The following is a 57,671-nucleotide window of genomic DNA, read 5'->3' on the forward strand; positions in this document are numbered from 1 at the left end:
GACCACACCAAATCATAAAGCTCCCTACGGGAAAAAGTGATTTCTTTCATATCTTACAACATTACTTAGATTTCATATAAATATATAATCATAAATAAAGGCCCCGTTTGTGAGGGCCTTTATCACAATTTAAAATTTGCGTTCAATTCTTTAATTCAGAATGCATGTGATTGATTAGAATGCAGACTTGTTTTAAGATACCTTTCAATCTTTTGAAAAGTAGTTTTCTGAGAATACCCTTTGACTGTCATGAAACGGTTTATAAAATAAACCATTTCATAGGATTCCGATCTATTTAACAAAGTGCTATCCGGTTTTCCGGTAAGTCTGGGATCATCCCCCGGTCTAGCCGTATTCTTATATCCGTTATAAGCTAAATCTGCTTTTGCAAAATTTACCATAATAGTTGTTTTAAATCAATTAATCTTCTTCATTTGAATCAGGTACATCAGCACCCGGAGGAAGGCCAACAATGTTTCTGGTAGGTTGATAACCTTCACCCATATCTCCCCGAATGCTCTTTTCTACATTACCGTATGGACTATTAGGTATTTCCCGTTTATAAATTAATTCTTCAATCTGTTTTCGATCAAGACCCTCAAAGGGATTTTTGTTTTCTTCTGACATAATATTAGTTTTAAGTAAAAAATTCAATGTATTCTATATTTTCATTCAATATGAGTAGACCAGCAGACTGCTCTACTACCCTTTTAAATTTCCGGTCATCTGAAATATCCCTTAGCTCCCATGCGGTTTCAAGGTATAACGCTTCTTTACAAGGGTATCTGGAGGCATAAGAAAGAGTACCGTAATACCCCCCAACTCTATTTCCATCCTTCAAATGAACAATCACATAGGCCGACTGTCTAAGATTGAAATAGTAATCCCAAGCTGATTTTTGATTACTCAATACATATCTCCTAAGGAATTTCCATCTCAACAGCTTATTCAAAAGAATCGGCCACAAAACAGGTGAGATAAAGAATATCCAAAGTATACTCGGATATATCCAAAAGCTTTGTGTAAACACCCAGTCATTAGACAGACCTACTAAAATAAGCCAGGAATTAAGCAGAAAATTTATAATGCTATACCCCACAATTTCCAATAGATTTTTAGAGAAATCGTAATTGTCATTAGCAACCATCGAATGGTATACTTTAACTGATATAAACCCCGGCAGAAACAAGGTGATAAACAAAAATAAATTTTCCGCTTTTAAAAATTCCATAGTTATAATTTATTTATCTTCCATGCTGTAGTCTTCTTTGCCGTAGAAACTTCTCATAATGGGAATTAAGCATCAAATTTAAAAAGTCCGTAAGCCTGGAATTTAGTATTGTAGACTGGATCACCCCAGTTACGTTTGTGTTTGTAATATTTAGCAAACTCGTAATTCTTTACGTAAAATGTAATCTTATCTTCAGATATATCAACGATAACGTATCCAGCTTGATTATTTGTAATCCTTATCGGTTTGTAGCAATTATACGCCAGGTGCCTCGAACTTGCATTGCCAAATAGTGTAACTTTTGGATTTACCGTTTTCAAAAATTCATAGCTACGTCCAGAATCCCTGCCATGATGAGGTGCGAAAAGTACATCGACATTTGCGACTTCGTCTTTAAAGTTTGCCAGAATGTACTCCCAGGTACTGTCCTCACTATCTCCAGCGAATAAAAACTTCCAATTGCCCCCATTTGCCTTCTTTGGTGTGTATAGCAGTACGTAGGATGAGTCATTAAAATTACCTGAATCGTTTGCTTGCTTAATCAGGGCTGTAGTCGGTGCTAAAATCTTAAGATCATCCTGATTGTAATATTCATTTACTTCAGTCGCGTGATAAGTTTTCCTTCCCGTTCCAGTATATTGTCCAGCCCGGAGTTTGCGATAAAATTCCCAGTCTTCTTTATTGTACCCAGCAAAATTCCCATTTGGATCAATATATTTTAAGTTATCCGTATCCCAGGTATTTGTGACGCTAAAATCGGTATATAAATCCCGTATTCCGTCCAAGTGATCCATATCAGGATGGGTTATAATAAACCTAAAAATATTTTTTATGCCATATTTTTTAAGGTATTGAATTGGATTGTCAGGTGTTTTCTTCTGGTGGTAATCTTTCTTATCTGAAGGCACCTGAGTTCTAGAAAGCATGAGCTTTCTCATTTCAGATGCTTTTACGGCTTTTTCTTCGTCAGTATCTACGTCATTGTAGCCATTGCTAACATCGATAACGGTAATCCTGTCACTGTCGTGTTGAATTATATTGCAGTCTCCTTCAAGAACATTTAAAAAGTGAATTACAGACATATAATTGATTTAATTTGGTTCATGTTTATGTTAATGCTTTGATATAAATACACTTACAGCATGTCAGTAACTTCAATTAACCTATGCGCATAAGCAAAAGCCACCATCCTCACCCATTCCTTGGTCACATAGAGTCCAAAATGCCAATGAGCATAATAATATGAGTAAGTTTATAGTAGAAGCTTCAGGGAAAAAGAATAAATCAAAATGCCCCTCGGCGAGTACAAAATGAGAATAATTTAATAGCATAAGAACAATAATCCATGCTATCGCCAGGTTTTTCATCCCCCAAAGATTTCTACGAAAACCATAATTTGTATTTTCTGTAAAAACCAGATTGAACTTGATCTGATCCCTGCTGTTGTTTCTAAGGTAACTGCCCCATAAGGCATAAATTTCATCTGCTTTATCAGGATCGCTTTGCTCTGTGAGAAGATTAGGAACAATCGGAACAGCGCATAACGAATTTAATTTACTAAAATACCTGTCCTTTATAAGTGTAGGAATTTCACCATTACTATACCTCATTACCTGTATTGATGGCGCACCACCCCATGATTCCCATAATTTCGGCTCCTTCTTCTTGCCCTTATCCCTACCAATATGGCTCAGCAGGTAAGTCAGGCTTCCCATAATAATCACAGACGAACAAAACTGCTTGAGATCGGTAAACTGAAAAGCATTCACTATCGCCAGGAGAATGACAGGAAAAAAGAATATAATCATTGGGAACACCCTGGCTTTTAAATTGTAGATATCTATCATATTATTCTTGTACTAATTCATAAAATGGGTGTGGTTCTAATCCACTATATCCCTTTCTAATGGGTGCATTACGACGACGAAGGATATTTTGACCTTCTGTAGAATATGTTTTTGTATTTCTACGATGAAAGGCATTGAGAACCTTTCTTGAGGGATGTTTTTCGGCTTCACTTGAAGCAGAGACATAAGCCACATCGCAACGAATACTATCGAGAATTGATGGAGAAATATTACGCTTACTGCCGTGATGAGGTGCCTGCATAAAACTAATTTTCGAAATATCAATTCCTTCTTGGACTGAATACTCAATTACGTTTTTTAAAGACTGAATTCCCGCATCTCCTGTAAATAAATGCTTGTTTGAATCAATCGTTAAAAGAGACACTGCACTTGAACTATTTTCACTTGAAGTTTCTCCATTCTCGTCTAAACTCTCCAGGCCAATACTTTCTTCAACCCAGTTAATGGCTTTTGTGAAGCTTTTCATTACTGACTCTAAAATCGTATCTTCCTTCTGCTCTGGTGTTTTAGCCGAATTCACTAACAATTCTCTATAGAAATCAACATTAGGACCTAGAATCTGAAATGTAAATTCATCAAACTGTCTACCAGCAAATGGCTCACGTATATCAATTCCTTTTTCTTCTGCTATTTCCACCAATTCATAAGCAAAATTATAGGCATCTTTTAACCTTTCAGCCAAACTATTCGTGGTAATCCTACCATCATGAAATAGATGACAAATTTCTTCTGAATGTTCCCAAGGTTTATGTATCCATAATTCTCCCACTTCAAGTTCCCTTACAACAGTTCTTAAACCTGATACATGATCTTTATCGAGATGAGTACATAAAACAAGATCAACCCTATTCGTCCCATAAACATCCCTAACCAAATTAACTAAGTTTTGCCCCGCTGTTAAAGTGCCCCCATCAATTATGATAATTTTTTGAGTATCTCTGCTGCTAAAATCGCCATATCTTATGGCAATCGCATCTCCACTATGTTGTCCGCTTTCTACAGCCAAAAAATCAATTTCTAAACTTTGCGCCATCCCTATCCTCCCTTCTCCTTCCTAACCCCCTTAAACGGAGTACCATCCTGTTTCACATCCATAAACCGACCCGTGTCAGTATCTCGTTTAACCCATTGATCTGTTTTAGGGTTATGTGTTTGTGAACGGTCTTTTACCGCTCCGTTTCTGTGGCCATCGCCTGTTTTACCATTTCTTGCCATTAGCAAAGTTTTAATTAACGAATATCAACGTAATTATTAGTTACATCGGCTGTGAATTGAACATAATGGATTGAAGAAAGAAACTGACAAAAAGTATAAATAATTTACCAAGTGAAAACTATTTATACCTTTACAACGTTTATAGAAACAAACCCATATGGATGCCATCCGGCGTCCTATGCTGTATAAAGTAGGCCTGCATCAATCCTCGAAAAATTCTTGCAGGCTTTACTAATATTACCATGAACAAGTCCGGTGCCAAACATCTGCACCGCCCAACAATTACCATTATTTTTAGCAATACTAAAAATAATGGAATAATTTTTGAAAGCCTATCAAAAAATCCAGTTTATTCATAAAACATTAATAAATAATTAAAATTTGAGGAATAGAATTCCCAGATAGCCCATCATTAAATTTCCCTACAAGTAAGATTATTTTTATTTTTCAACTGACAGGAGTTTTTCTCAACATATGCTATTATGTCAGTTATGTTACAAAACAAAAAAAACATAACAATCTGTCAGTTAGTGTGATATGTACACTGACTTTCCTTCAATTAACATTAATAGGTTAGTAACGTAGTGCCGATCCATCCTGGAATAGAGAAAACCACTAATTTCAATGATTTGATCAATTACCATCAGCCTATCCAGTAATTTAATTAATGGGCCTACAAAAGCCACTGTTTTATCGTCTGGGCCAAAAATAGAGAAGCCCTCAAATAAAATCTGACCACTTTACTGTTTCATTCTCTTGCGTAGACTTTCAAAATCGTTGTTTAACAGTAGCCCGTAAAAGAATAAAACTTCCTCCCAAGTTTTTAACTGCTTCACAACTGGATTTTCAACATCGCCATTAAATATGGCAACCATTTTCATGTTTTTATCTACTTCCAGTATAGTTTCTTCCTCTTCAACTACGGAAACCCAGAACGCCCCATGTTCATCATCCATTTTCTGCAATTCAGTAATCGCATTTTTTACTTCATCAATACCTATGTTATCGATAGCATCGCCCCAGGCGCATTGTAAGTAATTTTCCATTTTGTTGTTTTGTACCGGTGTTATTCCACTTCAGTTACCCTGAATTTCACAACCTTTGCAATCAGCTTTAAAGGCATCGGCTCGCCAAGAGGAAATTGCACAGAACCCTTCCCGGTTTTATACCTGGAAAAATCTGCTGCAAAAGCTTCATGCCCATCTGGAGTAGCATAAAACCCAATATGATTTTTAAAGGCCGCAAAATGCACCAGGTTCTTCCCTTTAAACTTAAAAGTAGGGATGGCATAACTGATGGTTTCGGTTAGCCCTGGAACGGCCGCATGTACAGTGGCACGTATTTCTGTTAAAATTTGTTGAATCTCTTCGGGAAATCCGGCAATATATTCATCAATAGTATTGGGGTTGGTCATTGTATAGTTCTTTTAATGGGCATGAAAATATGATTTTTATCTGATTCTTTGCTGGTAGTATGGTAATCTTTGGAATACTTCAGTAACTTAACCTAACCATTAGAGGTAAAGAATATGAAATACTTTTTGTTCGTATGCGGTTTGATTTGTTTATCCGGATGTGTTAGTTATCAATCTTTAATTAAAAGCAATATCAAAGCCGTACATATTCTATTTAAAGATGAACGCGGCAATTACAATTACAAATTATATGATGATTCCGTTGTTAAGTGGGATAAGAAAAACAGTGGGATCAAGCGGACCTTGACTAATTACAGGAACAGAATTCCACTGCTAAAAAAAGAAGGACCGGATTATTTGACGCATTTCTTTGTAAATAAAAAGACCCATAAATACATGCCTATAAAAGTTTTGCCACTAAATGAATTTGGCTATATAGAAATGAATTCAAACAAGGTTATTTTTTACGGTATCATGGGCGACGCATTGATTGATCTCACTGATGACAGGGTGTATTACTAATATTTAAAATGGAGAACTATGCAAACCATACAGAAAGAACCGGAATAATTGTGCTAATAATTATAACCATTGCTTTTATTTGCTGCCTGATAGCAACCGCGTTTTAATTCCGCTAAAACAATTATCCTGACAACCACGCGCTACACAACCCACATCCTATGACAACATCTCCGTTAAACAATTAAACCAGGTTTGATTACCGGACGAGAGAAAATTATGGTCAATTACAAGATTGATTTTCTTTTCAACCGAATCAGATCCGCAATAAGTGATCCTGAGCGGCTGCCAGAATGTACCAAAATTTTTGACATACGCGGGTTTATAAATTTCATCAAAACCCATATATAGCTGTGTAATGTCTCTTAAATTGATACTAAGCTCATCTTCTGTATCAGCAATCAGCACTATCCTGTCAGTCGTTAATACAGCATTCCCTTCAAGTTTATGTAACGGTTTAACTCCGGTAAATAAAACACCGATCTTATCAATAAGCGAAAAATCCAGAAAATCAACATCAGATAACCATAAAACACGTCCAGAAAGAATTTCCATAGCCTAAATATAAGCAATCCCCTGGACAACAAGCTAATGCCTAACTTTTTAACTGATTTAAGGCATAAAGAATTAATATTTTATTTTAAACGCCATCAGGTCTCATCTATTCCGGGAGGCAAATGTTTTAAAGCAGTGGCGAAAGAACCGAATACATCGGAACTTCAAACTCTTTTAACCTGAAAATGGACCGCCTGGAACACCCCATCCCCATTTAGGCATAGGTTCATCTTCACTGGCGGTAACATCATCAAGACTAGAATTGATTAGCGCTAGTCTTGTACCCCATTCTACATAAGCCATGAAAGCAGAACGAAACTCAGGATCATCAGGTAACTGAAGTTCATCTGCTGTTTCCACTAAAAGATGTACCCACTTTTTACGATGCGCTTCAGTTAAATGCTTACCGATATGATGTTGGATCATTTTAAAGTGGCTTCCTTCTGAAGTAGAATAAAAAGCAGGACCTCCAAAAACCTCGGCAAAAAAATGAGCAACATGAACCCGGTGGTCCAAAGACATATGCTTAAAAACTGGCTCCAGCAGAGGATCTGACAACACTTTATCATAAAAGCGATCCATCAGGTTTTCAAAAACAGGCATTCCGCCAGCCCATTCATATAACGTTGGTATAGCTTTCATCGAATTAACTTTACCCAATATTAAGTATTATTCCAGTGAAAACGGCTAACCTTAGTTTCCAAAAAATAATCGACAAATAATAAATCCACGACAATAAGATAACAAGCGATTATTTATATACCAGCCCTACAGAATTAATGGCAAAATTTCATCCTGAAAAGCCTACTTCCGAAGCCTCCAATTCCAAACTTAATTTCATAAAACCATAGAACTTTAGTGTTTCGAGCTGATCTTCACCGAAATTAGATTTCATAATAATTACCTGTGTAGCTTTGTCTCAACTAATTTATGATATGGCAGACGAAGTAAGGCACCCTGCGCAAGGCAGCAAGTTTGATAAAGTTTTCAGAGAAAACATGCAAGGTACTTTACCTGGCATTATTGAACATGTGTTGAGCCTCCAGGTAACCACTATAGAAGATTTAACAGACGACCAATATGACTTCATTGTCGTCGGTAGATTATAATTTATTCTTAAAATCCGACAAAGTGGAAGAACAAATGCTGGCCATTTTAGGTAACTTAGCATTACAGCAATCAGAAACTGTTCTGGAACAAATTGTGCATGAAATAGAAACTAAAAGCACTTCCCAACTGGAACAAGGACGTTATTTTAGGCAATTACGCGTATTACTACAATTAAGAGATTTAAACAAAACAGCAATTAAAGATATGGCACTGACAGGTAAAATATTCAAAGAAGAAAAAGACATCTTATACATCAGAGGTGAAATGAAAGGCCAGGAAAAAGGCGAGCATAAAAAAGCCGTAGAAATCGCTAAAAACTTTAAAGAACTTGGTGTGGCAATAGAAGATATTGCTAAGGGCACTGGCTTATCCATCGAAGAAATCGAAGCCCTCTAATCTCTTACCCTTGGTAAAGCCTATAAAAGATCCGGAAAATCCGCTCTATGTCCTGACAGCACCAGCTCAAAGAGCCTTATTGCATTACGGTATTGATACTTTGGAAAAGGTGGGTACCTATACTGAAAAGGAATTTCGACAATTGCTCGGCATAGGGCCGAAAAATATACCCATTTTAAGATCGGTTAGTATTTCAACTCTGATCATAGGGGCGCCTCGAATGCTTATTTCTATTTAGTGTTAACTGCCTTTAGTAACTATAACAAGTCCCGTTGACCAATTTAACTTTGTATAGTTAAGATCCGTTCTGGTTTCAATGTAGCTTATTAATTTATCAACGTTTTCCTGATGACCTTCCGGCCAGTTTGGCTGTGGCAACATATCATCAATGATATAGAGTCCTCCTATTTTTAGTATATTTAATGCTTCGTCTAAAGTTGCATATTTTCCTGGCCAGGCATCAGCAAATATCAGGTCAAATTCTTGTTCTTGGTTATCCTTTAGCCATTCATTTGCATCGGTACAGATGATTTCAACTCGTGGATCAGTTACAAAAAAGCTTTTTGCAATAGAAGTATAGGTTTCAGTATTGTCCAGAGAAATAACAGTTGAGTTTTCATCCATCGCTTCGGTAATCCAGGAAAGTGAAAGACCTGTTCCAGTACCAAGCTCCAAAAATCGCCCATTCGGTTTTGAAGCTATTAGGGTGCGCAACAGACTTCCGGTTTTTAGGTCTGAAGGCATAGAAAAGTTAATCTTATCAGAGGCATCTTGAATGCTTCTATAGTTTTGTGGTAATTTAATAATACTGTCGTCCATTGGAATTGTTTTGGATAAAGATATCATTTGTTTACTTTCATGCAATGACATTGTGTCGATGGAAAGAAGAAGCAAAATAAAACTTATTTAATATCTGCAATACAGTGATAATCAATTTTTTGGCACCTATGGAGAATTATCTGCAAAATTTCATCTCGAAAACAGTATTCCCGAAACCTCTCATTCCAAACTAAATTTTGTAAATCAATAAAACTTTAGTGTTCCAGCTGATCTTCAGCAAAATTTTCACTCCTTTTTCATTTATCAGATTATTGCTAAATTCACCTCATGCAAAATAACCATATCAATTACCTTGAATTCCAGGCCAGCGATCTGGGCACAATAAAGCAATTCTACCAAAATGCATTTGGCTGGAAATTTACCGACTATGGACCAGAATACATTGCCTTTTCAGAAAGCGGACTTGACGGAGGCTTTTTCAAAAGCGATGCAGAAGTTAAAACCGGTGTGCTGGTTATTCTTTACCATGACAACCTTGCTCAAATACAAAAGAAGATTATTGAGGCGGGTGGAAAGATCTCAAAAGACATTTATAGCTTTCCGGGAGGAAGAAGATTTCAATTTCTTGACCCTGCGGGAAACGAATTGGCAGTATGGTCAGATAAATAATCCTGTCCGTAGGTTTAGGCAACCCTATTTTGGCAACCTAATTGTGTATTACTTGCCAAAAGGAAATTCATCAGATCAATGCGGAAATTGTTACAAAAATTATTGTCGCCCTGGGTTATCAAACTGGCAAACCGGTATGGCACCAGGCCTGATAGCGCACGTGTCCATGATTCCCTTACCGCATTGTACGAAAGTATCCGTTTACAACCTGGCAAGCGTGGACAGCTTATTAAGTTGACAGATCAGTATCGCATTGTTGTTTTCTCCGATCAGCACAGAGGAGACGGGACTTTGAAAGATGATTTTGTATTGGCTGAACCAAATTATCTGGCAGCCATGGAATATTATAATGTACATGAATATTTGTACTGCAATTTGGGGGATAGCGAAGAACTTTGGGAAAACCTGGTACTGGAGGTGATCAACCACAACAAAGCTACATTTGAAGCTGAAAAGCTTTTCCTTAAACGTAATGCGTACATCAAGCTTTTTGGTAACCACGATTTGTATTGGGACAACGATCCGCTGGCAGGCTTTATGCTGCAAAGGATTTTCGGGCAAAAGATCAAAGTGTTTGAAGGAATTGTGTTTGAGATTCCTGCATCAGGAAGACAATTGAGTCTGTTTCTGACGCATGGCCATCAGGGGGATTTACAGAGTGATGGTAACTGGTTCAGTAAGTGGTTTGTATCTACGATTTGGGGACCGCTGCAATCTTTTTTAAAAATCAATCCGAATACACCTGCTTATGATAACCAACTGAAGTCTGCACACAACCAGTTTATGTACGAATGGACCGCTAAACAGAGCAATTTAGCCTTGATCACTGGTCATACCCACCAGCCGGTATTTAATTCACTTACACATTTAGAGCGTACTTATATCAGATTGGACAAGGCCAGAAAAGAGAGAGATCAGGAAACTATCCAAAAGCTGGAGGCTGCGCTACTGGCCGGAAACATCAGCGGTGATACTTCCCCAAGACTGAAAGCATCAAAGAACACCTATTTCAATACCGGTTGCTGTTGCTTCAGTGATGGGGATATCACGGGAATAGAACTCGAAAATGGCATCATCAGGCTCATTGAATGGAAAAAAAATAGCACTGGTGTTCCTCAAAGAATTGTACTTGAAGAAGCTGCAATTGAAAGTTTGTTAGACAATTGATTGAAAAAGATGAATAATAACTGTTCAACACTCATGGAACCATTAACCTGCCAATGTGCTTCACCACACCACACCAAAAGAACCGGAATAATTGTCCAATAATCTTACCTTAGTTATGATGATTGAAGTTACGCCGCCTATTCATGAACGCACTACTAAGCAATTGCTGTCAATAGCTGGTGCACCCCATAAATGGCAACCCCGGGTAGTGGAAAATGCACTCGTAGAATTGAGCAAGAGAGGAGTTGATAAAGCTTTGATTCAACGCGCAACTTATCAGGATAAAAGAGCCGATCAATTTGAAGCACTGAAAAAGGCAAAAGAGTCATTTGACTATAGCGATTTCATTTTTCATCCAATTGCTGGCTTGATCGGAATATTATTCAGCACTAATCTTAAAGAGGATGGATATTTGAGGAAAGCCGAGCAACAAAGAAAGTTTAGACAAATAACAGGGGTAATTTTACTGATAATTATAAGCATTGCTTTTATTTGCTACCTGATAGCAACCGTGTTTTAATTCCGCTAAATAATCATCTTGAAAACCATGCGTTACATCACCTGCACCCTATAACAACACCACAGCAATAAAATAACCGGCAGTTTATATGCCAGCTATACAGAATTAGTAACAGAATTTCATCTTGAAAAGGACATTCCGGAAACCTCCAATTCCAAACTAAATTTCGTAAATCCATAAAACTTTAGTGTTTCGAGCTGATCTTCAAGGAAATTAGATTTCATAATAATAGGCACTGTAGCTTTGCTGGCAACTAACCAATAAAAATGCCAGAACAAACCAGCACTGCAGTACATGCATATATCGGAGCATAACGGGCCACCTGTATCGGTGATACTGGGCCAGTCCTATCGGTGATTCCGGGCCAATTTAAACAAAGTAGTATTTTACAGATGCAACAAAACTCTGTAAAATATGGCCGGCCACCGAAAAGACATGTTAGACATTCAACGTATTATTCAACTAAAAGCCCGCGGTGAAAGTAACCGTTCCATTGCCAGGTTACTGGGCATTAACCGCAAGACCGTTAATGAATATATTCTTAACCTCAAGAATGCAGGAAAGGACTTTTCTGAATTAAGCCGCCTGGATGAGGAATCGCTAGTTTCTATATTACCTGAGGCCAAAGTATTTAATAAGCCCATGGCATATATGGAACTTGAGAGTATGCTTCCTGAGTTTCGTAAAGCCTAAAAAACCCTGGGTTTACGTATCTGAACATTTGGGACCAGTACCGTAGTAAGCATCCTGAAGGATATGGATATACCCAATTCAAGGAGCACATACAAAAAGCATTTGCCGTACAGCATGCCTCATTTCATATGGAACAGGTTATGGGTGAAAAGCTATTGATTGATTATGCGGGGGACCGGCTGTTATTGACTGACAGAGAAACAGGCGAGATACGCCCTGTCGAGCTGTTTATAGCAGTATTAGCAGGCAGCGGATATACTTACGTGGAGGCAAGTGAAAGTCAGCAGAAGGCTTCCTTTTTAAACAGTATCAGACGAAGCCTGGAGTTTATCGGTGGTGTACCAAAGTTGATTGTGACAGATAATCTTAAGTCGGCAGTAACCCAGGCACATCGCTACGAACCAGACTTAAACAAAGACTTCAAAGCATTTGCTTTTCATTATGGCACTGCGGTAATGGCCACCCGTGCACGTAAGCCAAAAGATAAGGCATTGGTTGAAAATGCCGTAAGACTGGTATATCAAAGGATCTGCTTTGCACTAAAAGATCAGGTGTTCTTTGATCTGTTTTCACTCAACAAAGCGATTAAGCCCTTACTAGAGCTGTACAATAAAAAGATGTATCAGCAGAGGCAGACCAGCAGGGAGCAATTGTTTCTGGAACAGGAAAAGCCTTTATTGGCTGCATTGCCAGCACATCCCTTCACACTGCTAACCTATAAGCAAGCAACTGTACAAAAGAACTATCATGTGTTCATTGGCGATGATAAGCACTATTATAGCGTACCACACCAGTACATCGGCAAAAGAGTTGAGCTTAGATATAACGAAACCCTACTGGAAATATATGCTTCCAGCATTAGGATCGCGTCACATAGCAGGAGTAAAAAAAGTGCCGGTTATACCACACTAGTTAGCCATATGCCGGAAAACCATCAGTTCATGCAAGGCTGGAACGTAGAGGCGTTTCTTTCCTGGGCACAATCTAAAGACCAGGTGATCCATCAATATGTGGAACAGGTGTTTGCACAACGTCCACATCCCGAACAAGCTTTTCGTTCTTGCTGGGGAATCCAAAGGTTGGGAAAGGTCTATGGCATAGAACGCCTTAAAGGGGCCTGCATCCGTGCAATAGCTTTTGAACAATATGGTTATAAAATACTGGAGTCTATCCTCAAACAAAACCTTGATGACAGGACAGCAGATCAAGAGCAGCTTAACATACCCGCACATGAAAACTTACGTGGTGCCTCATATTATCATTAACCCAATAAAGATGAATATACAACAAACATTAGAAAAAATGAAAAGCCTGCGTTTGCAGGGAATGCTGCTGGCTTACAGCAGTAGTATTGAAAGCCAGGGTCATTTACAGCTTACTGCTGATGAACTGCTGAGCATGTTGATTGACGCGGAATGGCAGGACCGTTCAAACAAAAAAGTAGCCAGGTTAACCCAGACAGCTGCTTTCCGATACTTATCTCATCTTTCTGAGATCAACTATCAGGCAGCAAGAGAACTGGACAAAGAATTACTAGGCAGGCTTTCATCCTGTCAGTTCATTCAACAAAAAGAGAATGTGCTTATTACTGGGCCTACCGGGGTTGGAAAAAGCTATATCGCTTCTGCTCTTGGCCATCAGGCTTGTGCGATGGGATATCGTGTAGCTTATTATAACACAGCCAAACTCTTCACCAGACTACATGGCGCCAAGGCAGATAACTCTCTTTACAGAGAAATTGCACGTATAGAAAAACAGGATCTGTTGATACTGGACGACTTTGGCCTGCAGAATCTGGATAAACCACAAAGAGATCTGCTGATGGAAATCATTGAAGACAGACATAATAAGAAGTCAACCATTATTGGCTCACAATTGCCCGTTAGTGCCTGGTATGAAGTAATTGGCGAAGGTACAATCGCAGATGCCATCCTGGATAGGTTGGTACATGGTGCTCACCGCCTAAGTTTATCAGGCGAATCGTTAAGAAAAGTAAAAAAATAATCCTATAATTGCTGGCCCGGTATCACCGATACGCGTGGCCCATCTTCAAGCGATATGCTTGGCCCAGAATCACCGATATATACAGTACAGCCAAAACAAAAGAGAAAAGCTAGAAGAAAGACCAAGCCTACAACCTTCATTGATGCTTTTGTAGATTTTTCTTTCAAGAGATTGTTTGCTACAGACGAAAGTAAACCTATTCTGATCGGCCTGTTAAACCACCTGTTTAAAGGCAGAAAATACATAACCGAAATTGAATATGGAAAAAATGAATTCCATGGTGAGATAGCCGAAGAAGGTGGGGCCGTATTTGATGTTTATTGTACCGATGCTGATGGCAGCAAATTCATCATAGAAATACAACGTGGCAACCAGGAGTTCTTTAAAGAGCGGGCATTATTTTATATATCCAGAGCAATAAGTGAACAGGCCCCTAAAGGCAATAGAAAGGAATGGGCTTATAATCTTACTGAAGTTTACCTCGTTGCATTTCTGGAAGACTTCAATCTGCCAGACAGCCCAAAGTCAGAATATGTTCAGGATATCTGTCTCGCCAACAGGCACACAGGCAAAATATTCTACGATAAACTCAGCTTTATGTTCATCGAGATGCTTAACTTTGTTAAAGGGCCAGACGAATTGTATACAGAACTGGATAAGTGGTTATATGCATTAAAGCACCTAACAGAATTTAAACAGCGACCAGATTACCTGTCCGGCCCGGAATTTGATCAATTATTTACCTTGGCTAATTATGCCAATTTAACACAAGAAGAGCGAGCTATGTACAATGCAAGTTTAAAGCGTAAATGGGATAATAAGAACGTATTGGATTACGCTGTTAAAAAAGGCTTAGAACAAGGTTTGGAGCAGGGCATAGAACAAGGCATAGAACAAGGCATAGAACAAGGCGAGCACAAAAAAGCTGTAGAAATGGCATTAGAGATGTTGGCCGATAACCAGCCTATAGAAAAGATCGTCAAATACACCAAACTTTCAATAGAACAAATAGAATCACTCTAAATATCTTTCCTCCATGGTAAAGCCAATAAAAGATCCGGAAGATCCGCACTTTACGCTTACAGCACCAGCTCAAAGAGCCCCATTGAGATGGAGACCGACCTTGACAAATGGCTATACGCTTTAAAGCACCTAACAGAGTTTTAGACAAATTGTTAACTAAAATGATGAAGAATATTTTTCTTGTTGTTCCTGCTCCACTCACTCCAACTACCTACATACAGTTTTGGTATCTCTAAACCTGCATAGTCAATTGCTAAGAGGGTATGACAGGCGGTTACACCGGAACCGCAATGTACAATCACATTTTCAATTTTATAATCTGCCAACACCTTCGAATATTTTTCTTTTAGAATTTCAGGAGCTAAAAAAGCACCAGTGGTATCCAGGTTCTCCGTAAATGGAATATTTATTGCATTAGGTATATGGCCAGCAATTAAATCTATAGGTTCAGTTAAACCTGCGAAACGATTGGCATCACGAACATCAATAACAGCATGATGAGTACTTTTAGAAGCAACTTCCACTTCATCAATTTCTGCCAACGGTAACTGCCATTCCCGAATCCGATAGGGCTCTTCTATTTTTGCCGACGGAACCTCAGCATTTATAGCAAAGCCAGCTTTAATCGCAGCGGTGTAGCCACCATTCAAAACCTGGACTTTTTCATGCCCTATTGACTTTAACATCCACCAGAATCTTGCTGCAGCGTTGGCTCCGTTTTTATCATCATAAACAATTACATGCGTATCTTCTGTAATTCCATGTTTCCCCAAAAGCTGAGCAAAATGTCCTACCGTCGGGAGCGGATGCCTACCACCATTAGCAAAATCTTTAATATCAGCCAGGTCAGTATTTAAATCCAAATAAAATGCGCCGTTTAAGTGTTGCAATAGGCGATAGTTTCATATACTTTTAAAATGGTGAATATATAAAAATCCAGGCAGAAGGTGTATCAAGTTTTGGCATTGGTAACTGTTAAAACATAAATACTAAAGATAAAAATGAGATGGGTATGAAAACACCCGCATATTGTCGTGATTGCACCTCACTTGCGTACCTCGCCTTCTTTAAATTTGGGTGATAATTATACTAAAAAAACAACTTGAGAAAGATCAGAATTTTCGAACACATTTCGCTTGATGGTGTAATCGAACACGCCGGAGATTACGAGTACGGCGGATGGACGGCACCGTACCGCACCACTGATGGGCAGGCAATCCTCCTGGAGGCGTATGGTCCAGGATTTGATCTGCTGCTCGGCCGCCGAACCTATGATTCCTGGTTAAATTTCTGGCCAAATGCTGGCGACTTCCCCCTGGCAAACGGCATAAATAGCGCCACGAAATACGTAGTCACCCACAGGCCAGACAGCCTCACATGGGGGCCGGTCAAGGATTTGGGCGAGGACATGTTAAAAGGGCTTCGCGACCTAAAGACAACAGACGGCCCTGATTTAGTGCTTTCGGGAAGTATATCGCTGATCTCGGTGCTGCTGGACGCGGGATTGGTAGACGAGGTTATCCTGATCGTTTACCCCGTTTTGCTTGGTCGTGGCAAACGCTTGTTGTCGGATAGTATTAACGCCCGGGAACTTGAATTTGTAGACTCAAAGTCCACACCCACGGGTTTGCTCATCAACACTTACAAACACCTTGGGCCGCTTCTACATAAGCCATGAAAGCAGAACGAAACTCAGGATCATCAGGTAACTGAAGCTCATCTGCTGTTTCCACTAAAAGATGTACCCACTTTTTACGATGCGCTTCAGTTAAATGCTTACCGATATGATGTTGGATCATTTTAAAGTGACAAGACTTTATCATAAAATCGATCCATCAGGTTTTCAAAAACAGGCATTCCGCCAGCCCATTCATATAACGTTGGTATAGCTTTCATCGAATTAACTTTACCCAATATTAAGTATTATTCCAGTGAAAACGGCTAACCTTAGTTTCCAAAAAATAATCGACAAATAATAAGTCCACGACAATAAGATAACAAGCGATTATTTATATACCAGCCCTACAGAATTAACGGCAAAATTTCATCCTGAAAAGTACAGTTCCGAAACCTCCAATTCCAAACTAAATTTCGTAAATCCATAAAAATTTAGTGTTTCTAGCTGATCTTCAAGGAAATTAGATTTCACAACAAATACCTGTGTAGCTTTGCCTTAACTAATTTATGATATGGCAGACGAAGTAAGGCACCCTGCGCAAGGCAGCAAGTTTGATAAAGTTTTCAGAGAAAACATGCAAGGTACTTTACCTGGCATTATAAAGCATGTTTTGAGCCTGCAGGTAACCACTATAGAAGATTTAGCAGATGACATACAATTTACCAAAGAAAGAAAAACCGACCTGTTAAAAAAGGTAATAGATAACCAAGGTAATACCTATGTGCTGCACGTTGAATACCAAACCGACCATTATAAAGACATGCACTTTCGCTCAGAAACTGTTTTGGAACAAATTGTTCATGAAATAGAAAGCAAAAGCACATCGGAGCTGGAACAAGGACGTTATTTTAGGCAACTACGGGTATTACTGCAACTTCGTAATTTAGATAAACAAGCAATTAAAGATATGGCACTAACAGGTAAAATATTCAAAGAAGAAAAAGACATCTTATATATCAGAGGTGAGATGAAAGGCGAACAAAAAAAATCAATTGAAATGGCAATAAAACTTATTGTAAAAGGTATGTCCGTCGAAGAGATTGCAGATTTAACCGGCCTTACTATAGAGGAAATTCAAGCCTTATCATAATCATTTTTCACTCATTTTCCATTTATAAGATTATTGCTAAATTGACCTCTTGCAAAATAGCCATATCAATTACTTTGAATTTCAGGCCAGCGATCTGGGCACAATAAAGCAATTCTACCAAAATGCATTTGACTGGAAATTTACCGACTATGGACCAGAATACACTGCTTTTTCAGAAAGCGGATCGATTATTTATCATTTTGTTCTGGCTGGCACCTGAGCCTGCCATGCCTGGCCATATACTACATAACTGAACCGGTATTGCGCAATAATTGGGCTATCCCGGAATAAACCAAACATATAGCAAACATAGCGCAGCTAATAGCGGAAGGATAGGGGAACAGGCCAGGCATAGGAGAAGGTATGAAGTGTTGGAGATATAACAGATTGATCAATATCTTGACATATTAAAAATGAGAGATCCTTTACTTGTTTTTTTTGATGAGGGTATCAATACTCCACTTATAGCTGGCGATGGATGCCAGCAATAGGCTGGCGGCACTGGCCGTAAACACGCCGTAATTGATAGGCTTTTGTACGCCTACAGAAGTTGTCATAAACAGAATGAAAGTAAACGTTAACAGACAGCTGCCTAAGGCAGCATATTTTGTTTTAAAACCGATGATCAGTAACACCGCGATCATACATTCTGAAGCTGTTGCAATTCCGCCCATGATATTGGTGGCAGACCTGTCTAAGTAAGGCATCAGTGTAACGGTATAGTTGATGAAATTTTCCCAGTTACCCCATTCGATGTTTCCGGTACCAGCCGGTCCCAGGATACCAAGCCTGTCGAAAACGGGCGTTAAAAAAGTTAAACCCAGTGCAGCTCTAAGCAGCAGCTGGGGGATTTTGAATGATTCTTCCATAATAAATATTTTTTACAAATCTATCTCCAATGTATCGTCTTGTAGCATACCAGTTTAATGAAAACAGGTGGCCCAGATACTGGTCACAATTCTCTGTCTTGGCGAGCGATAAGGGGGAGTCTGGACCATGTCTTTTTTCAGATCTGGGTTAGAAGTATTGATAGGGGGTAGCCTAACTTGGCTCCTGATATTTAAAAAATACTGCTTATGATGTCAGGCTATAAAACCAAATTGTTGTGTCTTTTGCTTTTTTTTATACCTGCGCTGGCCCCGGCACAGTTGGAGGTTTATGGTAAATTCACTGAACACAGCGCTTTTGAGCCTGTCATCAACTATGCAGGCAATAAAATCATTACCGAAAAATTGTCCATCACTTTTTTTGGATTGATCCGACAGTCCTGGAGCCAGGCTTTAATTGGACTTTCTTATTCACCGTATAAGTTCCTTACTTTATCTTCAGGTATGGGTATTGAGCACGGAAAGCACGCTCCAAGATATACAGCCAGTATATTTTTAAAACAAAAACGGACCAGTCTGTTGCTGCTTGAGGAGCTGGGAAGCGGTAAGGATAACTATTTGTATAAAGTTAACTTGTTTCATCAGGTTACCGATCAATTTACATTTGGTGGCTCTGCCTGGCGTTATCATGGACTGGGGCCGAATTTCAGATTTTTAATACCTGAAATACAGTCTACAATCTGGGTTATGCCAGCTTATGATCTGGATATCGAACAGGCAAGACTTATGGTTGGCCTCAGTTTGAAGATGTTATAAGCGGTTAATCGGTGCTATAATACAGCTATTCCTTCCAGGGAGAATGCAAGATACAGTCACAGAAATTTTTCCGTTGGAAATTCGGGATCATGTACGCGCAGACATCGGCTTTGATGTTTCCAAATGTTGTTTCTGTTTTATGCTCGAATCCGCTGAAGAATGTCGGGATAATGTTTTTCTTGAAATTATTGCGGGGAAAGATGTTTAAGATTTCATTCCTGTTCTCTTCGCCAAGATGCTCATATCCTTCACCCATCACATCCAATCCTACACCCGAATACATCAGGGCGACTTCAGGCTCCTTATGTTCAGCGATACCGATGGTGGTATGTAGGGCTATGGTGTCCCAGACCAATTGTAGGGATTGAGGTGGTAAACCCTGACTTTTTAGAAAATCACGGGCGGCATTTGCGCCGTCTATTTCGAATCGAAGGTCTGGACTGCTGTAGTGCTTTGTCAACCCCAGGTCGTGGAATACCGAGGCGACGTAGAGTAATTCCTGGTCGTAATCAAGTTGTCTTCGTTTTCCGTTTAGCGATGAGAATAGAAATACTCTCAGGGAGTGATTGTAAATAAATTCTGTTCCATGTTCCAGTAAGAGCTCGGTTGCCTGGGTGGCAATTGTGCTGTCTGGAATTGTTATTCCGGCAATGGTTTTTGAGGTATGGATTGACATATATTTTTTGTTTTTCCAAAATTACTTAGGATAGAGGGTTTGGAAAATGTCAAATTCGGTCAATCACATGTGAATATATGATTCGGTATTTACAGCTTATTTATTGCCTATTCCGATAAAATGAGTTCTATATGCTTTGGGAGATATCTGGGTATTTTTTTTAAAAAAATGACTAAACTGATCCGCAGAACCGAAATTTAGCGCAAATGCGATTGTTTTTATTGGTGTGGCGGAGAACTGGAGGTATCGTTTCGCTTCAGCAATCAAATGATCATTAATTGATTCTTTTGCCCCGCGCCCACCGTAGCGCCTGGATAGTTCAGTTAGTTTTCTGACTGTTACACCTAAAAGGCTGGCGTAATCTTTAACTTCATGAGAGCTTTGATGATGTTCGGTTATTAAATTTAAGAACTGCCTGTAGATCGTATTTTCATAATTTTCCAATGCGTTCAAGAGTGAGTCGTTCACATTGGCTGTTTTGATCATGATGATTTTTAGGTAGGCGGCCATGACGTCCAGTTGATTGATGTAGACATCTTTAGCAGATTCCGTCAGCAGGCACTGGAAAAGGAAATTGAGTTCCTGTTCGTTGGCCGCTGTCAGGAGCAGCGATTGATTTGCGGCTGCGTTGTTGAAAAGCACAGCTTTACAATTGTTTGCGCTCTGGGGTGTCTTTTCCCAGAAGCAGTCGCCGAAGCCTAGTTCAAATCCCCTGAAGGATGCGGATTGCTGAAAGTGGATAACCTGGCCTTTGGCGATCAAAAAAAGTGTTGCCGGGGACAGTTCAAAAACTCTTTCATCGATCTTTATCTTCCCCTTGCCGGATTGTACCAGAATCATTCGGTGATAGGCGAGCCGCTGTGGAAGAGTTTCAGCATATTTCTTGTTCTGGTAAAATTGTATGTAAAAGGAGTCCTTTATGTCATTTTCTATTTCAATATGTTGCTGACTTGTACTGGCCATAACTCATTTTAACCTCCTGATAGGAATTTTACAATACAAAGATACAAAATATTATGAAAAATAGACCGATTGGTTTATTTTTGTACCGTAATAGTTTAACATGAACAAAGCAGAGCGTACCAGACGGTTTATTATTGAGCAATCCGCTTCCATCATTAACAGGAAGGGGATGGCGGGGACTTCAATGAGTGACATTATGGAGGCGACCAAACTTGCCAAGGGTGGTATTTATGGGAACTTCGAAAGTAAGGATGAAATATGTGTGGAGTCATTTTTATACCTGACGGCGACGCTTGCCGATCAATTGAACAGGGCTGTGTTGCGTGGGAAAACCGCGAGAGAAAAATTTTTAAATTTATTAGATGCCTATAAAGAGATTAAAAATACCGATGGAGGATGCCCTATTATGAACTTTGGTGTGGAGGCTGATGATACACATCCTGGTATGAAGGAAAATGTAAAGAAGGCAATCCGGTCTGCCCAGAAAAGATTTTTTGATATCATATCCAATGGCATTGCCAATAATGAAATATCTGTAACTGTGAACCCGAAGAACTTTAGTATAAAAGTTTTTGCTATGATTGAAGGTGCAATTTTATGTAGGAGGGTATTAGAGAGCGATGAGCAAATGTGGATTATTATGGAAGCCATCAGGCTTGAGTTTGATTCATATTTACTGTAATTTTTTTTTGATTTTTAAAAGACCGAACGGTCTATTTTAACTTAACAACTAATATATATAACCATGTCAAAAGTAATTTTAATAACAGGTGCCTCAAGGGGATTTGGTAGAATCTGGGCTGAAGCCTTTTTAAAGCGCGGTGACCATGTCATAGCGACCGCCAGAAATCTGGAGGCACTCAGTGGGCTTACAGCTGAATTCGGTGACCGGGTATTACCGCTTCGATTGGATGTGACTGATCGTGAGGCCTGTTTTCAGGCCATAAATGCTGCTGTTGCACATTTCGGGCATATCGACGTATTGATCAATAATGCGGGTATTGGTCTTTTTGGTGCAGTAGAAGAGAGTTCTGAACAGGAAGCCAGGGCACAGATGGAGACCAACTTTTTTGGGGTACTGTGGTTGACACAGGCTGTTTTGCCCGTAATGCGCCAGCAGGGAAGCGGTCACATTATACAGGTATCTAGTGTGCTTGGTTTGGTTACAGTTCCGGTGTTGGGTGTATACAATGCGTCCAAATTCGCTGTGGAAGGTCTTTCTGCGTCGCTTGCTGCCGAAGTGAAATCTCTGGGTATCAATGTTTCTATTGTTGAGCCAAATGCATACACAACTGACTGGTCTACATCCGCAGACAAGAGTCAGGCCATATCGGCTTATCAGCCGGTTAAGGATGTGATGTGGGCGTCTTTCACTACCCCTGGGTATTTTGGAGAGCCTTCGGCGACTACGCCGGCGATATTTAAATTGGTTGATGCCGCCGAACCCCCGCTGAGATTGCTGTTGGGAAAAGTTGGCTATCCAATAGTTAAGCAGGAATATGAAGCCCGTTTGAACAATTTTGAAGACTGGCTGGAGGTTTCCGAGGCTGCACATGGAAATCAACAGGGAGCGTGAAAAAACAATGAGAATTTTAAAAGAAAATCACCAGGGTTTTAGTACCGTACTGGCACTGTCGCTTATCCCATTGTCGGGATTTGCTACAGACATTTATTTGCCTTCTCTTCCGGCTATGGCAAAAGACTTGCATGTTTCAGCATCTGCTATTCAGCTTTCCCTGGTGCTATTTATGTTTAGTATAGGTGTAAGTCAGATTTTTATTGGAAGCATATTGGATAGTTTTGGGCGTTTTAGGATCAGTATCATATCACTTGCACTGTTTTCACTGACCAGTTTTGTGATTGCTGTTGTACCCAATATTTATGTTATTTATGCAATGCGTATTATTCAGGGAATTACAATTGCCTTTATTGTAGTAGGAAAACGCGCCTATTTTGTTGATCTTTATTCGGGAGAGAAATTAAAGCATTACATCAGTTTGTTTGCTATCATCTGGGCTTGTGCTCCAATTATGGCGCCATTTTTAGGGGGATATTTGCAAAGTATCTTTGGCTGGCGGTCCAACTTCTATTTTCTTGGTCTGCTGTCGCTTCTTTTTTTGATCCTGGAACTCATCTATAGTGGCGAATCTTTAAAACACTTTCATCCATTTAAGATAAGGTCAATTGCGCAGACTTATAGTGGGATGTTAAAGACTGCTGATTTTACACTTGGTTTAGCTATCATCGGCATTTGCTTTGGTCTGGTAGTTATTTATAGTTTGTCAAGCCCCTTTATTATAGAAAGTATATTTGGCTATTCTGCTGTTACTACCGGCTATAGTTCACTATTATCTGGTTTTTCTATTATGACAGGCGGAATTATTGCTAAATCACTGATTAAGGAACCTTTAGCTAAAAAAGTGATCACTGCGCTGGTTGTGCAGATCAGTTTAGTTTTCCTTATGATTTTTACCGTTCCTTTTGGTAGTAATATTTACACCTTAATTGGTTTCACGATCTGTATTCATATGTGTGGAGGTTTTATTTTCAACATCATTTATGGTTATTGTCTCAGCCGCTTTTCAAAAAATGCAGGGGTAGCAAGCGGGCTTACCGGTGGGGCCATGTATATGGTGAGTTCAGTATTCAGCTATGGCTTTGCAAATTTATATGCTGTTAAAAGCCAAACGTTATTAGGGATTGCAAATATCTCTTTGATACTGGTTATTTGCATGCTATTTATTGCTTTTAACCGATACAGGAAAGTACGTGTGCGTAATGAGCTGAAGACTGCTCTGGCCTAACCAAATTCTGAGGTAGTTCAATAATTATTGAACTACCTTTTTAAGGATTTTGAGTGCTTCCTCCATTTCATTTTCCTCGAGCGCAGCAAAGCCAAGCCTCATTCCGTTGGTGTCAAAAGATTCATTTTTGTAAAAAATTCCGTTGTCTATATATAGTCCTTTTTTTGCTGCTTCCATTGACATTTTAACCAGATTGATAGCTGGATCAAAAATCGACCAGACTGCCAGCCCGCCTTCTGGTATTGCAAATTCTATATTTTCACTGAAGTTTGTTTTTAAGATCTCGCAAAAAAGGTCTCTCCGCTGCTGATATATTTTTAATGATTTTCTGAAATGCCTTTCCATTTCCCCCGTCTCAAACATCAGCGCGAATGCATCCTCCAGCAGGGTGTCTCCTTGTTTGTCAATCAACGCTCTCATGGATGCCGCTGCGTCGATAAAAGCAGGTGGCCCGGCCATGAATCCGATTCGCAAAGCCGGGGCGAAAGTTTTAGAGATTGAACCAATATAAATTACGTTGTGGTGATGGTCGATACTGGCCAGTGGCAGGTAGGGTTTGTTCTGGTAGTGGAAGTCAAAATCATAGTCGTCCTCAATAATTGCGAAACGATGCTCTTTAGCGAGTTTTAACAGTTTTAGCCTGCGCTCCATACTTGTGGTTACCGTAGTTGGAAAATGATGGTGGGGGATGATATATAAAGCTCTGATTGAATGCTTCTTCAATACCTGTTCAAGATAATCTATATTCATTCCTGCCGCATCGATCGGAATCCTCAGTAGTTTTGCTCCTGAACGAATGAATGTTTCATCCGCGTAGTGATAATTCGAAACACCCAGCGCAATATAATCTGAAGGCTCTATCAACAACCGAGCGGCTAAGTAAATCCCCATCTGGCTGCCCTTGGTAATGATCAGCTGATCTGATGGTACGTTTAATCCTCTGGTATTGGACAGGTAATTGCAGATCATTTCCCGCAGGTGTGCTGATCCTTTTGGACTTCCGTATTTCAGAAAATTTTTACCGTAGAACTTTCTGGATATGCTTCTGTATTCTCTCATAAGCTGGTCAACAGGTGCCAGACGTACGTCCGGAAAGCCGTCATCGATAGCCAGTTTTGTGTGCTGAAGATTGTTAACAGGAATCGTATTTTTAAATTGATTGATCCAGATGAATGCTTCTTCAGGCTGATTGCCCGGGCTGATCTTGTTTTGAGGCAGCGCAGCGGCTTTACTTTTGGTAATCACTGGCAGATTGGCAAGTACAAAAACACCCTTTCGTTCAATGGATTCCGCCCAGCCCTGGCTGATCAGTTCCTCATAAGCCAGCTTTACCGTATTTCTGTTGATGCCGATCAGACTGGCCAGTATACGCGAGCTAGGTAGTATGTCACCGGCCTGCAAAGTGCCATTTGTGATCAAAGAAATAAAGGTATTGCATACCTGTATATGTAAAGACAAGCTGCTCCTGCGGTCAACTTCAATCAATGTTTTATAGGGTAACATCTGGGCTGTATCTTTTGTGAAAATTGGTCTGTAAATGTAATCCAATATCAGCATAATTTTGATGGAAATATTAAAAACTGATGAAGAAAGTATTGTTGATTAATGCCAGCGCCAGGACGCTGAATTCTAAAAGCCGGAAACTCACTGAGGTTTTCGTGGAACAATGGAGCGCTAAAAATAGTGATTCAGTGATCACTTATCGTGAATTGGGAAACTCGAATGTACCGCACATTACCGAAAGCTGGATCTCCGCGGCATTTAAGCCCGAGACTCAGCGCTCGCCCGAAGAACTTGAAATCCTCAGTTGGAGTGACAGCTGTATCGAAGAGTTGCACGATGCAGATATTATTGTACTGGGTTCGCCAATGTATAACTGGTCAATACCGAGTCCGCTTAAGGCGTACATTGATCAGGTACTTAGATTTTCCAAGACGTTTAGTATCGACCGGGAAAATGCACAGCATCCTTATGTTGGTTTGCTCGAAAATAAGACACTTATACTCATGCTGTCAAGAGGTTTGGGGCAATATGAACCAGGAGAAGCAAATGAACATATGAATTTTCAGAATACGTATCTAAAAACTGTGTTTAACATGATGGGCGTCCAAAATATCCATTTGGTAGCTGTTGATGGTACTGCCCAGGAAGGTGAGCAGCTGACCAAAGATATCCAGCTTTCTCACCATAGGATTAAAGAACTGATTGAGACAGGATTCGTTTAATAATTAACCGTTAAAGCTATACTGATGAAAAGCAGCGTGTTTAAAGGAAGCATTTTAATTGCGTTTGGAGCATCCTGTTATGGCATGCTGGGTACGTTTGTGAAGCTTGCTTATCTGGATGGCTTCAGTACTGCGGAAGTTACCATTTCGCAGTTCGCAACAGGATTTGTTATTTTGTTTGTACTCAGTTTCTTCGGTAAGCGCAAGAAGGGACCTGAAAGAAATTCCTCGGACATCAGGAGCATATTTAGGCTGGTTATAGCCGGGAGCTCACTCGGGCTGACCAGTATTTTTTATTACATGGCTGTTCAGTATATTTCGGTAGGGGTAGCCATTGTACTGCTGATGCAAACGGTTTGGATGGGCGTGGTTTTGGAGATGTTTTTACAGAAAAAGGCCCCGGTAACCAGAAAAATTGTAGCAGTTTTTATCATTCTTTCAGGAACTGTACTTGCTACGCGTTTGCTTAGTGATTCCGTCAGTATCAATTGGTATGGCATTGGCTGGGGGATGCTGGCTGCGGTTACCTATACTGCAACGATGTACACATCCAATAACCTTGAACTTCATTTCCCGCCATTAAAACGAAGTTTGTTTATGATCCTGGGTGGATTGATCATTATTTTGCTGATTTTTCATGCTTCGCTGAACCCCGGCTTCTCCATGAAAATTTTTGCCAGCTGGGGATTGCTGGTTTCTTTATTTGGAACGGTTCTTCCACCTTTATTGTTTACCAGGGGTATGCCGCTTACCGGAATTGGTCTGGGAGCAATTATCGCCTCGATTGAAATTCCAGTGGCTTTACTGACAGCAAGTATCCTATTAAAAGAGCCGGTCAGTCTTTCCCAATGGATCGGAGTTGTGTTTATTTTATTCGCTATGGCTTTTATGAAGATTGGGGCAAATTAAAAAGACAGCCTCTTCAAAACGAAGAGGCTGTCTTTTTATACCAATTTTAAGTCTTATGCCGGTAATAGTGCAGTTGTGATGCCAATCCTGTTCCAAACATTTATAGTGATGATAGACAAGATCACCTGAGCCAGGTAGGTTTCTTCCAATACTTTGGCAGCCTGCTGGTAAGTTTCATCATTAACATGATTGCTGATCAGTGTTACTTCTTCTGTGAGAGCTAAAATCGCACGTTCTTCTTCTGAAAAGAATGGTGTGTCACGCCAGGCGTTAAGCGCATAGATGCGCTGTTCCGTTTCTCCGGCTTTGCGGGCTTCTTTGGTATGCATGTCGATGCAGAAGGCACAGCCATTGATTTGGGAAGCTCTGATTTTGATCAGGTCTTTATGAATTCTTGTAAGTGGCGTGCTTTCTATAAACTTTTCCAGTCCGAGTACAGCTTTATATCCTGCTGGTTCAACCTGATCGATTTTGATTCTTGTTTTCATTTTTAAATATTTATATTATTCGTTAATACAAAAATACGGTTCGGATAAAGGTGTTGAGTATGCCAGTTCCGAAATAAGAAGTAGCCCAGATTAGGTTTAATATCTAGCCTTTTTTCGTCTGAATTAATGAAGAACATGGCGCTGATTAAATGAGACAATTCGACAAAAAAATGAATAGGATTTGCCGTATTTATTGCCTTACTTCATCCGCAAGCAACCAGCTATGAAGAAATTACTTGCCTTATTTTTTATCATCTTATCCGTCTGCCTGGCTAAAGCGCAACGCATTTCTAAAACATTTGAAGCTGATATTGTCATTTATGGAGGTACATCAGCAGCCATCACAGCGGCAGTACAATCTGCTAAACTTGGGAAAAAAGTCATTGTCGTTTCTCCGGATGTACATCTTGGCGGGCTTTCTGCAGGTGGTCTGGGTTTTACCGATACCGGCAACAAAGAGGTGATTGGCGGGCTGGCGCGCGAATTTTATCACAGGGTATACCTGCATTATCAGACAGACACCGCCTGGAAGTGGCAAAGACAAGCGGAATACGGCAATAAAGGACAGGGGACACCTGCCATAGATGGCAATGACCGGACGATGTGGATTTTTGAACCCCACGTTGCAGAACGCATCATGGAAGATTTTGTCAAGGAACACCAGATTCCGGTTTACCGGAACCAATGGCTGGACCGGAAAAAAGAAGTAAATAGGAAATCGGGTAAGATTATCAGTATAACTACACTGAGCGGTGATGTATTTAAAGGCAAGGTATTTATTGATGCAACTTATGAAGGGGACCTGATGGCTGCAGCCGGGGTCAGTTACCATGTAGGTCGTGAGGCTAATGCGCAGTATGGCGAACAATGGAATGGTGTCCAGACAGAGGTGTTTCAGCACGGACATCATTTTAAAAGTTCAATAGATCCTTATATCGTTCCTGGGGATAAAAGCAGCGGACTGCTTGCTGGCATATCAGCGGAATATCCGGGAGAGAAAGGGGCAGGTGACAGTAAAATACAGGCATATTGCTTCAGGATGTGCTTATCCAACCATCCGGATAACAGAATTACTTTTCCCAGGCCGGACAATTATAATCCTGCTGATTACGAATTGCTGGCCAGAGTTTTTGCTGGTGGCTGGAGGGAGGTTTTTAATAAATTTGATGCCATACCCAACCGAAAAACGGACAGCAATAATCATGGTCCTTTCAGTACCGATTTCATCGGCATGAACTATGGTTATCCTAAGGCATCCTACGAAGAACGCCGGGCAATCGTGAAACAACATGAGGATTATCAGAAAGGCCTGATGTATTACATGGCCAATGATCCAAAAGTGCCAGCAGACATCCGTACGCGGATGAGCACCTGGGGATTGGCGAAAGACGAATTTAAAGACAACGGGGGCTGGCCACATCAGATTTATGTACGGGAAGCAAGGAGAATGGTTAGCGACTATGTCATGTCCGAAAATGAAATTTTAGGTAAAAAGCCCGTACAGCGTTCCGTTGGCATGGGATCATATGCCCTGGATGCTCACAATACCCAGCGTTATGTAACTGCTGAAGGATTTGTACAAAATGAAGGGGATATAGGCGTAAAAGCACCAAAGCCTTACGGAATTTCTTATGATGCGATAGTGCCGAAAAGTAAGGAATGTACCAATTTACTGGTGCCCGTTTGCCTTTCTATTTCACATATCGCTTACGGTTCTGTGCGTATGGAACCAGTATTTATGATCCTTGGAGAATCTGCAGCTACTGCGGCTGCACTGGCGATAGACCAGGGTACAACTGTACAAAAAATAAACTACTCAACATTACAAGAATTATTGCTTAAACAAAAGCAACGCTTAAGATATGAACACTAGACTACTATTTCTATTATTTGCTTTAACGCTGCTTTCCTGTGGCCTGAACAAAAAGGATGTCTCAAAAATGACAGCTATCCCCGTTAATGCGCCCTTTGTCAATCCGGCTTTACCAGGCGACAATCCTGATCCCTCCATCATAAGGGTAGGACAGGTATATTATGCCACCTCTACGACAAACGAATGGGCACCCTATTTCACCATCTATAAATCGACCAATCTAAAAGATTGGAAATTGGTCAATCACGTATTTCCTGATGGGTTTAAAGATATGAAGAACCAATGGGGTGAAAATAATTTCTGGGCATCGGAGCTGGCTTATGACGCTAAACAAAATCGGATTTACGCCTATTACACCGCGCATAACCGTGAAGTGAAAGGGAACCCCGGCCTGCAATGTGGTGTTGCCTGGATAGATGCAGACCAGATTGAATCCGGAAAATTTAGCGATAATGGCCCTGTTATCATTGAAGACGATTGCGGTGCTATTGACGCATTTGAGCTACAGGACAATGGCAAGATCTATGCCTTCTGGAAAAACGATGGCAACGGCTGTGGAAAGGAAAGCTGGATATGGATGCAGGAAATTAATGAAAGCCGTACGAAACTATTAGGTCAAAAGAAGAAAGCTTATACGAATAGCCAGCCATGGGAAACGGCCCTGGTAGAAGGCGCCTGCTTCTTCAGGATGGGAGATTACATCTATAGTCTTTATGCGGTTGGTGGCTGCTGCGATTTCCGGTGCAATTATAAAACAGGGATTACCAGAACCAAAAGTCTGGAAAGCGGAACCTGGGAGAAATACAATAAAAACCCGGTTATGGTTAGTAATGACAAGTGGAGATGTCCTGGTCATGGAACTGTTGTCCAGTCTGCCGACAACAGGTTGTTTATGCTTTACCATGCCTTTAATAAAAACTATGATGTTTTTGTTGGCCGTGAAGGTATCATTGAAGAATTAAAGCAGGGAGCAGATGGATGGCCGGTGCTCCATAATGCAACCATAGCGAACCGTCCAAAAGCAGATCTTGATTTTTTTGATGATTTTCAAAAAGATAAAAAGCTGAACCTGGTTTGGCAATGGCCATCAAAACTACAAAGGCCGGCAATGGATTTCAAAAAAGGGCTGAACCTTGCTGCTTCCAACGAAAATCATAAGCTGGGTACTTTCCTGGGACAATACATTAAATCAGTAGATTTTGACATTATTGCTGAAGTTGAAACCGGAATCGCACTTACCGGGATCTGTTTGGGCGGCGCGATAGTGAAAAGTAAGTGGCCGGGTGAGTTGGGAGGAATTGGTATTGCGGCCTCCGAAAAAGGATATACTGTTTTTAGTAATTTAGATGGAAAGTATACTGTGCTCAAGCAATCAAATGTTGCATTATCGGGCTCCATACAATTAAAAATGAAAATTAGTAATGGTGGAAAGCTGATAGACCTGTTTTATAAGGACAATGCATCTGACTGGCTGAAGTTTTATACCCGGCAATTTGATGCAGGCAAATATGTTCCCTGGGGGATGGGCTACAGGGCCGGTATTGTGGTTAAAGGTATGCCGTCCGAAAAAGGAGTTTTTAAAAGTTTTGAACTAAAGAACAATTGATTTTTAAAGGTCAGCATCTTTACTCAAGGAATTGATATACTCCATTGGAGTGGTATTAAAATACCGCTGAAAATTTTTATTAAACAGGCTTTGGCTACTGTAACCCACCATTTTAGCAATCTCGAATAAGCTAAATTCATTTTGTGCAATTAGTCGTGTTGCTTTTTTAAGGCGGGTAATGTCGATCAGTTCTTTTGGCGATAGTGAGGAGAGAGATTTTATTTTACGATAAAATGTAGGACGGCTCATGTGCATATGTTCGGCGAGCTGGTCAATATCAATATTTGGGTCCTTTATATTTTTACGGATGTATTCGTCCAGCTTTTTCAGGAAGGATTCGTCGGTTTTTGAATGTGCCATTACACGCACATCTTCAAATGGCGAGCTCGCGAAGTGCGTTTTTATATTTAAGCGATTTTTTAGCAGGTTGGCAATTTGCAGCTGTAACAACTCCGGAGAAAATGGCTTTTGGATATAAACGTCGGCACCAACTTCCAGGCTCTCTATGTGAGCGTTATACGTGTTTTTTGAAGTGAGCAGCACCACGGGGATATGGCAATATTCAACGTTTGATTTAACCAGCCGGCAAACCTCGAAACCGTCTATCCCGGGCATCATGATGTCTGATATGATCAGGTCAACGATTTCGTTATTTAAAATATCCTGGGCGCTTTCGCCATTTTCGGCCAGATGAACTTTATAGGTGTCGCCCAGAACTTCTGATAAAAATTCCAGGATATCCTCGTTGTCATCTATGATTAGAATACTGTCGATCATTTTATTTTATCTTTTTCCAACTACTCAATTTAAATTCAAATTTTTGATGAACAGGTAAAGTTAATTCAAAAATCACCAGGTCCACATCTCCGGATACTAATTTTAACGAGCCGTTGTGTAATTCTGCCAGGGTTTTAGCCAGTGAGAGCCCGATGCCTGTGCCGGATTTATCACTGTTCCGCAATCGGAAGAATGGTTCAAATATTCGTTCTCTGTACTCATCCGGAATTCCTTTGCCATCATTGTTAAACCTGATGGTAAATTGCTCATCAGTTGGGGCAACAGCATTTAAACGCACGGTGGCTGTAGATGCAGCATACTTTAAAGCATTCGAGATCAGGTTGCAGCAGATCTTTACCAATGCTTCCCTATCTGCAAAAACAATGACATCTTTTTTAGGAAGTTCAAGATGCAAAGAAATATTATTTTTTTCAGCCTCGTGCTTAAAGGCAGCAATTTGTTCCCTTAATAGATGACTGATATCGGTATTGACAAAGTTTAATCCAAACTGATCCATTTCGGTCTTACGGAAATCAAGCAGCTGACTGGTCAGCTCATCTAAACGTTTGGCATTTTTTTCAACCATAAGCAGGCTTTTCTTAATACCAGCATCTTCGGCTGTCTTTTTAATCATTCGTTCAACAGGGCCCAATATTAATGTCAAAGGGGTTTGTATTTCATGTGCGATATTGGTGAAAAACTCAATTTTAGCCTGGTAAATTTCTTTTTCCTTTTCGTGTTCAAAGCGTTGCAGCTTATGCAGGTTTTTACGTTCCAGATAGCGATGATAATAGCGTATAGACCAAAACAGGCTAATCGCCAATACAACCGCATAGAAAAAATAAGCGGTATAACTTTTCCAGAAAGGGGGGAGTATCTTAATGAAAAGAAGCCGCTCTTTGCCTGTCCAGCTACCTACATTACTTTTGGCACGGACTATAAAGGTATAGTCGCCTGCCGATAAATCCGTAAAATAGGCTTTGCGGTTGCTGCTAAGGTAAGTCCGGTTTTTATCAAGGCCCTGCATTAAATATTCGTACCGGGTAACCTCTGGAGAGGAGTAATTTAACGCGGCGAATTCAATGCTGAAATTGGTCTGATTGTGCGATAGTACGATCGTATCCGTATACAAAATAGATTTGCTTAGCGGACCATTCTTTATGCCGGGCGCGATTTCTTTATTGTCAATTTGTAAGCCGGTGATATAGATATGCGGATCGGTCTCTTTTTGTCCAAACTCCTTAGGGTTAAAAGCAATCATTCCTTTAACGGATCCGAAATACATTTTGCCATTGGTATCTTTATAAGCCGAGTTGTAATTGAACTGGTCGGTGATCAGGCCGTTCGATTGCGTGTAAATTTTGAACTTTTCTGTACGCAGGTCAAAACATATCAATCCTTTAAGCGAGCTTATCCAGAGGCGTTTAGAATCGTCTTCCAGCATACGGAACATGATATTACTTGGCAAGCCATTTTCGGTAGTAAACTTTTTAACGGTTTTTCCATCTGGACTTAATTTGATCAGGCCCCCGCCTCCGGTAGTAAACCACATGGCATGGTTGCTGTCTTCCAGTATTCCATATATTTGAAATTCATTTATGATTTTATTTTTGACCCTGTCTCCGAAGCGGATGTTGCCATGTTTGCCAGTTTTAGGGTTATAATAAAAAGCTCCCTGTGATACACTGGCGGTCCAGATATTTCCTTTATGGTCTTCTTTGATATCAAAAACGTAAGAATTATACGGTATCTCCTGTATACGCCTGAATGTTTTGTTCTTCGTGTTATAGGTAAACAAACCCGACCCACGGTATGCGGTGCCAATCAACAGGGTGCTATCCCTGGTCACATAGATACAGAGTACAAAATCGCTGACCTGGTCATTCTTGTCACCAACGAATTTAAACCTATCCGTTATTAAGCCGGTGTGCATATCCATGATTTCCATGCCATGTAAAAATGGCCCCAGAAATAACTGATCTCTAAATGCGACCATACCGTGTATATTGGGATAGGATACATCTCCTTTTTTTCCAGTCGAAGTATAATTGGTAAACCTTCCAGTTTTTACGTTAAACTTATTGAAGCCTGCGTCTTCTGTACCAATCCACAGATTGCCCTTGTTATCCGAACAAATTTCACGTACAGCACTACCCGATATGGAATTGGTGCCCATTAGCGGGTAATACTTTTCAAATCGTGCATTCTCTTTTGAATAGTAACTTATCCCGCCAAAAAAGCTTCCAACCCACATCCCGTTTTGATTGTCTCTGCATACCGTATACACTGCATTGTCTGCAATTGAATAGGGATCACCCGCCCTTTTATGTAAGTTACGGCTTGTATTGGTTGCTAAATCATAAATAAATATACCAGATTCGGTGGCGATCCAATATTCCTGGTTGCTGTCAGCAGTAATGTCACGTACATATAAATCGGTATTGTTCGTGTTAATCAGTGCTAAAGTGCTGATGACACCGGTGTTGGCGTTGTAACTTTTTAGCCCTTGTTTAAAGCATCCGATCAACAGCTTATTGTCCTTCATCGGAAATATTTTGCTTATCGATCGTAAATTTGGATGAATATTCTGGTTGATTATTCTGGTGCTCTTAGTTAATTTAGTCCGCAGGTTATAAGCGTGCACCAAACCATCATCATCGCCCATCCATAAATTTATGCTGCTGCTGTCAATTGCGAGGCAGGATGCATGCATTTTCAAATCCAACAGTTTATGCGCGCTTTGAATGTATTGGTAAAGTTGGCCGTCGGCTAAAAAAAATACGTTGTTTTGATCGTCGATCAGGATATGGCTAATGTAATTCTGCGGTGCTGTTTCGAGTGCAGTAAACTCTTCCTGATAAGGATCATACCTAAAAACCCCCTTACCGGTGCCAAGCCACAACATGCCGTTTTTATCTTCAACAATAGCGGTTACAATGTTATTGCCTACATTGCCAAATTTATCTTTTTTATTTTTATAAGTTTTGAAGGTATAACCATCAAAACGGTTCAGCCCGCCACGGGTACCAATCCAGATCAGCCCTTTTTTATCTTGTATGATCGAAGTCACTGAATTGTGTGCCAACCCGTTATCAGCCTGGTAATGTTTAAAATAATAAGATTGTCCTTTGCAGCTAAGTACTGCAAAAAACAGCATCACTTGAAAAAGAACAAATGAAAAAATGTGCCTCATAATCAGGGTTTGTTCAAATATATATAAATAGCCCGGTTTTATCTTTTATGGTAAGTTGCTGATCAATATTTGGATGGCTGTTCAATTTGTTGTCTATTGATTGTCAGTATTTTATGGTTGTGTTTTATGAAAAAATGGGTGGATATTTGAGACAAATCGACAAAGATATGATCAGATATTACAGACTTCATTTCTTTACTTTGAAACAATTAACCAGGTATAAATCCTACCATTTACTAAACCGACTGTCACCATTCTGTTATTGCTAACAGCTCCTGTGCATGATAAATTTATGAAAAACGTATATTTTCTTTTATTAAGCCTGATACTGACATGCTGTACCGGTATCAGCAGTTTAGCGCAAAATAAAAACATACTTCCCGATTGGGCACTTGGCGGTTTTGTGAGGCCTAAAGGTGTAAATCCTGTGATTTCTGCAGACTCAAACACTACATTTCGCGATCCCATGACCAATTCCAGCATTCATTGGCAGGCTAACGATACCTTTAACCCGGCAGCTGCAGTTAAAGATGGAAAAGTTGTGGTGCTTTACCGATCAGAAGACAAAAGCGGGATTAAGATTGGCAGCCGGACTTCAAGGCTGGGTTATGCCGTTAGTAAGGACGGCTTGAATTTTGCCCGTAAGGATGGACCTGTCCTTTACCCTGACCATGATGATCAAAAAGAGTTTGAATGGCCAGGGGGATGCGAAGACCCCAGAATCGCAGTAACTGAAGATGGCACTTACCTCATGTTATATACGCAATGGAACCGAAAGGTACCAAGATTGGGAGCCGCGACTTCAAAAGACCTCATCCATTGGACAAAGCATGGTCCGATATTTCAGGATGCTTATCAGGGGAAATTTTTAAACATTCCTACAAAATCAGCGTCCATTTTAACCCAGGTTAACCGGGACAGGCAAGTTATCCTCAAATGGAATGGACAATATTTCATGTACTGGGGTGAAAGGCATGTATATGGTGCAACTTCATCAAATCTGGTTGATTGGAAGCCCTTGGTAGATGCACAGGGATCATTGCTAAAACTGGCATCGCCGCGAAAAGGTTTTTTCGATAGCGATATGACTGAATGCGGGCCTCCGGCTGTAATGACCGAAAAAGGAATCGTTCTGCTTTACAATGGCAGAAACAATTCTGGAGACAAAGGTGACAAGCGGTATAATGGGGGTGCATATTGCGCGGGTCAAATGCTGTTTGACCATACAGATCCAACCAAATTATTGGCCCGTCTTGATGTCCCTTTCTTCAGACCTATGGAACCCTTTGAAAAAAGCGGACAATACCGCAATGGCACCGTATTTATTGAAGGTATGGCATGGTTTAAGAAAAAATGGTTTCTCTATTATGGCTGTGCCGATTCAAGGGTTGGGGTAGCCATATATGATCCGGCCAAACGAGCTGAGCCCGATCCAGTCAGTAACTGATCAGCATGCATTGATGAGTGGTCATCATCCCGCAGAACAAGGACCGAAAAAAATCACAAACCAATAAATAAACCAAATATGAAAAAAAACTCACTATTGATTCTTTTAATTATTTACGCATTTTTTAGCCAGGCGCAACCCAGTAGCAAACCTGAAGATGTCATACGCCGTGTAGCAAATTATGTGATCGATAACACATCATATCAGTTTAAAGATCTGAAAACAGGGCTTAAGTATCCTTCTACAAAAGGCCTGGAAAGTATGCCCGGTCTTAGGGCCGAAAGCCCTTACAATAAATGGTATTACCCTATGGGGGTATTGGCCATAAGCATGGTGCAGTTGGGCAACCTTACGGGCGAAGCAAAGTATGCTGAATATGCTGCGCGCAACTATGATTTTGTATTCAGCAATAGTGCCTATTTTGAAAAACTCTATAAGGAAAATGTGAGGACGGAATGGATGCCGCTTTTTGCGATGAATGAACTTGATGCCTGCGGGGCATTGGCAGCAGGTCTGGCAGATGTAAATATAACCGCAAAACGGGCTGATTATACAGCATACTTAAAACGTGCAACCGATTATATCAGTACCAAACAACTGAGATTGTCAGATAAAACCTTAGTGCGCCCTGGCCCAAGGAAAATGACTTTGTGGGCTGATGACCTGTACATGAGTGTTCCCCTGCTTGCGCGTATGGGGAAAATTACAGGTGATCATAAATATTTCGACGACGCCATTTTACAGGTTGATAATTTTAACAATTATCTTTATGATAATGCCAGTGGCCTTTATATACATTGCTATTATACCGATGTAAATAAACAAGGTGTAGCGCGCTGGGGGCGTTGCAACGGATGGCTCGCACTGGCGCAGACAGATTTGATTGCTGCATTGCCAGCTAACCATCCGAAACGTAAACATCTGATCGACCTCCTTTTGCGTCAGATTGTTGGCTTTGCACGTTACCAGGACGTATCCGGCCTCTGGAATCAGGTACTGGATAAAAAAGATTCCTATCTGGAAACTTCAGCCACCGCTATGTTTACCTATGCAGTGGCTAAGGCCGTAAATGAAGGATGGATCCCTAAATCTTACATCAGCATTGCCAAAGAAGGCTGGAAAGGCGTAGCCTCAAAAGTAGATCAGCAGGGAGGAATTTTTGACATCTGTATCGGTACTGGGATATCAGATGCAGTGAGCTTTTATTACAGAAGACCAGTTCCTTATAATGATGTACATGGCATTGGGCCGGTAATTATGGCTGGTGCCGAAATGGTGAAATACAATAAGTCTAATCCAGCTGTAAATTGAGATAATTCGACAAAAAGTTGAACAAATTATGTAAATCATAATCGGTTAATTTGATTTCAATAAACCAAATATAAACCGACTGCATTCGCTCTTCTGGCTATAATGCCCGCAGTACCTGCAGTATAAAAACTATCGTATGAAACAAATTTACGCTCTTACACCCTAACCCCCTTACCTCATATATTTTGTCGGGCCGTTTTTCTGACTACCCGGATTTACTGTGATGTATTGATCTTTTTGTCAATCAGGGCTTTCATAATAAAGTCTGTGATTTCCGGTCAAAACGATGTATCCGACCAATTAGTTCATAATCGATAATTATAAAAAGATGAAAATAAAAAACAATGTTATGCACTGGCAAATCCATTGGATGTTGCTCGGGTTGATTGTTCTTTGCTTTACGCACTGCAAACAGGATGAAGTAAAGCAAGAAACCGGGTTCGATCCCGCTAAACCGGTAGTTGTTACAGATTTCTACCCTAAAGAGGGAGGAGTAGGAAACAACCTGGTCATTTATGGGGAGAATTTTGGCAATGACCTTTCTAAAATAAAGGTAGTTATTGGAGGGAAAGTAGCCAAAGTTGTCGGGGTGAACAACAACAGTTTGTATTGTGTCATACCCGAAGAGGCCTATGATGGAGATATAAAAGTCAGTATTCTTGGTGATAATAAGGAAGAGCTTGCTCAGGCTGCATCAAAAGAGGCTTTTTCCTATACACGGAAATGGCTGGTCTCTACTTTTCTTGGTAAATATTATCAGGTGGGAACCGATTTTCAGGAAAAGGAAGGTCCCTTTAACGATTGCGGTGGATTTAAGGGTATGGAATGGTTTTCCTTTGATCCGAAAAATCATAATCATCTTTATGTTGCGGCAGGATCCAGCAGCAGCAGATTGATTGATTTTGAAAAACAGTATGTAAGTTACTTCAGAACCACACTTGACAATGTTGGTGTCTTAACCTGGAGAACTGATGGAAATCAGGATATGATAGTTTCACACAATCATGCCAGTGATACCAAATATGGCAATTACATATTTAGTCGTGAATCAAATTTTACCCAGAAGCAAGCGATCGAAGTTTACATGCGAGGCGTAAGAGGTACATTTGTTCACCCACAAACTGGAATGTTGTATTATTCCAGGTTTAGAGCAGGCGATATACGCAGTTATAATTTCACGACCAAAGAAGATAAACTGGTATTTACCAATCCCTACAGTGGTGTGGCTATTTATATGGTGCTCCATCCATCCGGTGACTATGCTTATTTAGTGGAATATGATAAGCATTTTATCATGCGTACCGATTATGACCGTGTAAACAAAACGTTTAAAATCCCTTATACCATCTGTGGAGCAGCTGGTACTTCGGGCTATGCAGATGGAATAGGAACCAACGCTCGTTTGAATAGTCCAGTACAAGGCGTATTTGTGAAAAATCCGGATTATGAAATATCGGGGGGAGATCAGTACGATTTTTATTTCTGCGACAGGAATAATCATGCCATACGTATTTTGACACCGAAAGGACGGGTTAGCACCTATGCCGGGCGTGGAAACAATGGGACTAGCGGATATGTCAACGGTGATCTGCGTACTGAGGCACGTTTCAATAGTCCGCAGGCAATCGCGTATGATGAGGTTAAAAAGTGTTTCTACATCGGTGAAGCTGGGAACTGGCTCATTCGTAAAATATCAAAAGAAGAATAACTAAAGAAAATACAAGTATATATGAAATTTATTTTACTAACATGCCTGGTGTGGATTGGAATTTCATTTGAAGTTCGGGCACAGCAAGAGGTCATTGTCAAAGGGATTGTTACCGACGCAAAAAAAATACCTATGGTAGGTGTCAGTATATCCGTTGCGGACATGCCGGGATTGGGCGCGATAACCGATTCAGAGGGAAGATATAGCATCAAGGTACTTCCGTATAAAACCTTGGTCTTTACTTACATCAGTTTTGAAAAACAAGAAGTATTGGTGAAAGAGCAACGTGTAGTCAATGTTACCTTGAAAGAATCAGATGCCGGTGCGCTCGACGAGATCGTGATTACTTCTACTGGTGCTCAGAAAAAAATAGCAGTTACTGGCGCAATTACTACGGTAAATGTAGATCAGTTGAAATCCAATCCTTCTACATCTATGGCAAATGCTTTGGCTGGCGTTGTCCCTGGTATCCAGGCAATGCAAACATCGGGCAGACCGGGTAGTGTATCTGAATTTTGGGTACGTAGCATATCTACTTTTGGGGCCAATAATTCAGCCTTGATATTGATAGACGGCTTTGAACGTGACATGGATGAAGTCAATGTAGAAGATGTTGAATCCTTTTCCATATTAAAAGATGCCTCTGCGACCGCTATTTATGGTAGTCGGGGTGCCAATGGAGTGGTATTGATTACCACAAAACGTGGAAAGGAAGGGAAAGTTAACATCAATGCCAAGATAGAGGCGTTTTCCAACTCTTCAACCAGGCTTCCTGATTTCGCAGATGGATACACCTATGCAACTATGGCTAACGAAGCCAAGACCACCAGAAATCAGCAAGCGCTTTATTCTGCCTCTGAATTAGAAATACTTCGTTTAGGCCTGGATCCTGATCTGTTCCCCAATGTTGATTGGATGGATGTTTTGCTGCGTGATAATGCTTTAAGTCAACGTAGTGTATTAAATATAAGTGGTGGTGGAAAGACCGCACGCTATTATGTTTCCGGAAGTTATCAAAATCAGGATGGTATGTATAAAGTCGATGAAGCCCTGAGTGATTACAATACCAATACCAGCTTCCGTAGGTATACCTATCGTTTAAGTGTAGATATGGACATCACAAAATCTACCTTATTAAGGGTTGGGGTTTCCGGTTCCTTACGTAAACAGAATGACCCAGGTGCAGGAACGGATGCGATTTGGACCTCCTTGATGGGCTACAATCCGATCATGATGCCTATGCAATATTCAGACGGAAAAATACCCTCATGGACAGGTAAAGATGACAATCTCAATCCCTGGGTCCAGGGTACAATGACCGGATATAATGAAAGCTGGAAGAATAACATCCAGACGACATTAAACCTGGAGCAAAAACTGGATTTCATTACCAATGGCCTTCGGTTTATAGGTCGATACGGATATGACACCTACAATGACAATTATATAAAGCGAAGTAAAAAACCCGAAGTGTGGAAGGCAAATCGATATCGGGAAACAAATGGTGAACTTTTATTTTCGCGCCAGGGGCTGGAGCAAATAATGAGTCAATCTGCCGGCTCAAACGGAGAGCGGAGGGATTTCTTTGAATGGGACCTTTATTATGACAAACAGATAGGAAATCATCAATTCGGAGCAGTGGCAAAATACAACCAATCTTCTAAAGTATTTACTCAAAATATAGGCGTCGATCTTAAAAATGGAATTGCCCGCCGTAACCAGGGCTTGGCAGGACGGGTAAATTACAATTGGAACTACCGATATTTTGTGGATTTTAATTTTGGATATACCGGCTCAGAGAATTTTCACAGAGATTATCGTTTTGGATTTTTTCCCGCCATATCAGGTGCCTGGAATATTGGGGAGGAATCTTTGATAAAAAATTTAGGATGGGTAAATATGTTTAAAATCCGATATTCTTACGGTAAAACGGGGAACGATAATTTAGGTAAAGATGCTTCAAACAACGACATCAGATTCCCTTACTTGTATGATCTTGAGCAGTTGTATCAAAGAAACGATGCCGGGGTTGTCCAGAACTACCCTGACGGAACTCCGATAGGAGCGGGAGGTTATCAATTTGCAGATTTCGAATCTGATGCTCGTGTTTGGGGAGGCCTTCGTTATTCTTCCTTATCTTCTCCTACTGTTTCCTGGGAGATTGCCACCAAGCAAGATTTGGGAATTGATTATTCCTTTTTCGGCGACAAGTTCTCAGGAGCGGTAGACTATTTTGACGAACGTCGTGAAGGCATTTATATGCGACGTGATTATTTGCCTGGATTTTTAGGGGTAGAGAGTAATCCATCTGCCAATGTAGGTGAAGTACAGTCGCGCGGGTTTGATGGTAATTTTGTTCTCAAACAAAAAGTATTAGGAGTGGATTTCACCTTACGTGGCAACATGACCTATAGTAAAAATAAGATCCTGGAAAGAGATGAAGAAAACACAATTTACGGATACCGGCTGCAAGAGGGCTATCGCGTAAACCAGGCCAGGGGGCTGGTTTCTCTAGGGCTATTCAAAGACTATGACGACATTAGGAACAGCCCAAAGCAGGAATTTGGCGAAGTGATGCCAGGGGACATCAAGTATAAAGATATCAACGGCGATGGCAGCGTAGATGACTACGATATTGTTGCAATTGGAGCCACAACAAAGCCGAATCTGACTTATGGATTTGGCCTCGCCGCCAGCTGGAAAAACTTAGACATCAATGTGCATTTTCAAGGGGTAGGAAAATCCAGTTACTTCATAGACGGCAGTTCTGTTTATATGTTCCAGGGTGGTGACGGATGGGGAAATGTATTGAATGAGCTGGCCAACAGCAACCGTTGGGTATTGGGAACAAATGAAGATCCAAATGCGGATTACCCACGATTGACTTACGGGGCGAATTCGAATAATTATCGAAAATCTACTTTCTGGATTAAAGACGGTTCGTATATGCGTTTGAAAACGCTGGATATCGGTTATACCTTCCCTAAGTCTTTGGTCAACAGAGCTCGATTGAGCAATGCACGAGTTTTCTTTGTGGGTACAAACCTGTTAACCTTTTCAAAATTCAAACTTTGGGATCCGGAATTGGGAAACCCAAATGGAAAAGTTTATCCACTAAGCAGAACCTTATCAGTGGGTTTGTCAGTTAATCTATAAGAAAAATAAAATGAAAAAAATACCTATAATTTTAGCCCTCATCGCATTTATTTTAACAATTGCAGGGTGTAAAAAATATCTGGACTCAGATTATTTGTTTGATGAACGACTGACAACCGAGGATGTCTTCAGCAATTCAGATTATGCAAACAAATGGTTAGCACGTGCTTACTATTTCCTTGGAACCAGCGAGTTACAGGATGTAGCCAGTAAAAAAATCATACCCTTTAATTTTGCCGATGATATGTTTTACGGTGATGAAAATGATGAATATAAAAGATGGAAAAACGGTCAGTACACTGAAAGTGGTTTAGGTGGCGAAAGCAAGGGAATATGGGTTAATGCCTATCAGGGAATTCGTCAGGCATCTATTTTCCTGAAAAACATCGACATCAATAAAACCTTTACAGCCAATGAAATTGCAGAAATGAAAGGTGAAGCCCGGTTTCTGAGAGCTTATTATTATTGGATCCTTTTACGTACCTATGGTCCGGTACCTATTGTGCCCGACGAAGGTATCGACTATACAAAGGAGTACGATGAAATTGCACAGGCAAGGAATACTTATCAGGAATGTGCAGATTATATTGCCAATGAACTTGTAGAAGCCGCAAAGGTACTTTCGCTTCAGCAAGGCATACAAGACGTTGCGCGGCCCACCCGAGGCGCTGCCCTGGGTCTTCGCGCCAGGGTATTACTATTTGCTGCAAGCCCCCTGGCCAATGGAAAAGCGCCGGCTGAAGTTGCTGCGGCGATGATTACTAAAGACGGCAAGCCTTTACTTTCCCCAACCTATGATGAAAGTAAATGGGCCAGGGCCGCTGCCGCAGCGAAGGATGTTATGGATTTGGGGCAATACCAATTGTATGTTGCTTATAAAAAAGCAACAGGAGATCTTGCTTATCCGGCAACTGTGACGCCACCAACGGATAACAATTTCTCTAATAACAACTGGCCTGCAGGCTGGAAGGACATTGATCCTTACGAATCTTACCGGGCTTTATTTAACGGAACCGTCCCTGCCTATCAAAATCCTGAACTGATTTTTACCCGTGGGCAAAACCAGGGTGGTGAGGGGATCAATGTACTGGTAGTTCATCAGTTGCCACGTCTGGAAGGAAAAGGTTATAATTCACACGGTATGACCCAAAAACAGATTGATGCTTACTACATGAATGACGGAACTGATATACCTGGCATGAACAATATGTACGCGGGCAGACCGAATTACGAAGGCCGTTACAATACGCAGCCGCGGGCCACTGGTTTTGTAAAGCAGGATGAATTGGCTAATTACCCTGAATTAGGTGCATTGGGGGTGGGTGTAAATAAACAGTACGCAAAACGTGAACCTCGTTTTTACGCTTCCGTTTCTTATAATGGCTCTACCTGGAATCTCCTCAATGCAGAAACCGTAAAAGACGAAAAACCTAATCAACAGGTCTTTTATTATCGTGGGGACCCCAATGGTTATAAAAATACCAGTTACTGGACACGTACGGGAATTGGTATCAAAAAGTATGTACACCCGGATGATATGGGTAATACGCTGCTCAATGGCTATGATGCAGGTCGAATGACAAAAAAAGTGGATCCCGCCATCCGCTATGCAGACATTTTACTGATCTACGCTGAAGCCTTAAATGAATTGAATGGATCCTATAATATTTCTTCCTGGGATGGCAGTAAAACACATGCGATATCACGTAGTGTTGGGGAGATGAAACATGGAATCCAGCCGGTTCGTATCCGTGCGGGATTAGCTGACTACACCAACGAAGTATATGCTGATGCAAATAAATTCCGTATAAAACTGAAAAGAGAGCGCCAGATCGAGCTATTTGCCGAAGGACAACGTTATTTTGATTTGCGTCGCTGGACGGATGCCCCGGCGGAAGAATCGGCTCCCGTCTATGGAAATAATTCTTATGCAACTAAATTGCAGGCAGACCTTTTCCATCTTGTTGTGGAGACGCCATCGCTGCCTTCAATATTTACACTTAAAATGTGGTTTTGGCCCATTCATTTTGATGAGCTTAAACGTAATAAATACCTGACCCAAAACCCAGGTTGGACAAATCCCGAATAATTTACCATAATCTGCAAAAAATGAAGAAGAATATATATAGGCTGTTTTTAGTGATCATAACAGCGATATGCTGTGTTTCATGTAAGAATGAATGGGAAGACGAGCAGTTTACCCAAATGGCTTCATTTAAAGCCATACCAGGTGCTCAGGGAGTGACCTGGAGCTACTTACGCTATAATGCTGATGGGGCAGTTAGATATAATCTGCCCATTGTAATCAGTGGTTCAACGCAAAATACTAAGGCTCGAACCATACATCTTGGTTTGGATCCTGATACGTTGGCAAGATTAAATCAGGAGCAATATGGACATAGGCAGGAACTGTATTTCAGGCAGTTAGATACTAAATATTATAACTTGCCCAAGACGATCACTGTCCCTGAAGGAGTGAGCACAATTTCGTTACCGATCGATTTCACACTAGGTGACCTGGACCAATCTGATAAATGGGTATTGCCCATACAGATATTAGATGATCCATCTTACGATTATAAAGCGAACCCTAACAAAAGTTACAGGAGAGCGATGTTGCGTATTACTCCATTTAATGATTACTCTGGTGAATACGGAGGTACCTTGTATAAGATTTTCCTGGATGGGGAATCGGATGCTTTAACATTGAATACACACAGAACCTATGTGGTAGATAACAAAACTATTTTTCTCTATGCCGGAACGCGTGATATCGACTACCTGGATCGCAAAAATTATAAGGTACTGATCAAGTTTACTGATAACGTAATCGACGTTCAAAAGAAAAAACTGGAAGTATGGAGTGACAATGCGGTGAACAACAAATTTAAGTTGGGCTCATCACAATCGTATTACACGATAGATGAGGAAATGGATGCCAAACTTCCATATATGAAACATATCTATATTACACTTTATTTGTCTTATGAGTTTGAAGATTATACAACTGTTCCTGGCCAGCGGTTGAAATATAAAGTAGAAGGTACATTGTCCATGCAACGCGACCTGAATACGCTTATACCAGACCAGGACCAGCAAATTCAATGGTAAAATGAGGTTTTTAAAAAGAATCATGCTATGCCTGCTGATAATTTTGCTATATGACGATGTAGCGATAGCACAGGAAGGTATAGTAAACACTAAAATGCTGGCTGCGAAACAGACTTTCGAAGCATGGTACAAAGCATATGATGTCGAAAACGGAAAAGGTTTCTGGGACCAGGCCGAGATGATAGAAGGGGTACTGGATGCTTACGAAGTAACAAAGGATCCGATGTACATCGCCCGGTTTAACAAACTTTACCGGAATTTCATTGCCAGTAATAAAGAAGACTGGATGTACAATGACTTCAATGATGACATCACCTGGGCAGTGCTGTTTTGTGTGCGGGGTTACAACTTTACAGGCAATAAAGCTTACCTGCTGAAAACAAAGGATCAATTCGACAAAATGTATGCCCGGGCATATACCAAAAGTTATGGTGGTGGTCTGATATGGAAAGAGAAAAAAACGTCAAAAAATGCTTGTATCAACGGACCTGCTATGGTTGCTTGTTGTTATTTAGCTGAAGCTACGGGTGATGAAGGCTATTATAATAAGGCTGTTGATCTGTATAAATGGTCTAAAATATATCTTTTTGATCCGAAAACCGGAAAGGTGAACGATGGCATTGATATGGATGACAATACCCAAAAGATAACCACCTTTGAATGGAGCTCCACCTACAATCAGGGGACTTTTATGGGCGCGGCAATCCTGCTCTATAAACACACAAAAAATCTGACTTATTTGAATGATGCAAAAAAAATGGCGGGTTATATTAAAGATACGATGTACAAGGGGCAGGTGATGAACAATGAAGTTGGGGGCGACGATCTGCCTGGTTTCAAAGGGATTTTTGTGCGATATGCCAGGAGCTATATGCTGGAGACCAAAGAACAGACATTTACAGACTGGATGTTGCTGAATGCCAGAACAGCCTATGAAAATCGCAATTCCCTTGGGCTTATCCATACCAAATGGGCGACAAAAACACCTGAAGGCAAACCTGAATCTGCTTTTGGAGGTTCAACTGCGGTTTCATTGCTGATGAATACTTTACCATTTAACTAGACAGATCATAAAATACTTAACACAAAACAAATGAAACGAATCTTTTTTTCTTTAGGCCTGTTTGCAGCAGCGCTTGGTGTCTTCGCCCAGCAGCGTAAAGCACCGGCCTATCCACTGATTACACACGATCCTTATTTTAGCATCTGGTCTTTTTCTGATGAGCTCAATGCGGGGCCAACAAAACACTGGACAGGCACGAACCACGCACTATCCGGATTGATTAAAGTTGACCAGCAGGTATACAGTTTTTTAGGTAAACCTGAAAAGAGTTTTGAAATGCTTTTGCCCACAGCTGAAGACAAAAGCTATACAGCAAAATATCTGGAAACAGCGCCGGCTGCCGGTTGGGAAAAAACGGATTATAATGATACTGACTGGAAAACCGGAAACGCAGCATTTGGTGACGGCGACGCCAAAACCAAGTGGAAAAGTGAGAACCTATGGATGCGCCGCGAGTTTAACCTGGACAATATCGATGTTAAAGGGTTGAATTTAAGGATCAATCATGACGATAACATCGAGCTGTTTTTAAACGGGGTTAAAGTTTATACCTGTAATTGCTGGACCGGTAAATATGTGTATATCCCTGTTGATAAAAAGATAAAGGACGTATTGAAAAAAGGCAAAAATGTTATCGCCGCACATGTTAAAAATACTGCCGGTGGCCAATGGTTAGATGTGGGTTTGGCTGTTGAAAAGCCTGCAGCCGAATTAAAATCGGTACTTATGGCTAAACAAAACAGCGTAACCGTAAATGCTACACAAACCATTTATCAGTTCAGTGCGGGCAAAGTGGATCTTGAGCTTACTTTCACATCGCCTTTGCTGATGGACAATCTTGACCTGTTGGCCAGGCCGGTTTCTTATGTGTCGTTCCAGCTTAAATCCAATGACGGGCAAAAGCACAATGCGCAGGTTTATTTTGGCGCATCAACTGATATTGCGAGCAATCATATTGCTCAGGAAGTAGAGGCATCAGGTTACAGAAACGGCGCGCTCTCGGTGCTTAAAGCTGGTACGACAGCACAGCCGGTATTGAAAAAAAGAGGTGATGATATCCGTATCGATTGGGGCTATATGTATGTTGCAGTTGCGCAAAATAGCGGAAAACAATATATCGCTTCATCAGCAGATGCCATTTCATCTTTTATCAGCGGAAAAGCAGCTGCTGTTCCGGCGAAAGGCAAAAGCTTAACATTGGCTACGGTGCTGCCTTTTAGTGTAGGGAATACCACTACGGAAAAAACTATATTGATTGGCTATGATGATATCGAATCTGTCCAGTATTTCGGCAAAAACTTAAAGCCATGGTGGAACCGGAAAAATAACCAGACCATGGCTAAGCAACTTACACTCGCCAGCAATGAACATGCTGCGGTTTTACAAAAATGCGTTGCATTTAACAAACAATATCATGCTGCAAATTTAAAGGCTGGAGGTGCCGCTTATGCTGATCTTTCAGACATCTCCTATCGGCAGGCCATCTCTGCACACAAATTGGTAGAAAGCCCGCAGGGCGAGCTCTTATTTCTTTCTAAAGAGAATTTTAGTAATGGATCTATCAATACTGTAGACATCACTTACCCCTCAGCGCCATTGTTTTTGGTATACAATCCTGATTTGTTGAAAGGAATGTTAAACGGGATTTTCTATTACAGTGAAAGCGGTAAATGGAAAAAACCTTTTCCTGCACACGATTTGGGTACTTACCCTTTGGCTAACGGACAAACCTATGGCGAGGATATGCCTGTAGAGGAAGCTGGTAACATGCTCATCCTTACAGCAGCCATTGCCAGGGTTGAAGGCAATGCAGCCTATGCTAAAAAACACTGGAAAACACTCGCTGTCTGGGCTGATTACCTGAATAAAAATGGTTTTGATCCGGCAAACCAATTGTGCACTGATGATTTTGCCGGTCATCTGGCCCGGAATACAAATTTATCGATAAAGGCGATTGTAGCCTTGGGAGGTTACGGAAAGCTTGCAGCACAATTGGGAGAAAGAGAAGCAGCAGCAAAGTATACACCTATGGCTAAAGAAATGGCAAAAAAATGGATGGAAATGGCAGATGCCGGAGATCACTATGCTTTAACATTCGATTTGAAAAATACCTGGAGCCAGAAGTATAACCTGGTATGGGATAAGGTATTGAAGCTCGATATCTTTCCCGAAGCGGTTTATAAAAAGGAGATTGACTTTTACCTGAAAAAGCAAAATACCTTTGGTTTACCATTAGATAGCCGTAAAACTTATACCAAATCTGATTGGATTGTATGGACTGCAACCTTGACCGATAACCGGTCTGATTTTGAGCGCTTCATAAAACCGATCCATAAATTTGTTCTGGAATCGACAAGCAGGGTGCCGTTAAGTGACTGGTATGAAACTACAGATGGTAAACAGGTCGGTTTCCAGGCACGTAGTGTGGTAGGTGGTTATGCCATCAAATTATTGGATCATCGATTGAATAAAAGATAGCGCTTTAATAGGAAAATGGTAAATTTTATTTATCATTGACATTGATGTCTGGTAAATTTTATAAGCAAACTGGCAATAAAATGGAGGACAAAAACCTTTTGGACGAAACTGTACTACTGGCAAAGATCGCCCGTGGAGACGAACGTGCGTTCAGGGAAGTTTTTGACCACTATCAGCGATATGTGTTTACTTTCGCACAAAAGATCACCCGTTCTAACGCTGATGCGGAAGAGATTGTACAGGATATCTTTTTAAAAGTCTGGTTTGGTCGTAGTCAGTTGCTGGGCATTGAGCGTTTTGGTGCTTATCTGAACAGGCTGGTGCGTAACCATGCCTTTAATCTGTTACGTCATGAGGCTATAGTCAGTAAGGCTAAAACTGAAATGGGGCTAAACAGCAGTGACAATGATCTGGGCACACAACAGGCGTTAGACTATAAGGAAACAAAAGAGCTGCTGGATGAAGTGGTGAGCAGGTTGCCTGAACAGCAACGCAGGGTATATAACTTATGCCATTTTGAGGGGTTAAAATATGATGAGGCGGCGGCACAGCTGAATATTTCTCCTGATACCGTACATTACCATATGAAACTGGCACTGGCAACGATCCGTGAGCATTTTAAGCGGCATGCACTGCTCTATCCGGCACTGGTTGTGATTTTTTTTAAATAAATTTCAAAAATGACTACCCCCAGGCCATCCTGAAGTGTCAATGTTGGTAAGTAAGGTTAAAATAGCCTTAAACTAAACTAACCAAATAGCACATGACCAGCGAGCGCAACCGTCTCACCGAACTTTATAATAGATATTTATCTAAAGACATCACGGAGGAACAGCGGCTGGAATTCTTGACTTATGTGCGGAATCCTGATCATACTGAATTTATTGAAGAACTGATTTCCGGCAGCTATGAACACCCTGAAATAGTTAACAGTTTAAGTACTGAGGCCGGGGAAAGGATTTTTCATGCCATAGTAAGGGGGCATAAAGCTAAAAAGCCAAAGCTGGTTCGCTTATGGCTGCGTATTGCGGTAGCAGTTGCCCTGGTTACGTTCATTTTTGGTGCCTTGCTTTATTACCCTGGAATTAACCAGGAGCACACCAACCAGCTTGTTTACAAAAATGATGTTGCTCCCGGAGCATCCGGCGCTACCTTAACACTTTCTAACGGGAAGAAAATAAGGCTCAGCGATATGAAAAATGGTGAAGTAGCTAAAGAAGCAGGGGTGATGATCACCAAATCTGAAAACGGGGAAGTTGTTTATGAAATGAAGGATGGTTCAGGAGAAGCAGGTAAACTCAATACATTATCTACGGCAAACGGGGAAACCTATAAGCTGCGTTTGCCAGACGGCTCCTACGTTTGGCTCAACTCGGCTTCGAGTTTAACCTACTCGTCAAGGCTTGTTGAAAATGGAAAACGTATGGTAAAACTTCAGGGTGAAGGTTATTTCGAAATTACCAAAGACAAGTCCCATCCATTTGTAGTGACAACGGACAAGCAAAATGTGGAAGTTTTAGGAACGCATTTTAATATCAACAGTTATCCTAATGAAGCTACAGTGGCCACTACACTGATAGAAGGCGCTGTCAGTGTGATTTTAGGCAATTTAAGACAGGTGATCAAACCAGGTGAACAGGCCGTAAATAACGGCAATAGCATCTTGGTAAATGAGGTGAATGTGGTGAATGTGATTGATTGGAAAGACGGTGATTTCAATCTGGATGAACTTGATTTCAGGGTGGCGATGCGCAAGATAGCCCGCTGGTATAATGTAGATGTTGTTTACGAGGCTTCGGTACCTCAGCATATTAAATCCGGTGGCTGGATTTCCAGGAACAGGACTTTATCAGCAGTGTTGAAGCACATCGAATCATCTGATCAGGTACGTTTTAAAGTTGAAGGAAGAAAAGTATATGTGTCCAAATAGAATGAAAAAGATTGATAATTGATTAAAATTAAAAGGAGATGAAAAAATACCTGCAGAGCGAACATTAATAAAATAAGCAAACCAGAAGTGTAGCACTCCTGGTTTGCGTTTGGAACAATTATTAAAACTAAAAAGTGTTAACGCAGCAAGCCAACAGTTTTCGACCGCCGAAGGCAGACTGCTTTAGAACCAAAACTAACCAAATGTATCAAATTTATACTAAACCTAGTATAACGAGCGCGTTATACCCTAAAATATGGCTGATTATGCGATTAACCACCGTCATATTAATAGTATCCCTAATGCAGGTCAGTGCAGCTACTTTGGGCCAGCGGATTACCATTGAGCAAAACCGAATCACATTAAAATCTGTTTTCAAAGAGATCAGAAAACAGAGTGGTTATGATTTTTATTATGAGGGTGGGATTATTTCCAATAAAGAGCTGAAAAATGTAAAGCTGAACAATGCGACAGTTGATGAGGCATTAAAGGCAGTACTTAAAGATTTGCCCTTTACTTACGTGATTGTTGATAAAGATATCACCATCAAAAAAAAGAATGCTTCTTTTCTGGACAATCTGATTATCAGGTTTCGTGCCATAGATGTCAGAGGTAAGGTACTCAATGAGAAGGACCAGCCCATGGCTGGCGCCACTGTAGGCATAAAGGGAAAAGGCAGGTCGGTAATGACAGATCAGAATGGTGCTTTTTATCTGGAAAATGTTGACGAGCGTGATAAACTGGTGATCAGCTATATCGGCTATGAGAAGATAGAAGTTGATGTGGCTGCGGATATGGGAAATATCAGATTGACACCAGCTACCAGTGACCTAAACGAGTTGGTGGTAATCGGCTATGGCACCGCCAGGAAGAAAGACCTTACCGGTGCAATTACACAGATTAAGCCCGATAAAATTGCCGATGAAAATCCACGGACGGTTCAGGACATTCTAAGGGGTACACCAGGCTTAACAATCGGGCTGGACGCATCAGCAAAAAATGGTGGTTCCATTAACATACGCGGGCAGCGTTCTGTTTACACAGCGGGTAATCATAACTCTCCGCTGCTCATTCTGGACGGAATGATCTTCTACGGAGAGCTGTCAGAAATCAATCCCGACGATATTGAACAGCTGGATGTATTGAAAGACGCTTCGGCTGCAGCCATTTATGGTGCACAGTCTGCCAACGGGGTCATTATCATTAGCACCAAAAAGGGAAAACCGGGTAAACCAACGATCAATTTTACTTCGAACTTCGGAATTTCGACTATGGGGGCCAACCGGCCTGTGTGGGGACCGGAAGGGTATATAAAATACAGGGAAGATTGGTATACGGCGGCTTCTTACGATGTGAACCCTGCCACCGGTAATTATGAGCCTTATATGTCGAGCAGTATTGATGCCAGCGATTCCAAAGGTAAACCTGGTTTTTATGAAAAACCCGGTCAGGATATGCTGGCCAAATATGGCATAACCGAGGCCGCCTGGAGGGCTTATTCCGTGAATGACGCGAATGCCTCTAACGAGCAGATTTATGCCAGGCGTATTGGGCTTGGCCATAACGTGCTGACCAATTACCTTGCCGGAAAAACTTTTGACTGGTATGACCATAGTTTCAGAAACGGAGTAAACCAGGATTATAACCTCAGCGCTTCCGGCGCCAGTGATAAGATCAATTATTATATGTCGGCCGGCTACCTCTCTAACCAGGGAGTTATTGTAGGCGATAATTATAAAGCGGTACGGTCTAATCTTAAAATTGATGGAAAGATAACAGACTGGCTAAACATTGGTGCAAATATTAATTTCCAGGACCGGTCAGACGGAAATATAGCTACAGACTGGGGTAGTGCTATTACTTTCAACAGCCCTTTTGCCTCCTATAGGGATCAAAACGGAAATCTGGAAATCTATCCCCAGGGATCAACATTAACGGGGCTTGTAAGAGGATACAATTATGACTACAACAGGCAGTTTCAGGATTTGGAAAGCGGGTATACCGTATTGAATTCTATTTTTACGGCCAAAGTAAAATTGCCTTTTAACATTTCCTATTCCTTTAACGGTTCGCCCCGGTACCAATGGTTCTTTAAGCGCTATTTCACATCATCCTTACATCCTGATTGGAGACCAGGTTCAAAAAAGGCAGGGGTAAACCGCGAGAACAGTAAACGCTTTGACTGGTCACTCAACAATACCATCAATTGGGAGCAAACCTTCGCCAAAAAACACCGGGTAAATGTAACCCTGGTACAGGAGGCAGAAGAACGTCAGTCTTGGTGGGACAATATCCAGGCTTGGGACATATCGCCAACCGATGTTTTAGGTTTTCATGAAACCAAGGGCGGTGACAAGTTGTTGAGTGAGTTTGATACCAGCGACGGCCGGCAAACGGCAGATGGTATGCTGGCACGCCTGTTTTATTCGTATGACGACCGCTATATGCTTACCACTTCTGTGCGCCGCGACGGGTACTCGGCATTTGGTACCTCCAACCCACGCGCTACATTCCTGTCTGTCGCTTTAGGATGGACATTTACCAATGAAAAGTTCTTTAACTGGAAACCCTTAAGCAATGGTAAGCTGCGGTTGTCTTATGGGCAGAACGGTAACCGTTCGCTCGATGACGCCTACGTTGCATTGGCTAATCTGGCTAACGGAGTAGGCACCCAGGGTTATATTAATGCCAATGGCGATTATGTGCAATTTCAGTACCTGCGGATAGACCGCATGGCCAACAAGAATTTGCAATGGGAAAAAACTGCCTCTTTTAATGTTGGCTTAGACCTGGGCTTTCTGGAAAACCGTATTTCAACCACATTGGATTATTTCCAGATGTCTACTACTGATATGATCATGAACCAATCCCTTCCAGGTTTCTCAGGCTTTAGCAGCATTACTACCAATCTGGGCGAAGTACAGAACAGAGGGTTTGAAATGTCGGTAAACTCGCAGAATATTAAGGGAAAAAACTTTAGCTGGAGCACGACATTTGGATTTTCAAAATACAGCAATAAGATCAAACACTTGTATTATCAATATGTAGATGTCCTGGATGCCAACGGAAATGTGGTGTCGAGTAAAGAAGTAGATGATATTGGAAACCAATGGTTCATCGGCCAGCCCATCAGCTCCATCTGGAATTACAAGGTGACAGGGATCTGGCAGGTTAATGAAATTGATGAAGCTGCCAAGTATGGGCAGCGGCCCGGCGATCCTAAAGTGATCAACAACTATACAGCAGACGATGTGATTAATCCTGACGGCAGCATTAAGCCAGTTTATAACGATAATGATAGAGAATTCCTTGGGCAAACTCAGGCGCCCATCATGTGGTCTTTAAGGAACGACTTTACCTATAAGAACTTTAACTTTTCTTTTAACCTCTATTCCTACTGGGGGCATAAGAGCCTTAATGGGGCCTATCTGAACCAGGATAATGGCACTTCTACGATTAGCCAGGGCCTTGCCAATACCTACGAAAAACCATATTGGACGCTTGAGGCTCCCAGTGATTTCTGGGCTCGCCTGGAATCAAAAGGGCCTAATGGTCTGAATGCTCCCCAGCGGGTATTTGACCGTTCTTTTATCAGGCTGGATAATGTAAGTCTGGGCTATACATTGCCGCAAAAATTAACTTCACCTGCCCATATAGAAAAGTTAAAAGTTTTCGGTTCCGTACGCAATTTAGCTGTATGGAATAAAGATAAGAACTGGCGTTACTGGGATATTGAAACTGCCCAGATGGCACCTAGAATATTCACACTTGGGTTAAATCTAAGTCTTTAAACGAATTAAGGATGAAAACGAATAATTTATATATATCGACTCTTTTGGTAATAGGCATGGCGTCTGTTACATTAATTTCAGGTTGCAAGAAGGATTTTCTGAAGCCGGATCCACTCTCGTTTTACGAACCTGAAATGACATTTTCAAGCCGCGCGGGTTTGGAGGCTACAACCGCAATGCTGGACAGGCATTTACGCACCTATTGGAGCCATTTACAAACAAGGGATATATCCGTGCCTATTGGTACGGAATACATGTTGTCAGATATAGCTGTATCCAGTAAAACAGACGATGGTAACATTTTTGCCGATGTGGCTACACGGCTTACCCCTACAGATGGAATGTTTGACAATGATGTTAATATGATTTCTTTTTTTTGGGGCGAAACTTATAACGGGATCAAATACGCCAATACCATTACCAGTTTCATTGATAATGTACCTGGTCTGGACGAGTTGACCAAGCAGGAGTTTCTCGGGCGGGCCTATTTTCACAGGTCTTTCCGTTACCTGGCACTTTGCTTTCAGTTTAAGGATGTGCCGCTGGTTACCAAAATATTGACGGTGCCTAAACAAAACTATAAGACCACCAGCCGAGAAGCTATCCTGGAAATGATCACCTCCGACATGGAGAAAGCCGTAGAATGGGTGCCAGAGCAGTCAAAAATGGCGTATATCGGGATGATCAACAAAGGGGCCTGTCGCCAGCTGTTGATCAAATGTTACCTGGCCACCGGCCAGTGGGACAAGGCTATCGCCCAGGCAGATATATTAATTAACCAGTCGGGCTACACCCTGATGAATGCAACCTTCGGTACATTTGATAACCCCTCTCCGGTTGCCTGGCCTGTTACCCGTAATGTGATATGGGATTTGCATAGGCCTGTAAATAAAGCTATAGCAGCCAATAAAGAAGCCATTCTGGTGATGCCTAACCGCGAAGGTACAGATGCGACGATCAGGTATAAATCTATGCGCAACTGGGGACCTATGTGGAACCAGGCTGCATTGAAATCACCCAGTGGAAAAGTGCTGCTATCTGTTGCCAAGACAGATTCCAAATACAGGGCAGAATATGACATCAACGGCGCTGTAGGAAGAGGAATAGCTATGATCAGACCTACGCATTTTGCCCAGTTCGGCCTTTGGTCTGTTAACGGGTTAGACGATGCTACCGACCTGCGACACAGCAGTACGGTAGGAAACTGGGCACGCATGGAAATGCTGAAATATAATGACCCTACTGATGCCAATTACGGACAAAACCTCAGACTATATAATGGGACTACGCTTTTATGTACAGACACCATCCGCAGCTGGTTTAACTGGCCGCATTATAAAATATATATAGACGATCCAGTATTTCTGGCTACTCCAACCTCCAATAGAAATGATGGCGGAGCTGCCGACTGGTATTGCTATCGTTTGGCAGAAACTTATTTGCTAAGGGCGGAAGCGCAATTTTATAAGGGGAATGTTGGCGCCGCAACGGAAGATGTAAATGCGGTAAGAAGGAGAGCAAAGTGCAGCCAGCTTTATACGACTGTAAATATCGGTGATATCGTAAATGAACGTGCCCGCGAGTTGTACATGGAAGAATGGAGACACATGGAATTGAGCAGGATATCTTACAGCCTGGCTTTAAGCGGCAAAACAGATGAATGGGGCAATACCTATTCTATAAATACCCTGGCAGACAACAGCTACTGGTATCAGCGTATTCAGCATTATAATGATTATTACAATAAAAATAAGGTGACTGTAAGGAACAGAAAATACACCATAACGCCATATAACATCTACTGGCCTATTCCTCAAAATGCAATTAACTCCAATCTCTATGGCAAATTGCGACAGAACTCCGGATATAGCGGCTTTGATGTCAGCACGGAGATCTGGACCAGGTGGCAGGATGCTGTAGCCGATGAGGATACGAATTAACAATGGTGCTGTAATTACCAATCTCCTAATTAAATTTTAAAGATTCAAAAGACATACGATGTTTAAGAGACTATTTTTATTGATGCTTGCAGTGTTTACTGCACAATTGTCATTTGCCCAGCTTGATGGGCTCTCCGGATTTCCCAAAGGATCAACGCCCAAAGAAGTAGGAAAACGTTTGGCCTATCATTTTGTGAACAGCAGACATGACCTTTATGCCGGGAAGTATATCCATTATGCCGGAGTATGTACTTGGAATGGTGCCATAGACTATGCTTTGAAAACAAAGGACCAAAAGCTGATCAAACTTCTGCAGGATAAATTTGAGCCATTTTTTACTTATGAAAAAGCATTGCTGCCTCCTATGAACCATGTGGACTACAACATGTTTGGCAGTGTGGCACTAAAGCTCTATCAGATCACAAAGGACGAACGCTACCGGAAGATAGGCCTGGCCTATGCCGATTCGCAATGGGAAGTACCTCAGCATGCAAATGCCGAGGAAAAAGCCTGGGCAGAGAAAGGATATTCCTGGCAAACCCGGCTTTGGATCGATGACATGTACATGATCACTGTAGTACAAAATGAGGCCTATAAAGTAACAGGCGATCGCAAATATATCGATCGGGCAGCAAAAGAAATGGTGC

At 41.0% G+C, this 57,671-nt stretch carries 53 protein-coding genes and 1 pseudogene (1 of these 54 running past the window's edge); 35 read left to right on the forward strand and 19 right to left on the reverse strand.

The genetic code is table 11. The features are described from left to right. Positions 1–420: 420 nt before the first annotated feature. The 8 genes from R2Q85_RS13120 to R2Q85_RS13155 form a co-directional block, all read right to left on the reverse strand. Positions 421–627, reverse strand: coding sequence for a hypothetical protein (locus R2Q85_RS13120; RefSeq protein WP_316812247.1), 207 nt, complete (start codon positions 625–627; stop codon positions 421–423). Between the two features lie 10 nt (positions 628–637). Continuing rightward, positions 638–1,231 (reverse strand): DUF6338 family protein, encoded by a 594-nt coding sequence (locus tag R2Q85_RS13125; RefSeq protein ID WP_316812248.1) that lies wholly within the window; start codon positions 1,229–1,231, stop codon positions 638–640. 65 nt (positions 1,232–1,296) lie between these two features. Next, complete coding sequence (locus R2Q85_RS13130) at positions 1,297–2,313, reverse strand: hypothetical protein (RefSeq protein WP_316812249.1); 1,017 nt, start codon at positions 2,311–2,313, stop codon at positions 1,297–1,299. 81 nt (positions 2,314–2,394) lie between these two features. Further along, complete coding sequence (locus R2Q85_RS13135) at positions 2,395–3,078, reverse strand: hypothetical protein (RefSeq protein WP_316812250.1); 684 nt, start codon at positions 3,076–3,078, stop codon at positions 2,395–2,397. Position 3,079: 1 nt separating this feature from the next. After that, positions 3,080–4,132, reverse strand: a complete 1,053-nt coding sequence (locus tag R2Q85_RS13140) for a ComEC/Rec2 family competence protein (RefSeq protein ID WP_316812251.1) — start codon at positions 4,130–4,132, stop codon at positions 3,080–3,082. Positions 4,133–4,134: 2 nt separating this feature from the next. After that, positions 4,135–4,314: a hypothetical protein gene (locus tag R2Q85_RS13145; RefSeq protein WP_316812252.1), complete on the reverse strand. Its 180-nt coding sequence runs from the start codon at positions 4,312–4,314 to the stop codon at positions 4,135–4,137. 740 nt (positions 4,315–5,054) lie between these two features. Next, positions 5,055–5,360: a hypothetical protein gene (locus tag R2Q85_RS13150; protein WP_316812253.1), complete on the reverse strand. Its 306-nt coding sequence runs from the start codon at positions 5,358–5,360 to the stop codon at positions 5,055–5,057. Positions 5,361–5,380: 20 nt separating this feature from the next. After that, positions 5,381–5,728 (reverse strand): iron chaperone, encoded by a 348-nt coding sequence (locus R2Q85_RS13155; protein WP_316812254.1) that lies wholly within the window; start codon positions 5,726–5,728, stop codon positions 5,381–5,383. A 114-nt stretch (positions 5,729–5,842) separates the two neighbouring features. On the opposite strand from R2Q85_RS13155, the gene R2Q85_RS13160 reads away from it, so the two are divergent. Continuing rightward, entirely contained in the window at positions 5,843–6,250 is a 408-nt protein-coding gene (locus R2Q85_RS13160; protein WP_316812255.1) for a hypothetical protein, read from the forward strand. Positions 6,251–6,406: 156 nt separating this feature from the next. On the opposite strand, the gene R2Q85_RS13165 is transcribed toward R2Q85_RS13160, so the two are convergent. Next, a complete protein-coding gene (locus R2Q85_RS13165; RefSeq protein WP_316812256.1) occupies positions 6,407–6,802 on the reverse strand; it encodes a hypothetical protein in 396 nt (131 codons plus the stop codon). A 174-nt stretch (positions 6,803–6,976) separates the two neighbouring features. Beyond that, positions 6,977–7,444, reverse strand: a complete 468-nt coding sequence (locus R2Q85_RS13170; protein ID WP_316812257.1) for a group II truncated hemoglobin — start codon at positions 7,442–7,444, stop codon at positions 6,977–6,979. 293 nt (positions 7,445–7,737) lie between these two features. Here R2Q85_RS13170 and R2Q85_RS13175 point away from each other — a divergent pair, with 293 nt between their 5' ends. Together R2Q85_RS13175 and R2Q85_RS13180 are read left to right on the forward strand one after the other, a co-directional pair. Continuing rightward, entirely contained in the window at positions 7,738–7,911 is a 174-nt protein-coding gene (locus tag R2Q85_RS13175) for a hypothetical protein (protein WP_316812258.1), read from the forward strand. 22 nt (positions 7,912–7,933) lie between these two features. Then, the gene (locus tag R2Q85_RS13180) at positions 7,934–8,308 is read left to right on the forward strand and encodes a hypothetical protein (protein WP_316812259.1); all 375 of its coding nucleotides are present in this window, start codon (positions 7,934–7,936) and stop codon (positions 8,306–8,308) included. A gap of 240 nt (positions 8,309–8,548) precedes the next feature. Here the strand turns inward: R2Q85_RS13180 and R2Q85_RS13185 are convergent, their stop codons facing one another. Further along, positions 8,549–9,127 carry an O-methyltransferase gene (locus R2Q85_RS13185; protein ID WP_316812260.1) on the reverse strand — a complete coding sequence of 193 codons (579 nt, stop codon included), beginning with the start codon at positions 9,125–9,127 and terminating at the stop codon, positions 8,549–8,551. Positions 9,128–9,415: 288 nt separating this feature from the next. Here R2Q85_RS13185 and R2Q85_RS13190 point away from each other — a divergent pair, with 288 nt between their 5' ends. The 8 genes and pseudogenes from R2Q85_RS13190 to R2Q85_RS13220 all read left to right on the forward strand — a co-directional run bounded on the left by R2Q85_RS13190 (position 9,416) and on the right by R2Q85_RS13220 (position 15,164). Beyond that, positions 9,416–9,757, forward strand: a complete 342-nt coding sequence (locus R2Q85_RS13190) for a VOC family protein (RefSeq protein ID WP_316812261.1) — start codon at positions 9,416–9,418, stop codon at positions 9,755–9,757. A 78-nt stretch (positions 9,758–9,835) separates the two neighbouring features. Further along, positions 9,836–10,924 (forward strand): metallophosphoesterase, encoded by a 1,089-nt coding sequence (locus R2Q85_RS13195; protein WP_316812262.1) that lies wholly within the window; start codon positions 9,836–9,838, stop codon positions 10,922–10,924. 115 nt (positions 10,925–11,039) lie between these two features. Beyond that, positions 11,040–11,444, forward strand: a complete 405-nt coding sequence (locus R2Q85_RS13200) for a hypothetical protein (protein WP_316812263.1) — start codon at positions 11,040–11,042, stop codon at positions 11,442–11,444. Positions 11,445–11,858: 414 nt separating this feature from the next. Continuing rightward, the gene (locus R2Q85_RS13205) at positions 11,859–12,137 is read left to right on the forward strand and encodes a helix-turn-helix domain-containing protein (RefSeq protein WP_316812264.1); all 279 of its coding nucleotides are present in this window, start codon (positions 11,859–11,861) and stop codon (positions 12,135–12,137) included. Positions 12,138–12,148: 11 nt separating this feature from the next. Continuing rightward, a pseudogene (gene istA / locus R2Q85_RS24590) lies at positions 12,149–12,820 on the forward strand (IS21 family transposase); the annotation flags it as partial. Positions 12,821–12,823: 3 nt separating this feature from the next. Further along, the gene (locus tag R2Q85_RS24595; RefSeq protein ID WP_410478890.1) at positions 12,824–13,402 is read left to right on the forward strand and encodes a Mu transposase domain-containing protein; all 579 of its coding nucleotides are present in this window, start codon (positions 12,824–12,826) and stop codon (positions 13,400–13,402) included. A 10-nt stretch (positions 13,403–13,412) separates the two neighbouring features. Continuing rightward, positions 13,413–14,141 carry an IS21-like element helper ATPase IstB gene (gene istB, locus R2Q85_RS13215; RefSeq protein WP_316812265.1) on the forward strand — a complete coding sequence of 243 codons (729 nt, stop codon included), beginning with the start codon at positions 13,413–13,415 and terminating at the stop codon, positions 14,139–14,141. 54 nt (positions 14,142–14,195) lie between these two features. Continuing rightward, positions 14,196–15,164, forward strand: coding sequence for an Rpn family recombination-promoting nuclease/putative transposase (locus R2Q85_RS13220; protein ID WP_316812266.1), 969 nt, complete (start codon positions 14,196–14,198; stop codon positions 15,162–15,164). Between the two features lie 152 nt (positions 15,165–15,316). Here R2Q85_RS13220 and R2Q85_RS13225 read toward each other — a convergent pair whose 3' ends face one another. Further along, the gene (locus tag R2Q85_RS13225; protein ID WP_316812267.1) at positions 15,317–16,054 is read right to left on the reverse strand and encodes a sulfurtransferase; all 738 of its coding nucleotides are present in this window, start codon (positions 16,052–16,054) and stop codon (positions 15,317–15,319) included. 212 nt (positions 16,055–16,266) lie between these two features. Here R2Q85_RS13225 and R2Q85_RS13230 point away from each other — a divergent pair, with 212 nt between their 5' ends. The 3 genes from R2Q85_RS13230 to R2Q85_RS13240 all read left to right on the forward strand — a co-directional run bounded on the left by R2Q85_RS13230 (position 16,267) and on the right by R2Q85_RS13240 (position 18,152). Then, positions 16,267–16,842: a dihydrofolate reductase family protein gene (locus R2Q85_RS13230; protein ID WP_316812268.1), complete on the forward strand. Its 576-nt coding sequence runs from the start codon at positions 16,267–16,269 to the stop codon at positions 16,840–16,842. 511 nt (positions 16,843–17,353) lie between these two features. Continuing rightward, positions 17,354–17,932, forward strand: a complete 579-nt coding sequence (locus R2Q85_RS13235; RefSeq protein WP_316812269.1) for a hypothetical protein — start codon at positions 17,354–17,356, stop codon at positions 17,930–17,932. A gap of 49 nt (positions 17,933–17,981) precedes the next feature. Beyond that, positions 17,982–18,152 carry a hypothetical protein gene (locus R2Q85_RS13240; protein WP_316812270.1) on the forward strand — a complete coding sequence of 57 codons (171 nt, stop codon included), beginning with the start codon at positions 17,982–17,984 and terminating at the stop codon, positions 18,150–18,152. A gap of 205 nt (positions 18,153–18,357) precedes the next feature. Here R2Q85_RS13240 and R2Q85_RS13245 read toward each other — a convergent pair whose 3' ends face one another. Continuing rightward, complete coding sequence (locus R2Q85_RS13245) at positions 18,358–18,801, reverse strand: DoxX family membrane protein (protein WP_316812271.1); 444 nt, start codon at positions 18,799–18,801, stop codon at positions 18,358–18,360. Positions 18,802–19,008: 207 nt separating this feature from the next. Between R2Q85_RS13245 and R2Q85_RS13250 the strand changes: the two genes are divergently transcribed. Next, positions 19,009–19,575 carry a hypothetical protein gene (locus R2Q85_RS13250; RefSeq protein ID WP_316812272.1) on the forward strand — a complete coding sequence of 189 codons (567 nt, stop codon included), beginning with the start codon at positions 19,009–19,011 and terminating at the stop codon, positions 19,573–19,575. Between the two features lie 25 nt (positions 19,576–19,600). On the opposite strand, the gene R2Q85_RS13255 is transcribed toward R2Q85_RS13250, so the two are convergent. Continuing rightward, on the reverse strand, positions 19,601–20,251 hold the full coding sequence (locus R2Q85_RS13255; protein WP_316812273.1) for an HD domain-containing protein: 651 nt from the start codon (positions 20,249–20,251) through the stop codon (positions 19,601–19,603). Positions 20,252–20,347: 96 nt separating this feature from the next. Then, positions 20,348–21,214 carry an AraC family transcriptional regulator gene (locus R2Q85_RS13260; RefSeq protein ID WP_316812274.1) on the reverse strand — a complete coding sequence of 289 codons (867 nt, stop codon included), beginning with the start codon at positions 21,212–21,214 and terminating at the stop codon, positions 20,348–20,350. Between the two features lie 100 nt (positions 21,215–21,314). Here R2Q85_RS13260 and R2Q85_RS13265 point away from each other — a divergent pair, with 100 nt between their 5' ends. The 3 genes from R2Q85_RS13265 to R2Q85_RS13275 all read left to right on the forward strand — a co-directional run bounded on the left by R2Q85_RS13265 (position 21,315) and on the right by R2Q85_RS13275 (position 24,018). After that, complete coding sequence (locus R2Q85_RS13265; RefSeq protein WP_316812275.1) at positions 21,315–21,896, forward strand: TetR/AcrR family transcriptional regulator; 582 nt, start codon at positions 21,315–21,317, stop codon at positions 21,894–21,896. Positions 21,897–21,959: 63 nt separating this feature from the next. Further along, entirely contained in the window at positions 21,960–22,790 is an 831-nt protein-coding gene (locus R2Q85_RS13270) for an SDR family NAD(P)-dependent oxidoreductase (RefSeq protein ID WP_316812276.1), read from the forward strand. Between the two features lie 7 nt (positions 22,791–22,797). Then, positions 22,798–24,018: an MFS transporter gene (locus R2Q85_RS13275; RefSeq protein ID WP_316812277.1), complete on the forward strand. Its 1,221-nt coding sequence runs from the start codon at positions 22,798–22,800 to the stop codon at positions 24,016–24,018. Between the two features lie 24 nt (positions 24,019–24,042). On the opposite strand, the gene R2Q85_RS13280 is transcribed toward R2Q85_RS13275, so the two are convergent. Further along, the gene (locus R2Q85_RS13280) at positions 24,043–25,521 is read right to left on the reverse strand and encodes a PLP-dependent aminotransferase family protein (RefSeq protein ID WP_316812278.1); all 1,479 of its coding nucleotides are present in this window, start codon (positions 25,519–25,521) and stop codon (positions 24,043–24,045) included. A gap of 80 nt (positions 25,522–25,601) precedes the next feature. Between R2Q85_RS13280 and R2Q85_RS13285 the strand changes: the two genes are divergently transcribed. Together R2Q85_RS13285 and R2Q85_RS13290 are read left to right on the forward strand one after the other, a co-directional pair. Next, positions 25,602–26,243, forward strand: coding sequence for an FMN-dependent NADH-azoreductase (locus tag R2Q85_RS13285; RefSeq protein ID WP_316812279.1), 642 nt, complete (start codon positions 25,602–25,604; stop codon positions 26,241–26,243). A 24-nt stretch (positions 26,244–26,267) separates the two neighbouring features. Further along, entirely contained in the window at positions 26,268–27,152 is an 885-nt protein-coding gene (locus R2Q85_RS13290) for a DMT family transporter (protein WP_316812280.1), read from the forward strand. A 53-nt stretch (positions 27,153–27,205) separates the two neighbouring features. On the opposite strand, the gene R2Q85_RS13295 is transcribed toward R2Q85_RS13290, so the two are convergent. Continuing rightward, the gene (locus R2Q85_RS13295; RefSeq protein WP_316812281.1) at positions 27,206–27,640 is read right to left on the reverse strand and encodes a carboxymuconolactone decarboxylase family protein; all 435 of its coding nucleotides are present in this window, start codon (positions 27,638–27,640) and stop codon (positions 27,206–27,208) included. 223 nt (positions 27,641–27,863) lie between these two features. On the opposite strand from R2Q85_RS13295, the gene R2Q85_RS13300 reads away from it, so the two are divergent. Beyond that, positions 27,864–29,513: an FAD-dependent oxidoreductase gene (locus R2Q85_RS13300; RefSeq protein WP_316812282.1), complete on the forward strand. Its 1,650-nt coding sequence runs from the start codon at positions 27,864–27,866 to the stop codon at positions 29,511–29,513. Further along, positions 29,503–31,119 carry a glycoside hydrolase family 43 protein gene (locus R2Q85_RS13305; protein ID WP_316812283.1) on the forward strand — a complete coding sequence of 539 codons (1,617 nt, stop codon included), beginning with the start codon at positions 29,503–29,505 and terminating at the stop codon, positions 31,117–31,119. Before R2Q85_RS13300 ends, R2Q85_RS13305 begins: the two co-directional genes overlap by 11 nt. Positions 31,120–31,122: 3 nt before the next feature. Here the strand turns inward: R2Q85_RS13305 and R2Q85_RS13310 are convergent, their stop codons facing one another. Both R2Q85_RS13310 and R2Q85_RS13315 read right to left on the reverse strand, forming a co-directional pair. Continuing rightward, positions 31,123–31,896, reverse strand: a complete 774-nt coding sequence (locus R2Q85_RS13310; RefSeq protein ID WP_316812284.1) for a DNA-binding response regulator — start codon at positions 31,894–31,896, stop codon at positions 31,123–31,125. A gap of 1 nt (position 31,897) precedes the next feature. Continuing rightward, a complete protein-coding gene (locus tag R2Q85_RS13315) occupies positions 31,898–35,089 on the reverse strand; it encodes a two-component regulator propeller domain-containing protein (RefSeq protein WP_316812285.1) in 3,192 nt (1,063 codons plus the stop codon). A gap of 292 nt (positions 35,090–35,381) precedes the next feature. On the opposite strand from R2Q85_RS13315, the gene R2Q85_RS13320 reads away from it, so the two are divergent. From R2Q85_RS13320 to R2Q85_RS13380, 13 genes are all read left to right on the forward strand, one after another. Further along, complete coding sequence (locus R2Q85_RS13320; RefSeq protein WP_316812286.1) at positions 35,382–36,536, forward strand: glycoside hydrolase family 130 protein; 1,155 nt, start codon at positions 35,382–35,384, stop codon at positions 36,534–36,536. Between the two features lie 78 nt (positions 36,537–36,614). After that, positions 36,615–37,847: a glycoside hydrolase family 105 protein gene (locus R2Q85_RS13325; protein WP_316812287.1), complete on the forward strand. Its 1,233-nt coding sequence runs from the start codon at positions 36,615–36,617 to the stop codon at positions 37,845–37,847. A gap of 328 nt (positions 37,848–38,175) precedes the next feature. Continuing rightward, positions 38,176–39,555 (forward strand): IPT/TIG domain-containing protein, encoded by a 1,380-nt coding sequence (locus R2Q85_RS13330; RefSeq protein WP_316812288.1) that lies wholly within the window; start codon positions 38,176–38,178, stop codon positions 39,553–39,555. A 21-nt stretch (positions 39,556–39,576) separates the two neighbouring features. After that, entirely contained in the window at positions 39,577–42,711 is a 3,135-nt protein-coding gene (locus R2Q85_RS13335; protein WP_316812289.1) for a TonB-dependent receptor, read from the forward strand. Positions 42,712–42,721: 10 nt separating this feature from the next. Next, positions 42,722–44,800, forward strand: coding sequence for a RagB/SusD family nutrient uptake outer membrane protein (locus R2Q85_RS13340; RefSeq protein WP_316812290.1), 2,079 nt, complete (start codon positions 42,722–42,724; stop codon positions 44,798–44,800). Between the two features lie 20 nt (positions 44,801–44,820). Then, on the forward strand, positions 44,821–45,822 hold the full coding sequence (locus R2Q85_RS13345) for a DUF4973 domain-containing protein (RefSeq protein ID WP_316812291.1): 1,002 nt from the start codon (positions 44,821–44,823) through the stop codon (positions 45,820–45,822). A 1-nt stretch (position 45,823) separates the two neighbouring features. Then, on the forward strand, positions 45,824–46,885 hold the full coding sequence (locus tag R2Q85_RS13350; RefSeq protein ID WP_316812292.1) for a glycoside hydrolase family 76 protein: 1,062 nt from the start codon (positions 45,824–45,826) through the stop codon (positions 46,883–46,885). Between the two features lie 30 nt (positions 46,886–46,915). Then, positions 46,916–49,363 carry a glutaminase domain-containing protein gene (locus R2Q85_RS13355; RefSeq protein ID WP_316812293.1) on the forward strand — a complete coding sequence of 816 codons (2,448 nt, stop codon included), beginning with the start codon at positions 46,916–46,918 and terminating at the stop codon, positions 49,361–49,363. An 80-nt stretch (positions 49,364–49,443) separates the two neighbouring features. Further along, complete coding sequence (locus R2Q85_RS13360) at positions 49,444–50,034, forward strand: RNA polymerase sigma-70 factor (RefSeq protein WP_316812294.1); 591 nt, start codon at positions 49,444–49,446, stop codon at positions 50,032–50,034. A 92-nt stretch (positions 50,035–50,126) separates the two neighbouring features. Continuing rightward, positions 50,127–51,293: a FecR family protein gene (locus tag R2Q85_RS13365; RefSeq protein WP_316812295.1), complete on the forward strand. Its 1,167-nt coding sequence runs from the start codon at positions 50,127–50,129 to the stop codon at positions 51,291–51,293. A 266-nt stretch (positions 51,294–51,559) separates the two neighbouring features. Further along, positions 51,560–55,084: a SusC/RagA family TonB-linked outer membrane protein gene (locus tag R2Q85_RS13370; RefSeq protein WP_316812296.1), complete on the forward strand. Its 3,525-nt coding sequence runs from the start codon at positions 51,560–51,562 to the stop codon at positions 55,082–55,084. 134 nt (positions 55,085–55,218) lie between these two features. Next, positions 55,219–57,024 (forward strand): RagB/SusD family nutrient uptake outer membrane protein, encoded by a 1,806-nt coding sequence (locus R2Q85_RS13375; protein WP_316812297.1) that lies wholly within the window; start codon positions 55,219–55,221, stop codon positions 57,022–57,024. 58 nt (positions 57,025–57,082) lie between these two features. Next, positions 57,083–57,671: the 5' portion of a glycoside hydrolase family 105 protein gene (locus R2Q85_RS13380; protein ID WP_316812298.1), read on the forward strand. 518 nt of this gene lie beyond the right edge of the window; only the first 589 of its 1,107 coding nucleotides appear in the window; the start codon lies at positions 57,083–57,085; its stop codon lies off the right edge, out of view.

Origin of the sequence: Pedobacter heparinus, assembly GCF_032678725.1 — a bacterium.
In the GTDB taxonomy this organism is placed as follows: domain Bacteria; phylum Bacteroidota; class Bacteroidia; order Sphingobacteriales; family Sphingobacteriaceae; genus Pedobacter; species Pedobacter heparinus_A.

Excerpts from the sequence above, each read along its gene's own strand:
- R2Q85_RS13120 (WP_316812247.1), bottom strand. The coding sequence starts at position 627 with ATGTCAGAAGAAAACAAAAATCCCTTTGAGGGTCTTGATCGAAAACAG.
- R2Q85_RS13125 (WP_316812248.1), bottom strand. The coding sequence starts at position 1,231 with ATGGAATTTTTAAAAGCGGAAAATTTATTTTTGTTTATCACCTTGTTT.
- R2Q85_RS13130 (WP_316812249.1), bottom strand. The coding sequence starts at position 2,313 with ATGTCTGTAATTCACTTTTTAAATGTTCTTGAAGGAGACTGCAATATA.
- R2Q85_RS13135 (WP_316812250.1), bottom strand. The coding sequence starts at position 3,078 with ATGATAGATATCTACAATTTAAAAGCCAGGGTGTTCCCAATGATTATA.
- R2Q85_RS13140 (WP_316812251.1), bottom strand. The coding sequence starts at position 4,132 with ATGGCGCAAAGTTTAGAAATTGATTTTTTGGCTGTAGAAAGCGGACAA.
- R2Q85_RS13145 (WP_316812252.1), bottom strand. The coding sequence starts at position 4,314 with ATGGCAAGAAATGGTAAAACAGGCGATGGCCACAGAAACGGAGCGGTA.
- R2Q85_RS13150 (WP_316812253.1), bottom strand. The coding sequence starts at position 5,360 with ATGGAAAATTACTTACAATGCGCCTGGGGCGATGCTATCGATAACATA.
- R2Q85_RS13155 (WP_316812254.1), bottom strand. The coding sequence starts at position 5,728 with ATGACCAACCCCAATACTATTGATGAATATATTGCCGGATTTCCCGAA.
- R2Q85_RS13160 (WP_316812255.1), top strand. The coding sequence starts at position 5,843 with ATGAAATACTTTTTGTTCGTATGCGGTTTGATTTGTTTATCCGGATGT.
- R2Q85_RS13165 (WP_316812256.1), bottom strand. The coding sequence starts at position 6,802 with ATGGAAATTCTTTCTGGACGTGTTTTATGGTTATCTGATGTTGATTTT.
- R2Q85_RS13170 (WP_316812257.1), bottom strand. The coding sequence starts at position 7,444 with ATGAAAGCTATACCAACGTTATATGAATGGGCTGGCGGAATGCCTGTT.
- R2Q85_RS13175 (WP_316812258.1), top strand. The coding sequence starts at position 7,738 with ATGGCAGACGAAGTAAGGCACCCTGCGCAAGGCAGCAAGTTTGATAAA.
- R2Q85_RS13185 (WP_316812260.1), bottom strand. The coding sequence starts at position 9,127 with ATGGACGACAGTATTATTAAATTACCACAAAACTATAGAAGCATTCAA.
- R2Q85_RS13190 (WP_316812261.1), top strand. The coding sequence starts at position 9,416 with ATGCAAAATAACCATATCAATTACCTTGAATTCCAGGCCAGCGATCTG.
- R2Q85_RS13195 (WP_316812262.1), top strand. The coding sequence starts at position 9,836 with ATGCGGAAATTGTTACAAAAATTATTGTCGCCCTGGGTTATCAAACTG.
- R2Q85_RS13200 (WP_316812263.1), top strand. The coding sequence starts at position 11,040 with ATGATGATTGAAGTTACGCCGCCTATTCATGAACGCACTACTAAGCAA.
- R2Q85_RS13205 (WP_316812264.1), top strand. The coding sequence starts at position 11,859 with ATGGCCGGCCACCGAAAAGACATGTTAGACATTCAACGTATTATTCAA.
- istB (WP_316812265.1), top strand. The coding sequence starts at position 13,413 with ATGAATATACAACAAACATTAGAAAAAATGAAAAGCCTGCGTTTGCAG.
- R2Q85_RS13220 (WP_316812266.1), top strand. The coding sequence starts at position 14,196 with ATGCTTGGCCCAGAATCACCGATATATACAGTACAGCCAAAACAAAAG.
- R2Q85_RS13235 (WP_316812269.1), top strand. The coding sequence starts at position 17,354 with ATGGCAGACGAAGTAAGGCACCCTGCGCAAGGCAGCAAGTTTGATAAA.
- R2Q85_RS13245 (WP_316812271.1), bottom strand. The coding sequence starts at position 18,801 with ATGGAAGAATCATTCAAAATCCCCCAGCTGCTGCTTAGAGCTGCACTG.
- R2Q85_RS13250 (WP_316812272.1), top strand. The coding sequence starts at position 19,009 with ATGATGTCAGGCTATAAAACCAAATTGTTGTGTCTTTTGCTTTTTTTT.
- R2Q85_RS13255 (WP_316812273.1), bottom strand. The coding sequence starts at position 20,251 with ATGTCAATCCATACCTCAAAAACCATTGCCGGAATAACAATTCCAGAC.
- R2Q85_RS13260 (WP_316812274.1), bottom strand. The coding sequence starts at position 21,214 with ATGGCCAGTACAAGTCAGCAACATATTGAAATAGAAAATGACATAAAG.
- R2Q85_RS13265 (WP_316812275.1), top strand. The coding sequence starts at position 21,315 with ATGAACAAAGCAGAGCGTACCAGACGGTTTATTATTGAGCAATCCGCT.
- R2Q85_RS13270 (WP_316812276.1), top strand. The coding sequence starts at position 21,960 with ATGTCAAAAGTAATTTTAATAACAGGTGCCTCAAGGGGATTTGGTAGA.
- R2Q85_RS13275 (WP_316812277.1), top strand. The coding sequence starts at position 22,798 with ATGAGAATTTTAAAAGAAAATCACCAGGGTTTTAGTACCGTACTGGCA.
- R2Q85_RS13280 (WP_316812278.1), bottom strand. The coding sequence starts at position 25,521 with ATGTTACCCTATAAAACATTGATTGAAGTTGACCGCAGGAGCAGCTTG.
- R2Q85_RS13285 (WP_316812279.1), top strand. The coding sequence starts at position 25,602 with ATGAAGAAAGTATTGTTGATTAATGCCAGCGCCAGGACGCTGAATTCT.
- R2Q85_RS13290 (WP_316812280.1), top strand. The coding sequence starts at position 26,268 with ATGAAAAGCAGCGTGTTTAAAGGAAGCATTTTAATTGCGTTTGGAGCA.
- R2Q85_RS13295 (WP_316812281.1), bottom strand. The coding sequence starts at position 27,640 with ATGAAAACAAGAATCAAAATCGATCAGGTTGAACCAGCAGGATATAAA.
- R2Q85_RS13300 (WP_316812282.1), top strand. The coding sequence starts at position 27,864 with ATGAAGAAATTACTTGCCTTATTTTTTATCATCTTATCCGTCTGCCTG.
- R2Q85_RS13305 (WP_316812283.1), top strand. The coding sequence starts at position 29,503 with ATGAACACTAGACTACTATTTCTATTATTTGCTTTAACGCTGCTTTCC.
- R2Q85_RS13310 (WP_316812284.1), bottom strand. The coding sequence starts at position 31,896 with ATGATCGACAGTATTCTAATCATAGATGACAACGAGGATATCCTGGAA.
- R2Q85_RS13315 (WP_316812285.1), bottom strand. The coding sequence starts at position 35,089 with ATGAGGCACATTTTTTCATTTGTTCTTTTTCAAGTGATGCTGTTTTTT.
- R2Q85_RS13320 (WP_316812286.1), top strand. The coding sequence starts at position 35,382 with ATGAAAAACGTATATTTTCTTTTATTAAGCCTGATACTGACATGCTGT.
- R2Q85_RS13325 (WP_316812287.1), top strand. The coding sequence starts at position 36,615 with ATGAAAAAAAACTCACTATTGATTCTTTTAATTATTTACGCATTTTTT.
- R2Q85_RS13330 (WP_316812288.1), top strand. The coding sequence starts at position 38,176 with ATGAAAATAAAAAACAATGTTATGCACTGGCAAATCCATTGGATGTTG.
- R2Q85_RS13335 (WP_316812289.1), top strand. The coding sequence starts at position 39,577 with ATGAAATTTATTTTACTAACATGCCTGGTGTGGATTGGAATTTCATTT.
- R2Q85_RS13340 (WP_316812290.1), top strand. The coding sequence starts at position 42,722 with ATGAAAAAAATACCTATAATTTTAGCCCTCATCGCATTTATTTTAACA.
- R2Q85_RS13345 (WP_316812291.1), top strand. The coding sequence starts at position 44,821 with ATGAAGAAGAATATATATAGGCTGTTTTTAGTGATCATAACAGCGATA.
- R2Q85_RS13350 (WP_316812292.1), top strand. The coding sequence starts at position 45,824 with ATGAGGTTTTTAAAAAGAATCATGCTATGCCTGCTGATAATTTTGCTA.
- R2Q85_RS13355 (WP_316812293.1), top strand. The coding sequence starts at position 46,916 with ATGAAACGAATCTTTTTTTCTTTAGGCCTGTTTGCAGCAGCGCTTGGT.
- R2Q85_RS13360 (WP_316812294.1), top strand. The coding sequence starts at position 49,444 with ATGGAGGACAAAAACCTTTTGGACGAAACTGTACTACTGGCAAAGATC.
- R2Q85_RS13365 (WP_316812295.1), top strand. The coding sequence starts at position 50,127 with ATGACCAGCGAGCGCAACCGTCTCACCGAACTTTATAATAGATATTTA.
- R2Q85_RS13370 (WP_316812296.1), top strand. The coding sequence starts at position 51,560 with ATGCGATTAACCACCGTCATATTAATAGTATCCCTAATGCAGGTCAGT.
- R2Q85_RS13375 (WP_316812297.1), top strand. The coding sequence starts at position 55,219 with ATGACATTTTCAAGCCGCGCGGGTTTGGAGGCTACAACCGCAATGCTG.